The sequence below is a fragment of the Blastococcus sp. SYSU D00669 genome (genome assembly GCF_054050715.1).
Genome location: NZ_JBJGZV010000028.1, coordinates 1 through 54,922, shown reverse-complemented (window position 1 = coordinate 54,922; position 54,922 = coordinate 1). Strand labels below are relative to the sequence as shown.

Below are 54,922 nucleotides of genomic sequence, written 5' to 3'. Positions count from 1 at the left end.
CCACCGCGACGGGTTGGCGGATCTCGTGCAGCAGCGTTCTCAGCCAATCGCCCACCTCGAGGGCGACGACGTCCCTTCGTTCGGCGACCTCGGTCACTGGACGCCCCCCATCTGCACCCTGTGCTGGGTGCCGCGCGCTCCCCCGTGCGCGGCGGACCGGTGTGCGGGGAGTTCCGCACACCCGGTCACCGGAGCGACTCCGGAAGGTAGGGCACATCAAGGTTCACGAACAGCGGTCGCAAGTCCCCTTCCGGCAAGGTTCCGTTGGGCAGATGTTCAACTTCACCATTGGTACGTAGGTGACCACGCGGTGTACCACCGGCGACGATTCCGGTTGCGCTGTGTTGCGAGGGGGTCACCCGGCGCGGCGGCCCAGGGCGCGGTAGGTCCAGCCGGCGGCCTCCCAGGCGTCGCGGTCAAGGGCGTTGCGGCCGTCCAGGACGCGTTTGCGCGCGACGACCTTCCCGAACCCGACCGGGTCGAGCTCGCGGTACTGCTGCCACTCGGTGAGCACCAGGACGGCGTCGGCGCGCTCGGCCGCCTCCTCGGCGGTGGCCACGTGGTCCAGGTGCGGCCACTCCCGGCGGCTGTTGTCCACCGCGGCCGGATCGGTCACCCGCACCACCGCCCCCTGCAGCTGCAGCTGCGCGGCCACGTTCAGCGCCGGCGAGTCGCGGATGTCGTCGGAATCGGGCTTGAACGCCGCCCCCAGCACCGCCACCCGCTTGCCCAGCAGCGACCCGTCGCAGACCTCCCGGGCCAGCTCCACCATCCGGATCCGGCGGCGCATGTTGATGTTGTCCACCTCGCGCAGGAACGTCAGCGCCTGATCCGCCCCCAGCTCCCCGGCCCGGGCCATGAACGCCCGGATGTCCTTGGGCAGGCAGCCACCGCCGAAGCCCAACCCGGCGTTGAGGAACTTCCGCCCGATCCGGTCGTCGTAGCCGATCGCGTCGGCCAGCAGCTTCACGTCCGCCCCGGTCGCCTCGCACAGCTCGGCCATCGCGTTGATGAACGAGATCTTCGTGGCCAGGAACGAGTTCGCCGCCGTCTTCACCATCTCCGCCGTCGCGTAGTCGGTGACCACCTGCGGCGTGCCGCGGGCGACGATCGGCGCGTACACCTCGTCCAGCAGCGCCCGGGCGGTCGCGCCGTCCTCACCGGCCGGCAGCCCGTACACCAGCCGGTCGGGGTGCAGGGTGTCCTGCACCGCGAACCCCTCCCGCAGGAACTCCGGGTTCCACGCCAGCAGCGCGCCGGGCACCTTCTCCCCCACCATGGCGGCCAGCTCCCCGGCGGTCCCCACGGGGACCGTCGACTTCCCGACGACGAGGTCCCCCGGTTCCAGGATCTGCAGCAGGGACTCCGTCGCCGCCTGCACGAAGCGCAGGTCCGCGGCGTACTCCCCGCGCTTCTGCGGCGTCCCCACGCACACGAAGTGCACGCGCGCACCGGCCGCGTCGAGGACGTCGGCGGCGAACCGGAGCCGGCCGGTCGCCATGGTGCGGGCGAGCAGCTCCTCGAACCCGGGCTCGAAGAACGGCGGACGAGCGTGCGCCAGCGCGTCGACCTTCCGCCGGTCGACGTCGACGCCGACGACCTCGTGGCCGAGTTCCGCCATGGACGCGGCGTGCACGGCGCCGAGGTAGCCGCTGCCGATGACCGAGATCTTCATGCTCTGCTCCGCTCGGGACGCTGGTTCGGCTGACGAGGTGCGGCTCCCCGGGCGTCCGGCGGGGCCTTCCGGCCGGCCCGCCGGTGCGCCATCATCGGCCGCATTTCCCCGGGGACGAGGTAGTCGGACACATGGGAGCCAGCGCAGAGACCGAGGTCGCCGTCCGGCGACTCCCGACATTCCTGCTGATCGGTGCGATGAAGGCCGGCACCACCAGCCTCTACCACTACCTGAGCGCGCATCCGCAGATCGCGGTGCCGCAGTACAAGGCGCCGGAGTTCTTCGTCGCGGAGTCGAACTGGGATCGCGGGATCGACTGGTACCGCAAGCAGTTCCCGCCCGCGGGACCCGAGGTCCGGGCCGTCGGCGAGGCCTCGAACGCGTACACCAAGTACCCGCGCTACCAGGGCGTGCCCGAGCGGATCGCGAGCGTCCTGCCCGGCGTGCGGCTGGTCTACGTCGTGCGCGACCCGATCGCCCGCATCCGCTCGCACTACCAGACCAGGGCGGCCGAGGGCAGCGAGCGGGCGCCGTTCGCGGACGCCGTCTTCGATGACCACATCTACCTCGACTACAGCCGTTACGCGATGCAGATCGAGCAGTACCTGGCGCACTTCCCCCGGGAGCAGCTGCTGGTGATCACGTCGGAGGATCTCCGGTCCGCTCGCGGGGAGACGATGCGTCGGGTGTACGAGTTCGTCGGCGTGGAGCCGGACTTCGCCTCCGCCGACCTGGAGCGGGACTACTACCGGACCAGCGACCGGGCCGCCCGCTCCCCCGTCCCGCTCCCGCTCCGCAAGTTCCTCAAGCGCCGCTTCCCGGCCACCCGCCGGTTCAAGGAGCTGGAGAACAACACGCTGAGCGCGGTGCGGCGCCTCACGGGCCGGGGCGGCGAGCGGCCGGCGACCGCGCCGTTCGAGATCTCGGACGCCGTGCGGGCGAAGCTCGTGGCCGAGCTCGAGGACGACGTCCGGCGGCTGCGCCGGTACCTGCCCGAGGGCTTCGACGGGTGGGGCATCGCCTGACCCGGGCGCCGTCTCACCGGGCACCGCCGGCGACGGCGGGCACGGCCGCGGTGAGGGCGGACGGGACGTGGTCACCGGCCGCGCTCTCCAGCCGGCCCGCGCCGCGCAGGTGCTGGCACACGAGGTCGCCGATGAGCTCGGGGTCCGCTCCGCGCGGCACCGCGAGGACGGGCGGCGCGTCGTCCGGGACGGCGTCGGCGGGCCCCTCGGGACCGTCCGCGGCCGGTTCCTCGCGGACGTCGACGACGAGGTCCCGCAGCGGCTGTGCCAGCGCGGCGGGCTGCGCCAGCCGCTGGGCCACCTCACCGGAGCACACCACGGCGCCCCCGTTGCGCAGGAGGTCGCCCACCAGCCGGGCCACCAGCGGTGCGGCCGGCCCGCCGCCGTTCCACACGAAGCTGTCCAGCAGGGTCACCGTGCGCCCGGCCTCCTGGAGCCCGGCGACGACGGCCGCCGCGGCCCGGTCGGCCTGCGGGCTCCCGGCGCGCACCAGGACGCCGACCCCCTGCCGGACGCGCGGGGGGAACGCGCGCCGCAGCTCGGTGGCCACCTCCGGCGGGGTGAACCACTCGGGCAGCTCGGCGCCGTCGGCCAGCCGACGGCGCTGCTCGGTCCCCGAGATGCTCATGCGGTGCTGGCCCGGCAGGACGTCGTCCTCCGGGCGGTACTCCCCCAGCTCGCGGACGTAGACCATCTGCCGGAACGGGACCACGCCGATGCCCAGCTCCGCGGCGTGGCGCTGCACCAGCTCCTGCGCGGCGTAGGGGTCGTAGTACGGCGCACCGGAGCGGTCCGGGCCGGGGCCGGCGTGGTCCCGGCCCACGATGAAGTGCGTCGCACCGTGGTTCTTGCGGATGATCGCGTGCCAGAGGGCCTCCCGCGGCCCGGCCATGCGCATCGCCAGGGGCAGCAGGGACAGCAGCACGCTCCCGGCAGGATAGGTCGGCAGCAGCGCGCGGTAGCACCGCACCCGGACGTAGGGGTCGACGTCCCCTGGTTTCGTCACACCGACGACCGGGTGCAGGAGCACCTTGGCGTCGGCCTCCCGGGCCGCCCGGACGGTCAGCTCCTGGTGGGCACGGTGCATGGGGTTGCGGGTCTGGAACGCCACCACCCGGTCCCAGCCCCGGACGGCGAACTCGGCGCGCAGCTCCGCCGGCGTGTGCCGCAGGGACCGGAACGCGTGGTGGGACGGCAGGCGCAGCACGTCGAGCGGGCCGCTGATGTACCAGTCGTGGGTCCGGTGCAGCAGGGCGTCGACGCCGGGGTGCGTGGGGTCGGTCGTCCCGAAGACGGCGTGCGCCTCCCGCACCCGGTCCGGGCACCAGGTGCCGCGCATCCACAGGACGGCGACGTCGGCCCCGCGGGCCCGCAGCGTCAGCCCACCCGCCAGGTGCGCCGCCTCGACCACGTGCCCCGGGACGTCGAGCGTCACCGGCACCGGCCACAGCTCGCCGCTGGTGAGGCGCATGCGCGCGCACACGGAGTCGTAGTCGGCCTCGTCGAGGAACGTGCGCAACGGGGAGAAGCCGCCGGTGGCCAGCAGTTCCAGGTCGCAGCGCTGCCGGCGGGTCAGCTCCCAGCGCGGCAGCTCCCGCGCGGCGCGGGCCACCTCGACGGCGCGGCCGTTGCCGACCCGCAGGTCGACCAGGGTGCCCCCGTGCGGTGGGGTGCCGGCGATCGTCACGGGGATCTCCGATCGTGCTCGTGGGGGACGCGGGAGGGGTGGGCGCCGGCGTCAGGTCGGTGACGCCGGTGCGGGCTCGGCGCGGAGGCCGGCCGGCTGCCGCTGCACCGGTCCCTCCGTGGCCAGCAGCGGCCAGCCCTTGCGCAGGACGTGGTCGAGCCAGACGCCGCAGGCCTGCGACGTGAGGACGGCGGTGAGCACCAGCGTCGTGAAGAACGGCGCGCTGATGATGCCCGCGTCGAACGCCACGCTGGCCAGCACGATGCCCGGGCCGCCCCGGGCGTTGTGGGTCAGCGCCAGGTTGAGGATGTCGAGCCCCCGGAAGCCCGCCAGGCGGGCCGCCAGGCCCACGGAGACGACGATCACCAGCGTGGACCCGAGGAGGAACGAGACGAGCATCAGCGGGGAGAAGCCCCGGCTGAAGTCGAGCCGGTACCCGACGAGGGCGAAGTAGACGGGGACGAAGACCGCCCCGGAGACGTGGGTGACGGCCTCGAGCGGGGCGCGGAAGGGCCGCTCCTCCGCCGCGGCGGCACCCCCGACGACCCCGAACCCGGCGAGGAACGCGGCGAAGGCGAGCGTGACGTCGAGCGCGGCGGCCACGCTGACGTAGGCGAGGAAGACCCCGATCACCCAGGCGATCGGCGAGTGCCGGGCGACGACGTTCCACCGCGCCCGCCCGGCCAGCCGCAGGAGCCTGGGCAGCACGGTCATGCCGAGGACCACGTAGGCGGTGTTGATCCCGATGTGCAGGGACACGGTCCCGGCCAGCCCCTGCCCGTCCGCCGCCACGGTGGCCGAGGCGATCGCGGTGGCCAGCGCGAGGACCCCCCACAGGACGATGTCCTCGAGCACCGCGATGCCGAGCATCAGGCTCGCGAACCGGGTGTGCAGGATCCCCAGGTCGTAGAAGATCTTCGTGATGACGGGAATGGACGTCACCGCGGCGGCGATGGCGAACACGAGGATCACCGCGGGTTTGCTGTCCGCCGGTCCCATGAATTCCTCGAGCGGCAGGAAAGGCGCCACGCCGAGCGCGATGAAGAACGGCAGAGGCGTGCCGATGCCGAGGATCCAGGCCAACGGCTTGCGATTCTCACGGTCGAGCACATTGCGCACGCTCGTGCCGGAGACGAACATCAGGAGAAGCAGTCCGAAGTGGTAGAAGAAGTTCAGGACGACGGTCGACTGGTCCTTGTCGCCGTTTCCGAAGATCTGCGCCGTGACGTCCGGTGCGAGCAGCCCCAGCAGTGAGGGGCCGAGCACCACACCCGCGAGGATCTCGCCGACCACCTTGGGCTGGCGCAGGCGCACGGCCAGCTGACCGAGCAGGTTAGCCGCGGTGACCAGGAGGAGCAGCGCCAGGGTCAGCTGCCCGAGGTCCTCGGTCGACATGCGTCCCCCCAGTGTGCGGCGCGGCGTCGCCGGCGATGACCGGCGGCGGTCAACATAGCCGTGGGGAGGCATTTCCGGCAGGGGTCTGGCACGATGTGCAATGGGCTAGGAAAAGGGCGGGATCGCGCCCGGCAAACGGCCCTCCGCGCAACCCTCATCTGCACGATCTTCCCTCGTGCTCCTGACGGAGGCGGGCGGTCCAGAAATGCCCTCCAGCACCCATTCCGGTCACGCCGGGGAACCATTCACGTGCGCAGGGTGCCGCGTCACCGGAAAAGAGGGAAAAAGTCCCTCCGCGTCGTCCGCGGCCCTCCCGTGGGCGCACTTCGTCTCCTACTGTCCCCCGCACCGACGGCGGGGGGACCGCGCACCCGTCGGCCCCGACCGCGGGCCACCGGCCCGACCGCACGCCTCCGGAGGGACATCCGTGGAGAACTCAGGACACGCCCTGCTCACGCACCGCGGGGCCACGACCCTTCCGCCGGCAACCTGCCGGTTGTTCGTGGTGCGGCACGGCACGACGACCATGAACGTCGAGAACCGGTACCGGGGACGCTGCGACGTCCCCCTGGACGCGCAGGGGTACCAGGACGCCGTCGACGCCGCGCGCGAGCTCTCCGGCTCCGGCCTGACGGCCGTCTACTGCGGACCGCTGCGGCGGACGATCGCCACGGCCCAGATCATCGCCGACGAGGCGCGCGTCCCGGACCTGCGGATCCTCCACGGCCTGAACAACGTGGACTACGGCGCCTGGGAGGCGATGACCTCCGCCGAGGCCGCGATGTTCGACCCGGAGGCCTTCGAGCTGTACCGCACCACGCCGAGCCGGGCGGTCTGCCCGCTGGGCGAGCGGCTCTCGGACGCGCAGACGCGGATGGTCGGCGCGCTCGAGCTCATCGGCAACCGGCATGCCGGTGAGACCGTCGTGGCGGTGACCCACGCGGTCATGATCCGGCTGGCGGTCGCGCGGCTCACCGGCGTGGACGACGAGGACTGGCGGATCCCGGTGGGGCGCGGGTCGCTCACCGAGTTCCACGTCGCGCACGGCCGGCTCGCGCTGGCCGGGCTGCCGACGGGTGACGACGTCGACTGACCCGGCGCGGAGTCGGGGCGGAGTGCTCGGCCGGCCGACCGCCGGTCCGGTGCCGATCGCCCGCCCCGTCGGCCGCACCTCGCCGCACGGGGGCCCCTCATGCGCCCGACGCGAACCGGCAGGAGTCCGCCGACCGCGAGAGGCCGCCCGACGTCCTGCGGAGTACCGGATGACCGACCGCGCCGCGCTGCTGTCCGTCGCTCGCAGCGCCCACCGGGAACGACGGTGGGCCGAGGCGCACGCCGCGTTCACCGCCGCGGTGGCCGAGGACGAGGAGTCCGTCGGCGCCGACGACCTGGCCGGACTGGCGCTGGCGGCGTGGTGGCTCGGCCGGTTCGACGAGACGGTCGCGGTCGGAGCCGCGGCGGTCCGGGCGTTCGAGCGGGCGGGCCGGGTGCGCCCGGCTGCCATGTCGGCCCTCGGCGTGGCCGCCACCTCGTTCCTGCGCGGCGACGACGCGGCCGGCTCGCAGTGGCGGGACCGGGCGGCCCGGTTGCTCGCCGACGAGCCCGAGTGCCCGGAGCAGGGGTACGTGCGCCACGCCCTCGACGTCGAGGCCCACCTGGACGGGCCCGACCTGCGGGCCGTCGCGGCCGCCGCGCGGCACGTCGGCGAGCTCGGCCGCCGCCACGGCGACCCGGACCTCGTGGCCCTCGGGCTGCTGGGGGAGGGCCGCGCCCTGGTGCGGCGCGGCGACGTGCGGGCCGGTGTGGCGCTGCTCGAGGAGGCGATGGCGCACGTGCGTGCCGGCGACGTGTCGCCGGAGTGGACCGGGTACGCGTACCGGCACCTGATGGCCGCGTCCACCGAGCTCGCCGACCCGGTGCGTGCCCGCGTGTGGGTGGAGGCCATGCGCAGCTGGCTGGAGACGCTCCCCGTCGCGGTGTACTTCACCGGCGTCCTGCGGGTGTACCGCGCGGAGCTGCTGGAGGTGTCGGGCGCCTGGGACGAGAGCCGGCGGGAGGCGCTCCGGGTCTGCGGCGAGCTCAGCGGCGTCGCCGGCCCGACGGCGGCGGAAGGGCACTACCGGCTCGCCGAGGTGGCGCGGCTGCGCGGCGACCTGGCCGCGGCCGAGCCCGCGTACGGCGAGGCGCACGCCCGGGGCCGCGACCCCGAGCCGGGCCTGTCGCTGCTGCGGCTGGCCCAGGAGAGGCGGGAGGAGGCCGCCGCCTCGATCCGCGCGGCGGTGCTCGGCGAGTCCGCGAACCGGCTCCGCCGGGCCCGGCTGCTGACCGCCCAGGTGGAGATCGCGCTGGGCGCCGAGGACGTGGTCGGCGCCGGCGACGCGGTCGCGGAGCTCGCCGGCATCTCCGAGACGTTCACCAGCCCGGGTTTCACGGCCGCCGCCCGGCACTGGCACGGCGCCGTGCTGCTGGCGGAGGGCCACGTCCGCGAAGCGCTCCCGTGGCTGCGCGCGGCCATGGACGAGTGGCGGGCGCTCGACGCGCCGTACCACTCCGCCCGTGCCCGGTGGCTCCTCGCCCAGGGCTACGAGGCCCTGGGCGACCACGACGGCGCCGCCCACGAGCGCGGCGCCGCCGACGAGGTGTTCGCGCGGCTCGGGGCCGCCCGCGAGCCGGCGCGGTGGCCGGGGGCCGGTCCCCGCGACGGTGTCCGGCCGGTGGGCCCCCCGTCGGCCGGGTGACGGCTCACCGCGGCGGAGGACCGTCCCCGGTCCCGCGCACCCCGCGCGCGCCGCGCAGGATCCGGTGCGGGTCGTGGTGCGCGGCCAGCCCGGCCAGCCGGCGGAGCGTGGCGGGGTCGTACACCCGCGCCGCGTCGGCAGGGGTGGCCGGCGCCACGACGTCGGCCAGGGCGCGGTCGGCCGACGACGCCGCGAGCCCGCCGACCAGCGCGGCGGCCCGCTCGACCGCCCCGGGTGCACCTGCCGGGCCGCGGACGGCGACGTCGAACCGGGCGTCGCGGTGGGCGACGGCGCCGGGCCGCTCGGGCAGCCGGGCGATCGCGCCGCCGAGCCGGCGCAGCTCCACGGCCGGCCCCGGCCCCGCGGCCGCCGCGGTCAGCACCTCCACCGCCTCCTCGGGCAGCCGGTCGAGGACCGCGTGCGCCAGCACGTCCCCGGGCCGCTCGTCGACGATCCCGGCGTAGGGGCGGACGGCGACGTCGTCGTGCAGCGGCCCGGCCGCCCCGCGCACCGGCACCAGCACGCCGGCCCCGGCGTCCGGGTCACCGGCCCAGGCGAAGCGGACGGCGACCGTGGGCGGCGGCCCGGGCCGCAGGAGCAGCGCGGTCGTGGCCTGCGCCGGCAGGTCCGCGCACCAGGCGCGCCACCGGCGGACGACGGCCGCCGCGTCGGCGGCGGCGAACACGACGGTGCCCGCGTACAGCTCGTTGACGGCGAGCAGGTCGAGCTCCACCGCCGTCACGACGCCGAGCGCGCCCCGCCCGCCGCGCAGCCCCCAGAACAGGTCGGGGTGCTCGGCTGGCGTGACCCGGCGCGGCACGCCCTCACCGGTGACCACCTCGAAGGCCCGGACCCGGTCGGCGGCCAGGCCGTAGGTGCGCGCGACCGGCCCGATGCCGCCGCCGGTCACCGACCGGACGACGCCGGCCGCCGTCGTCGCACCGGCCAGCGGCGCCAGGCCGTGCGCGCCGGCCGCCGCCAGGAGGCGCCGCCAGCGGACGCCGGCCCCGACGCGGGCCCAGCCCTCGGGGTGCACGGCGCACTCGTCGAGGCCGGCGGTGCACACCAGCAGCGTCCCCGGGCCGGCGGCGGCCCCGCCCGCCGACACGTCGAGCTCCAGCCCCTGCCGGGCGGCGGAGCGGACCGCGGCGACGACGTCGTCGGCCGTGGCGGCCTGGACCACGACGGGCGGGCGGGCGCCGGGCTGCGGGCGCGCGGGTGGTGCGGTGGTCACGGGGAGCTCCTCGGGGTGCCGGTGGTGCCGGCCGCAACCCTCCGCGCAGCCGCTTGGCGCCGCCTTCGGCTCGCCTTGGCTCGCCCCTTGGGGTGCCCCCGACCGGCGGAAACGTGGAGCGGCTCCACCGATCCCGTCGCCCTCCCTGCTTATCCTCGCGGCGTGACAACCCGGACCTTCCGTGTGCTGGGTCCCGTGGAGGTCTGGTCCGACGGCCGGCCGGTCCCCCGGCAGACCCCGCGCCACCGCGCCGTCCTCGCCGCCCTGCTCGTCGACGCGGGCTCGACCGTGCCGCTCGACGTCCTCGTCGACCGTGTGTGGAACGGCTCCCCGCCGTCCGCCCAGCTGGGCACCCTCCAGGCGATCGTCTCCAAGCTGCGCCGCGAGCTCGAGCCGGACGTCGCGGGGGGCGCCTGGCAGGTGCTGGTGACCCAGGCCCCCGGTTACCGGCTGGCGATCGACCCCGAGACGGTCGACGCCGTGCGGTTCAAGACGCTGCTGCGCACCGCCCGGGCGCACGCCGAGCGCGACGAGGTCGAGCAGGCCCGCACCGCGGTCGGGGAGGCGCTGGAGCTCTGGCACGGGCCGGCCTACGCCGACGTCGCCGAGGCCTTCGCCGTCGAGGAGGCGGCCCGCCTCGAGCAGCTGCGGCTCGACGCGCGCGAGCTCGCCGCCGAGCTCGACCTGCGGCTGGGCCGGCACGCCGAGCTGGTCGACGAGCTGCGCGAGCTGGTCCGCGCCGAGCCGCTGCGCGAGGGGCTGCGCGGCTCGCTGATGCTCGCCCTCTACCGCGCCGGCCGGCAGGCCGAGGCGCTGCAGGTCTACGACGAGGGCCGCCGGCTGCTCGTCGACGAGCTGGGCGTCGACCCCGGCCGCGAGCTGCAGACCCTGCACGAGCGGATCCTGCGGCAGGACCCGGAGCTGACCGCGCCGGCGGCCGAGGCGCCGCGGGTGCCGGCGCCGCGCCCCGAGCCCGCCCCGCTGCGGGCGCAGACCCTCCCGCAGCCGCTGACCGCCTTCGTCGGCCGCGCGCGCGAGCTCGAGTCGCTGGGCCGCACCCTGGCGACCCAGCGGCTGGTCACCCTGGTCGGCCCCGGCGGCAGCGGCAAGACCCGGCTGGCGCTGGAGACCGCCCGCCGCCGGGCCGCCGACGTGCCGGCGAGCTTCGTGGAGCTCGCGGGCGTCGACGACCCTGCGCTCGTCGCGCCGCAGATCGCCACCGTGCTCGGGGTCAGCCTGACCGGCGGCGACGCGGTCGCGGCCCTGGTGCCGGCGCTGCAGGCCGGCCCGTCGCTGCTGGTCCTCGACAACTGCGAGCACGTGGTCGACGCCGCGGCCGAGGTCGCCGCCGCGCTGCTCCCCCGCTGCCCCGACCTGCGCGTGCTGGCCACTTCCCGGCAGCCCCTCGGCGTGCTCGGCGAGGCCGTCGTCCCGTGCGGGCCGATGGCGGCCGGGGACGCCGAGAGCGACGCGGTCCGGCTGTTCCTCGACCGGGCCCGGCTGGCCGCACCGCACCTCGCCGAGCCCTCGGCCGAGGAGCTCGGCCTGGTCGCCACCGTGTGCGCCGAGCTCGACGGCCTGCCGCTGGCGGTGGAGCTCGCCGCGGCCTGCCTGACCACGCTGCCGCTGGCCGAGGTGGCCGCCCGCGTCGACGACCGGTTCGCCCTGCTGTCGGGCGGCCGGCGGGGCGCGGCCCCGCACCAGCGCACGCTGGCCGCCACGGTCCAGTGGTCCGTCGACCTCCTCGACGAGCGGCAGCTGGCCGTGTTCCGGGCGGTCTCGGTGTTCTCCGGCAGCTTCGCCGCCGACGCGGTCGAGGCGGTGGCCGGCCCCGACGGCGGCGGCACGCTCGAGGCGCTGCGCGCGCTGGCCGCCCAGTCCCTGGTCGAGGTCGACCACGCCCGGGGCCGCTACCGCATGCTCGAGACGCTGCGGCAGTACGCCGACCAGGTCCTCACCGACGACGAGCGGCGCGCGCTGCGCGGCCGGCACGCCGCGTTCATGGCCGACCTCGCCGAGCGCCTGGAGCCGACCCTGCGCCGGCGCGACTCGGCGCCGAGCTGGAAGCGGCTCGACGACGAGCAGGCGAACCTGCGCGCCGCGATGAGCAGCGCGCTGTCCGCCGGCGACGGGGAGACCGCGCTGCGCATCGCCGGCGCCCTGGGCTGGTGGTGGTACCGCCGCGGCTACGTCGCCGAGGGCCGCCAGTGGCTCGCCGACACGCTCAAGGCCGCGCCCGCAGGCACCCCGGTGCCGGTGCGCATGCAGGCCCTGCTGGGCGACGCGCTGCTGGCCTACCTCAGCGGCGACGTCCCCTCGATCTGGGCGCGGACGAACGAGATCATCGCGATCACGCCGAGCGAGGCCGAGGGCATCCTCGCCCTCGCGCTGGTGCTGCGCGGCTTCGTGCGGGCCCTGCTCGGGCACGTCGACAAGGAGAACGAGACCGCCAAGGACGTCGCCCGCGGCATGGCGGTCGCCGAGGCCTGCGGCATCGACTGGGTGCGGTCGGAGATCGCGATGACCCTCGGCCAGTTCTCCCGCGCCGACGGCAACCCGCAGGCCGCCCTCGAGCACCTCGACCGGGCGGCGGTCATGGCCCGCGGCTTCGGGCACAACTGGGCCGAGTGCTCCGCGCTGTGGATGCGGGCCAAGGTCCTCGTCGAGCTCGGCCGCGGGCACGAGGCGCTCGAGGCGGTCACCGCCGCCATGGCGCTGGGCCGGGCCGACGGCGACCGCACCTCCACCCTCGCCTGCCTGCTCACCGCGGCCGGCGCCGCGACCGTCGTCGGCGACCCGCGGTCGGGCGCGGTGCTGCTCGGCACGATCGAGGCGCAGTCGCCCCGGGTCGGCTACGACCCGCTGCGGATGGACCCGGTCGACGGCCAGGGGTACGTCGACAGCACCCGGGCGGCGCTGGACGACGACGAGTGGGAGGCCGCCCGCGCGGAGGGCCGCCGGCTGGACATCGACGCGGCGTTCGCGCTGCTCCAGCGGCTCGCCGCGCGGTCGGCGGTGTACCGGTCTACGGCCTGACCTGCGCGTAGAGCCGGGCGAGATCGGCCAGCCGGTGGTGGGCGTTGAGCCCGCTCGGGTTGGGCAGCACCCACGTCGCGGCGCCGCCCACCCGCTCCGGCTGCAGCCCGAGCACCGCCTTCGGCCGCCGGAACGCCAGCCGCCAGGCGGTCACCCCGAGGACGGCGAGCACCCGCGGCCGGTGGGCGGTCACGAGGTCGGCCAGCGCCTCGGCCCCGGCCTCGAGCTCGGCCGGCGTCAGCTCCGCCGCCGTCCGGGTGGGCCGGGCGACGACGTTGGTGATGCCGAGGCCGTACCGCGGCAGCTCGCCGTCCTCGTCCGGTGACATCAGGCGGGGGGTGAACCCGGCCAGGTGGATCGCCGGCCAGAAGCGGTTGCCGGGGCGGGCGAAGTGGTGTCCGCGCTCGGCCGAGAGCAGCGACGGGTTGATCCCGCAGAACAGGACGTCGAGGTCGGGCGCGATCACGTCGCGCAGCGGCTTGTCCTCCGGCACGCCGGCCAGTCTGCGTCAGGCCACGACCGCGACCGCGCCGAGGGCGGCTCCCCCGACCAGCAGGGTGGACAGCGCGCCGAGCACCAGGCCGCGGCGGCCGGTGCGCAGCAGGGCGCCGAGCCGCACCGCCGTCCCCAGGCCGAAGAGCGCCGCGGCCAGCAGCACCGTCGTCGTCACCTTGGCCACCGCCAGGGCGGCGTCGGGCACCAGACCCGTGCTGCGCAGCGCGACCATCGCCAGGAAGCCGAGCACGAACAGCGGCACCAGCGGTGGCCGCTCCCCCGCCTCGCCCTGCCGCCGCACCACGCCGACCGCGGCCACCACGGGGGCGAGCAGCACGACCCGGGTCAGCTTGACGACGACGGCGATGCCGACGGCCGCCGCCCCCGCCGGCGACGCTGCGGCCACCACCTGGGCGACCTCGTGCACGGCCAGCCCCGCCCAGGTGCCGAGCTGCTCGTCGTCCATGCCGAGCCCGGCGCCGGCCAGCGGCACCAGCGCGATCGCCGCGGTGCCGAAGAGGGTCACGAGCGTGACGCCGGTGGCGACGTCCTCGTCCCTCGACCGCGCCGCGCCGCCCATGGCGGCGATCGCCGCGGCGCCGCAGATCGAGAAGCCGGTGGCCACCAGCAGGGTCAGCCCGGGCGGGACGCCGACCAGGCGGCCCAGCAGCAGCGTGCCGGCGAACGCGACGACGACGGTGACGAGCACCGCCGTGACGGTCGCGGCGCCCAGCCCGGCGACGGCGTCGAGCCCGAGCTGCAGGCCGAGCAGGACGACGCCGAGCCGCAGGAACCGCCGGGTGCCCCAGCCGACCCCGGCGCGCGTGGCCGCGGGCAGCGCGGGGCCGGCGAGGACGCCGAGCACCACCGCCGCGGTCAGCGCGCTCACCGCGGGGACGACCTCGTTGACCCCCAGCGCGACGGCCGTGCCGACGGCGACCACCGCGAGGCCCGGCCCGAGGGGCGCGGTGCGGCCCTGCGCCGGGGCGAGGGTGCGTGCCACGATCAGCACTTTCGGGGGTGTCCGGCGGTCGCGGTAGCCACCGGCTGTGCCGCAGGTCATAGCCTGCGGGAATGGCAGGGGTGCCCGACGTCGAGTCGCTGCAGCTGCTCGTCCTGGTCGACGAGCACGGCAGCCTCACCGGCGCGGCCACCGTGCTGGGCATCAGCCAGCCCTCGGCGAGCAAGCGGCTGAGCGCCCTGGAGCGCCGGCTCGGCCTGCAGCTGGTCGACCGCAGCCGGCGGGGCTCGGCGCTCACCGCGGAGGGCGCCGTCGTCGCCGGCTGGGCCGCGCGGGTGCTCGCCGAGCTCGCCGTCCTCACCGAGGGCGCGGCCGCGCTGCGCCGCCACCGGGAGGCCGAGCTCTCCCTCGCCGCGAGCCTGACCATCGCCGAGCACCTGCTGCCGGGGTGGATCGGCACGCTGCGCCGCGACGCCCCCGACCTGCACGTGGGGCTGCAGGTGCTCAACAGCACCCGGGTCTGCGAGCTGGCCCGGCACGACGGCGTCGACGTCGGCTTCATCGAGTCCCCGGGCCCGGCCGAGGGGCTCGACGCGGTGACCGTCGGCTCCGACCGGCTGGTCCTCGTCGTCGCGCCCGGGCACGAGTGGGCCGGCCGCACCGCGGCGGTGACCGGCGCCGAGCTGGCCGCGACGCCGCTGATCACCCGCGAGGCCGGCTCCGGCACCCGCGACACCGCCGACCGGGCGCTGCGGGCCACCGGGCTGCCGGTGGCCCGGCCGCTGCTCGAGCTCGGGTCGGGCACCGCCGTGCGCACGGCCGTCGTCTCCGGCGCGGGCCCGGCGCTGCTCAGCGAGCTGGTGGTCGCCGCCGACCTGGTCGCCGGGGCGCTGGTCGAGGTGCCCACCACGGGGCTCGAGCTGCGCCGCACGCTGCGGGCTGTCTGGCGGGCCGGCACGCGGCCCACCGGTCCGGCCGCCGACCTGCTGACGATGCTGACCCGCCGGCCGGGCTGAGGCCCTACTCGGGCGAGCGGCGCAGCACGGTCGCGGTCGCCGCGACCATCACCGCGGCGCTGCCCAGGAACACCCCGCCGCTGCCGCTGCCCGCGGCCGCGAACCCGATCGCCGGCGGCAGCAGGGTCTGCGCCAGCCGGTTGGCGGTGAGCCGCAGGCCGACGGCCGAGCCGCGCAGCTCGGGGGCGGTGATGGCCGACACCCACGAGAGCGTCATCGGCTGCGCCAGCCCGAGGCCCACCCCGAGCAGCACCATCACCGCGACCGCGCCGGCGACGCCGACGAACGGCAGCAGCGCCAGGCCGGCCACGCCCATGAGCAGCGAGCCGATGAGCGTCCAGCGGCGGGTGAACACGGAGATCAGCCGGACGACGAGGGCGCGGGAGAGCAGCGAGACCAGCGCGCGCAGCGCGAGCAGCCAGCCGACCACCGCGACCGGGACGTCGTGCTCCTCCGCCCAGGCGGGCAGGAACGCCAGCAGCAGGTCGAGCGCGGCGAGCACGATGCCGCTGGTGACGATCGCCGGGCCCATGCCCTCGGTGCGCAGCAGCACGGCCAGGGCCCGGCGCGACGACGTCGGCTCGCCGGCCGGCCGCGCCGCCGGGGGTGTCCGCCGTCCGCGGTGCACCGCCAGCGGGACCGCCACCAGCGCGAACACGGCGGCGACGGCGAGCCCGACGACGCCGGCCGACCACCGGTCGGAGGCCAGGTACCCGGCCAGCGGCAGCGCCGCGGCCGGGCCGAGCATCTGCCCGACCGAGGCCGCCGCCGTCAGCGACCCGAAGCCGCGGTCGCGGGCGGTGTCGCTGTCCAGCCGGGCGACCACGGTCTGCTGCCCGACCATCCCGAGCAGGTGCGCGAAGCCCAGGGCCGCGGCGGCGAGCACCAGCACGACCAGGCCCGGCGCCAGCAGCGCCGCGACGCTGCCGCCGGCCAGCACCACGGCGCCGGCGACCACCAGCCGCCCGGGCCCGAGGACGTCGGCGCGGCGGCCGACGGCGAAGGCCAGCAGCAGCGGCAGGACGGCGAAGGCGGCGGCCAGCGCGCCGAGCGTCGCGCTGCCGGCGCCCAGGTCGAGCGCGCGGTAGCTGACCATCGGGCGGACGACGCCGTAGGAGGCGTGCAGCAGCGCGGCCTGGACGAACAGCCAGGCCAGTCCCCCGCCCCAGCGGCTCACCGCGGCGGCGCGGTCGAGGACCTGACGACGAGGGTGGGCCGCAGCAGCACCGCGCGGGCGGGCCGGTCGGGTTCGGCGAAGACGTCGAGCAGCAGCCGCCCGGCCTCGGCGCCCATCTCGTGGTGACCTACGCGGATCGTGGTCAGCGGCGGGTGCATCTTGTCCATCAGCGGCATGTCGTTGAACCCGACGACGCTCACGTCGTCGGGGCAGCGCAGGCCACGGGCGGCCAGCACGTCGTAGATGCCCAGCGCGGAGCGGTCGTGCGCCGCGATGACGGCGGTGAACTCGACGCCGCTGTCGAGCAGGGCGGCCATGGCGCGGGCGCCCTCCTCCTCGGTCGAGTTCGGGCAGCTGACCACCAGCCGCGGGTCCTCGGGCAGCCCGTGGTCGCGCAGGCCCTGCAGGTAGCCCCGCCGCCGGACCGCCCCTGTCGACAGGCCCTCGGGCCCGGCGACGTGCGCGATCCGCGTGTGGCCGAGGCCGACCAGGTGGTCGACGGCCAGCGCGACGCCGGCGGCGTTGTCGGCGGTCACCGACGGGATCGACGCGGCCGCCAGCAGCCGCTTGACCAGCACCATGCGCACGCCCTCGGCGTGCAGGCCGGCCAGCCAGCCGTCGTCGAGCGAGGCCGTCGCCACGATCAGCCCGTCGACCTGCTTGCCCAGGAGCGAGTCGACCAGCGCCCGCTCGCGCTCGAGGTCGTTGTCGGTGTTGACGATCCAGGCGTCGTAGCCGGCCGGGGCGAGGACGCTCTCCGCGCCACGCACCAGCGGGGCCACCAGCGAGTTGGTCAGGTCGGGCACGACCAGGCCGACGGTGTTGGTCCGCGCCGTCCGCAGGCTGCGCGCCATCGGGTTGGGCCGGTAGCCCAGCTCGCGGGCGACGCGCAGCACGCGCTCGGCGGTGCTGCGGCTGACCCGGCCCCGGCTGCCGGGGTTGAGCGCGCGCGACGCCGTGCCGACGTGCACCGAGGCGGCCTCGGCGACGTCCCGGAGCGTGGGCGGGCGCATGACTGCAATCGTAAGCATTCGGCACTGCCCGGACCCGCGTTTCCCGCGCGGGGACCACCCGACGGTGGAGCGGGCGCCGGGCCGAAACGGCAACTTGGCTGCGATGTCGGTGTAACCCTTGACACATCTGCGGCCGGTCTGCCGATACTTCGGACCGAGGCAATCGATTGCAGCTCCGCGAGCTGACGGACCCCGCTCGAGCCCGTTGCGCCCCGGACGCAGGACAAGGGAGTCGATGCACGTGGCACCAGGTCAGGACCGGCTGGGCAGGACGCTGGCCGTGGAGGCCCACGGGGTCTCGGTCGAGTACGAGCGCACGCGCAACAAGGACACGCTGGTCGCGCTGGAGGACTTCACGCTGGAGGTCGCCGACGGCGAGTTCCTCGCGGTGGTCGGGCCCAGCGGCTGCGGCAAGAGCACGTTCCTCAACGTCGTCGCCGGCCTGGTCCCGCCGGCCGCCGGCGAGATCAAGGTCTTCGGCAAGGACGTCACCGGCCCCGGCCCCGACCGCGCCGTCGTCTTCCAGGACTACGCGCTCATGCCGTGGCGCACGGTCGAGAAGAACGTGCGCTTCGGCCTGGAGATGCAGGGCCGGGTCGACTCCGACACCGGCGCCAAGGTCGACCGCTACATCAAGATGGTCGGGCTCTCCGGCTTCGAGAAGTCCTACCCCCGGGAGCTCTCCGGCGGCATGCGGCAGCGGGTCGGCCTGGCCCGCGCGCTGGTCACCGAGCCGCGGCTGCTGCTGATGGACGAGCCGTTCGCCGCGGTCGACGCGATGACCCGCGAGATCATGCAGGAGGAGCTGACCCGGATCGTCGCCGAGACCGGTCAGGCGATCATCTTCATCACCCACGGCGTCGACGAGGCGATCACCCTCGGCGACCGGATCGCGGTGGTGACCAACCGGCCCGGCCGGATCAAGGAGATCATCGAGGTCGACCTGCCGCGGCCGCGCAGCCGGGCCAGCCGCCAGCTGCCCGAGTTCCAGGACCTGCGCGACCGGGTGTGGCAGCTGCTGTCCGAGGAGCACCCCGAGCGGTCCGAGCTGGCCGAGCCGATCGGCGCCGGCGGCACCGTGCCGAACGCGGGCGGCGTCTGACGATGGCCACGACCGCCGCTCCCGAGTCGTCCTCCGCGGCCTCCCCCGCGCCGGCGCGGCCTCGCAAGAAGCAGCAGTCGTTCGGCGAGCGGCTGCTGCGCAAGCGCGGCCCCGGCGTCCTCGCCTTCGTCGCGTTCATCGGGATCTGGCAGCTGTCGGTCATGGTCTTCGACCCCAGCCCGATCCTCTTCCCCGGGCCGTGGCCGGTCGCCCAGGAGTGGGCCGAGGCCGCGGCCGACGGGTCCATGTGGGAGGCCACCGCCGACAGCATGTACGCGATGTCGATCGGCCTGGCGATCTCGCTGGTCGTCGGCATCCCGCTCGGCGTCGCGATCGGCATGTCCCCCACCGCCGACCTGATCACCTCGCCCTACCTGTGGGGCTTCTTCGCGATGCCGCGCATCGCGCTGGCACCGCTCATGGTGCTCTGGCTGGGTTTCGGCGCCGAGATCAAGATCTGGCTGGTCGTGCTCTCGGCGATCATCCCGATCATCCTGTCGGCCAAGGACGGGGTGCAGACCACCGACGACGGGTTGCTCCGGGCCGCGCGCAGCTTCGGCGCCGGCCGGCTGCAGCTGTTCGGCAAGGTCGTCGTCCCGAGCACCCTGCCGTTCATCGCCAGCGGCGTGCGCAACGGCATCTCCCGCGGCTTCGTCGGCTTGCTGGTCATCGAGCTCACCGTCGGCACCGGCGGGATCGGCACCGAGGTGATCCGCGCGGCCCGCGACCTGGACACCGCGCGGATGTTCGCCTTCATCGCCACGCTGATCGCCCTCGCGCTGCTGCTGGTCAGCCTGTCCCGCCGGCTCGAGAACTACGCCAGCCGCTGGCGTGAGGAGGTCGTCCTGTGACCGCCACCGGATCGATCGCGCCGACGACGGTCCCGACGTCGGTCACGGCGCCCGCCAAGCGGCCGACCCGGAAGTACCGGTACGGACGGCGGAAGGTCTACAGCCGCAAGCAGCGCTGGGTCATCGGCACGATCAACCTGCTGATCTTCTTCACGATCTGGCAGCTGGTCGCGACCTACACCGACGTCCCGAAGCTGTTCCTCCCCTCGGTGACCGAGGTCTGGGACCAGCTCGTCCGGATGCACGAGCAGGGCATCCTCTGGGGCAACCTCGGCAAGAGCCTGTGGGTCTACGTGGTCGGGATGGTCATCTCGATCGCCATCGCGGTGCCGGCCGGCCTGATCATCGGCGGCGTCCGGATCATCGACCGGATCACCAGCCCCTACGTGTGGGCGCTCTACACCACGCCGCGGCTGATCCTCATGCCGCTGATCGTGCTGTGGGTCGGCATCAACGACACCGCCCGGATCGTGATCATCGTGCTCTCGGCGGTGCCCGCCACGCTGGTCGTGGTCATGGAGGGCGTCAAGACCGTCGACAACTCGCTGCTGAAGGCGGCGCGCTCGTTCGGGGCCAGCCGGCCGCGGCTCTACCGCGCGGTGGTGCTGCCCTCGACCGTGCCGTTCATCGCCACCGGCATCCGCATGGGCGTCTCGCGCGGCCTGATCGGCCTGTTCATCGGCGAGCTCTTCACCGCCGCGAACGGGATCGGCTACATCATCGCGCTCTCGTCCAAGACGTTCAACAGCGCTCAGACCTACGCGATGCTCTTCATCTTCGTCTTCTTCTGCGTCGCGATGGTCGGGCTGACCCAGCTGCTCGAGCGCAAGGTCTCGGTGTGGCGGGCCTAGGACACGTGACGTCGTCGTCACGGGCACTTCGTCTACGAAAGGACGAAACGATGCACAAGTTCCGGGTGCCGGCGATCCTGTTCGCCACCGCGCTCGTCGCGGCGGCCTGCGGATCCGACGGTGGTGGCGGGGGCGGCGGGGACGGCGGCGGCGAGCTGAACCAGGTCCGCCTGGCGATCGACGGTGACGACTTCATGAACCAGCTCGCCTGGATGGTCGCCGACAAGAACTACTGGCCCGACCTCGGGTTCTCCGAGCCGGCCGAGGTGTTCGCCACCGACGAGTACATCGCCGGCCTGGCCGGCGGCGACGTCTGGGTGGCGCAGGGCGAGAGCGACGTCATCTGGTCGGCGCTGGCCGAGGGCAGCGTGCCGATGAAGGTCATCGGCGTCGAGAAGGACGCCGAGGCGTACTTCCTCGGCATCCGGGCCGGCGTCGACCCCAACAACCTCGAGGGCCTGAAGATGAGCGGTGGCGCCGCCGGCGACCGCAACATCACCGTCGGCGAGGAGATGCTCGAGGGCCTCGGCGTCGACCCCGAGAGCATGGAGTGGGTGCAGATCGAGGGCGGCTCCGACGAGCGCCTGCAGGCCCTGCTCGCCGGGCAGATCGACGTCGCGGCGCTGCAGCCGCGGCACGTGCTGCCGCTGGAGGCCGAGGGCGGCCAGATGATCGTCCAGGAGTACCAGCGGGTGCCCCAGGAGGTCTGGGTCGTCACCGCGGAGACCATGGAGAACAACCGCGACGAGGTCTGCGCCTACCTCGAGGGCCGCATCGCCGCCAAGCAGTGGATCTCCGAGGGCGAGACGTACACCGACAACCAGCAGGCCGCGCTCGACATCGCCGCGGAGTACGGCGAGGAGCCCAGTGAGGGCGACCTCGACGAGTGGCAGATCGAGATGGAGCAGAACTGGTCGCTCAACGGTGGTTCACCGGAGGACACCTGGGAGACGTGGAACCAGGCCATGATCGACGCGGGCAACGTGCCCGAAGGCTTCGACTGGCGTGAGCACGTCGACTTCTCCTGCCTGACCGAGGTCCAGGAGAGCCTGGGGCTCGAGGTGGAGCCCGGCAACATCTGACACGTCCCCGCACGCCTCGGCGCCGGTCGCGATGCGGCCGGCGCCGAGTGCTGTCCGAGGGCTTTCCCGGCGACCGTCGCCGGCGGTGATGTGCCGATGTGGCGGGTTCTGGCGCCGGAATGCGCCGTCGGCGCACATCACCTGCCGGGGACGGCGGCGAGCGGCGACCGTGCGGCTCGTCGACGGAGTGCGCGGAGGCGGGGTTCCGGCGACGGGAACCCCGCCGGAGCGCACTCCGTGCGGCCGCGGGCCGGGGCTCAGAGGGCGGTGCGCTCGGGGCCGGGGAGCTCCTGGAGGTTGGCGCGCAGGTCGGGGTGCGGGAAGAAGCAGACCAGCACGAGGTCCGACGTCCCCGACGCGACGGTCGCGTGCGGCACCCCCGGCGGGACGACGACCAGGTCACCGGCGCCCACGGCGGAGGGGACGTCGTCCTCCCACGCCGTGCCGGTGCCGGAGACGACGTAGACGAGCTCGGCGCTGTACGGGTGCACGTGCGGCGTGCGCGGGCCGGGCGCGATCCGCACCACGCGGGCGCTCGCGCCGACGGCGAGGCCGGCCGGCAGCGGGTCGGCGGACGTGCGACCGGGCAGCGGGACGAAGTCCAGCTGCCCGGCCCGGACGACGGGCACGGGCGGGATCCCTACGAGCCCTCGACGCCGACCTTCTCGATGACCTCCTGCACGAGCACCGCCTCGCCGTTGCGCTTCGAGGACTCGAGCACCGCGCGGACGACGCCCAGCGCGCGCACCGCCTCCACCGCGCCGACCTCGACGGTCGCCTGCCCGCGGATCGCCAGCCCGAACTCCTCCAGCTGCTCGCGGAACATGTCGGTGCGCGGCAGCTCGACCTTCTGCCGCTCGGACTCGCCGTAGAACTGGGACCTCAGCGACGACCAGTCGTCGGCCAGGTGCGACTCGTCCCAGTGCGTGAAGTCGAGGTCGTACATCAGGTTGGCCTTCGTGCCGAGCAGGTTCATCGTGTAGACGCCCGGCGACGCCCAGCCGGTGCCGATGTAGCCCAGCGGGCCGCTCTCGAACTCGAGGATCGCCATGATCGCGTCGGGCACCTCGGACTTCGTGTAGAGCTTGCGCGCGTGCGCGGTCACGCTCTTCACCGGGCCGAGCAGGAACTGCAGCGTGTCGGCGTGGTGCACGCCCAGCTGGATGAACGCCCCGCCCGGGCTCTTGTCGGCGTAGTAGCGCCAGGTCTGCGGGGTGAGCTCGAGACCGCGCTCGTTGGAGAAGTTCGCCTCGGCCAGCGAGATCTGCCCGATCCGGCCGTCGTCGAGCCAGCGCTTCATCTCCCGGTGGCCCGACAGGCGGCGCGAGCTGTGCCCGACGGCGAACACCTGCCCGGTGTCGGCGACCGCGGCGGCGATCCGGTTGGCGTCCTCCAGCGTGTGCGCGATCGGCTTGTCGGTGTAGACCGCCTTGCCCGCCTCCAGCGCCTGGGTGATCACGTCCATGTGCGTGTCGTTCGGCGTCGTCACGAGCACGCCCTCGACCCCCGGGTCGGCCAGCAGCTCCGCGTAGGACGACGCCGCGTTCGGGACGCCGAACTCCTCCTGGAACGCCGTCCGCTTCGCCTCGTCGCGGCTGAAGCAGCTGTAGATCTCGACGGCGTCGCCGCGCTGGATGCCGCGGGCCAGCACGCGGGCCCAGCGGCCGAGCCCGACCGATGCCAGCCGCACCTTGTCCGTGGAGGAGCTGTCCTGGGTCACGGGTCCTGCCTTCCGTCGGATCGGATGTCGCGGGCTCTCAGGACGACGTCGAGGAGCTCCAGCACCCCGTCGGCGACGACCTTGGTGAACGTGGCCGCTCGGTCGGGCGTGGCCCACCGCGGGTTGCCGTACCAGCCGTCGGAGGCGAGCTCCGAGACGTCGGTGATGAAGCCGTAGACCTCGTGCGAGCGGCGCATCGCGTCCATCTCCAGCGCGCCCGGCGGACGGGTCGGCTCGCCGGCCCGCTCGGTCTTCACCAGCTCCGGGTCGTGGGCCAGGACGGCGAGGGTCTCGATGCCGCCGCCGTGGGTCAGCTCGCCGCCCTCGTCGCGGTAGAGCCGCTGCGCGACGTAGCAGGCCTGCGCGGCGACGAACGTGCAGTCGTAGCGGTCCTGCAGGTCGGTGGCGACCGCGTTCATCGACGCGATGTTGCCCTCGTGCCAGTTGACCAGCACGAACGTCTGCACGCCCGTGCGGATCAGCTCGGTGCAGATGTCGGTGAGCAGCGCCTCGAAGGTCTCCCGCCGCAGCGTGACCGTGCCGGGGTGCCCGGCGTGGATCGGCGTCACCCCGTACGGCCCGAACGGCGCGTAGACGGCGTCGAGCCGGTCGGCCACCTCCCGGGCGACCAGCTCCGCGGCGAAGGTGTCGGTGCCGTTGGGCAGGTGCGGCCCGTGCTGCTCGATGCTGCCGATCGGCAGGACGGCGGTGCGCGAGCGGGCGACGGCCTCGGCTGCCTCCGGGCTCGTCATGTCGGCCAGGTCGTACCTCATGCCCGCACCCCTCCCTCGACGACGGGATCGCGCAGCGGCTCGCCGCGCAGCAGCCGGGCGGCCTCGTCGGCGGCCTTGCGACGCATGTCGGCCTCCGACTCGTCGGTGTACCAAGCCATGTGCGGGGTCAGCAGCACCCGCTCGGCGACCGGCTCGAACACCGCGGCGTCGACCGGCTCGGACGGGTAGACGTCGAGCGCGGCCCACCCGGGACGGCCGGCGGCCAGCCCCTCGAGCAGCGCCGGCAGGTCGACCAGCGATCCGCGGGCGGTGTTGACCAGCACGCTGCCGGGCTTCATCACGGCCAGCTCGGCCGGCCCCAGCAGCGGCCGCCCCGAAGGGTCGCCGGGCGCGTGCAGCGTGACGACGTCGCTGGTGGCCAGCAGCTCCTCGAGCGGTGCCGGCGCCACGCCGTCCCCCGGCGGGACGTCGACGTACTCGTCGTGGGCGACCACGGCGAAGCCGAGCGCGCGCAGGTAGCCGGCCGCCTGGCGGCCGATCCGGCCGTACCCGACGACGCCGGCGGTGGAGGCGCTCGGCAGGTGCAGCGGGCGCAGCCCGGCCACGCCCCAGCCGCCGGCGCGCACCGTGCGGTCGGCGTCGGGCAGCCGGCGGAACAACGCCATCGCCACCGACACCGCGTGCACGGCGACCGCCTCGGTGCCGTAGTCGGCGACCCGGCCGACGGCGATCCCCCGGTCGCGCGCCGCGTCCAGGTCGATGGTGTCCACGCCGATGCCGTAGCGCACGATCCCGCGGCAGCGCAGCCCGTCGAGGACGGCGGCGTCGAAGCGCGGTCGCGACCCGGCGAGCACCACCTCGGCGTCGGCGGCGACGGCCAGGATCTCCGCGGCGCTGCCGCCGTCGCCGAGCACCAGGTCGACCCCGAGCGGCCCGAGGACCTCCTCCTCGATCGCCAGGTCGGCGTAGCGGGTGCCGAGCACCGCGACCGTGCGGGATGTCACGCACACCACCTCCGGGACGACGACGGCGCCACTGTTGCCCAATCGTTTGCGCACGTCAAGCCCGCCCGTTCACGCGCGGTTTCGCGCCGGTGGTGCGGACTCCTTGACATTCGCTGCGCATACGTTTGTATGAGCCTGCGCGGCACCGGAGCCAGCCTGGGAGGAACGCGATGGCGCACAGCTTCTTGGTCCACGCACCGGACGACGTCGTGGGCGTCGCGGTGCAGGACATCGACCCCGGGCCGGCCGTGCCCGGGAAGATCCAGTCCAACGGCCAGCCCCTGCAGCTTGACGTCCTCGACCCCGTCCCGCTCGGTCACAAGGTGGCGCTGCGCGACCTCCCCGCCGGCGAGCAGGTCGTCAAGTACGGCATCTCGATCGGCCGGACCACCCGCGACATCCGGGCCGGCGAGCACGTCCACGTCCACAACGTCAAGGGAGAGCGCTGGGCATGAGCGCCGGACGCACGTTCCTCGGGTACCGCCGCGCCGACGGCAGCGTCGGCTGCCGCAACCACGTGGTCATCCTGCCGATCGACGACATCTCCAACGCCGCCGCCGAGGCCGTGGCGAAGGTCGTCCAGGGCACCATGGCCCTCCCCCACCCCTACGGGCGGCTGCAGTTCGGCCCCGACCTCGACCTGCACTTCCGCACGCTCATCGGCACCGGCGCGAACCCGAACGTCGCCGCCGCGGTGGTCATCGGCATCGAGCCGAACTGGACCAAGCGGGTGGCCGACGGCATCGCCGCCACCGGCAAGCCGGTCGCCGCCTTCTCCATCGAGGGCCTCGGCGACCTGAAGATCATCGAACTGGCCAGCCGGGCAGCGGTGCAGATGGTGCACGACGCCACCGCGCTGCAGCGGGAGGAGATCCCGCTGACCGACCTGGTCATCAGCACCAAGTGCGGCGAGTCCGACACCACCTCGGGCCTGGGCTCCAACCCCACGATCGGCCGGTTCGCCGAGCGCTTCAGCAGCGCCGGCGGCACGTTCTTCTTCGGCGAGACCTCCGAGCTCACCGGCGGCGAGCACATCGTGGCCGACCGGATCACCGACCCGGTGCAGCGGGAGAAGTTCCAGCGGCTCTTCGACGAGCACCAGCGGATCATCCTCGAGCAGGAGGCGAACCTGCTCGGCTCGCAGCCGACCGAGGGCAACATCGCCGGCGGGCTGACGACGATCGAGGAGAAGGCGCTCGGCAACATCCAGAAGATCGGCCAGGCCAAGATCGACGGCGTCCTCGAGATGGCCGAGGCGCCCACCCGCCGCGGCCTGCACTTCATGGACACCTCCTCGGCGGCCGCCGAGTCGGTCACCCTCTTCGCCGCCGGCGGCGCCGCGCTGCACCTGTTCACCACCGGCCAGGGCAACATCATCGGCAACCCGATCGTCCCGGTGCTCAAGCTGACCGCGAACCCGAAGACGGTGCGCACGATGAGCGAGCACATCGACCTCGACGTCTCGCCGCTGATCACCGCCGACATGACGCTGGACCAGGCGGCCGACCTCACCGAGGACATCGTCGTGGCGACGGCCAGCGGTCGCTGGTGCGCCGCGGAGGTCCTGGGTCACAAGGAGTTCGTGCTCACGCGCCTGCACCGCACTGCGTGAGCGCTGTCGACCTCGCGGTCATCGTGGTGGCGATCGCCGCCGGCGCGTTCGTCAAGGGCGCGACCGGCGGCGGTCTCCCCCAGATCGCCATCCCGGTGATGGCGATCTTCCTCGGCGTGGAGCACGCGGTGGTGGTCATGGCGATCCCCGGGGTGGTGGCCAACGGCTGGCTGGTCTGGACGCACCGGGCCGAGGCGGGGCACACCCGCGACCTGCCCGGCATGCTCGTCGCCGGCACGGTCGGCGCCGTCGCGGGCACGTTCCTGCTCACCTCGCTGGACGGGCGGATCCTCTCCGGCGCCCTGGCCGTGGTGATCATCGGCTACATCACGGTGGCCCTGCTGCGGCCCGGCTTCACCATCCCGGCCCGGGTGACCCGGGTGGCCAGCCCACCGGTGGGCCTGGTGGCCGGCGGGCTGCAGGGCGCCACCGGCATCTCCGGCCCGCTGCTCACCACCTGGCTGCACGGCTTCGGCCTGCCGCCGCGCGCGTACGTCTTCGCGCTGTCGTCGCTGTACTTCGTCTTCGCCGCCGTCCAGGCGGTCACCCTGGCCGCCGTCGGCCTCTACACGCCGTCCCGGCTGGTCGAGAGCCTGCTCGCGTTGCTGCCGATCCTGCCGTTCCTGCCGCTCGGGTCGGCCGCCGCCCGCCGGCTCTCGCCGCGCACCTTCCAACGCGTCGTCCTGGTGCTGCTGGCGGCGTCGGTGGTCTCGCTCGTGCACGACACGTTCACCGGAGGGAGCGCATGAGCCGACCCCGCGAAGGCGCTCCGCCGGCGCTCCACGTCTCCGCGGGGACCCCCGCATGACCGACGCCAAGGTGGAGGCGGTCGTCGCCCACTGGTACCCGCGCTTCCTGGCCAACGGCATCGACTTCTTCGACCTGCGGCGCACGCTCGCCGCCGTCGACGACTGGCCCGACTGGGCGCCGGCCTGGACGCAGGCCGCCGACCGGTACGAGGAGCTCGGCCGCGCCGCCCTCGCCGCCGGGCACCGGGTGACCGCCGCCGAGCACCTGCGCCGGGCGGCGCTGACCCTGCAGTTCGCCCAGTTCGTGCTCACCGACGACCGGCCGCGGCGCGCCGCGCTGCAGGCCCGCATGGCCGCGGTCTACCGGGAGGCGGCACCGCTGCTCGACCCGCCCGCCGTCCGCACGGTGGTGCCGTACGGCGAGGGCCGGGCGGTCGTCGGCTACCTGCGCGTGCCGCGCGGCGCGAGCTCTCCCGGCCTGGCGGTGCTGCTGCCCGGTCTGGAGTCGACCAAGGAGCAGTTCAGCACCTACGAGCCGTACTTCCTGCGCCGCGGTGTGGCCACCCTGTCGGTGGAGGGCCCGGGGCAGGGCGAGGGCGCGCTGTCGGCACCGTTCCGCGACGGGCTCTACGGGACGGCGGTGGCCTGCGTCGGCGAGGCGATCGCCGGGTTCCGCGGCGTGGACACCCGGCGGGTCGCCGTCGTCGGCACCAGCTTCGGCGGCTACCTGGCGCTGCGGCACGCGACCCGGCTGCCCGGCCTGCGCGCCGTCGTCGACATCGCCGGGCCCTACGACCTGCACGCGTTCGGCGAGCTGCCCGAGGTGACCCGGGAGGGCTTCCGCGAGTTCGTCGGCGCGGACGACGAGGAGCAGGCCCGCGCGCTGCTGGCCGACGTCACGCTGGACGGCGCGCTCGACCGCCTGCGGGTGCCGGTGCTGGTCGTGCACGGCGAGCAGGACCGGATCATCCGCGTCGGGCACGCGCACCGGATCGGCGCCGCGCTGGGCGAGCGCGGCACCGTGCGGCTGGAGCCGGACGGCAACCACTCGTGCAACAACCTGGCCCCCGTCGTGCGACCGGCCGTCGCCGACTGGGTCTCCGACCGACTGGGAGGCACGTCGTGACCGATGCACTGCACCTGCGCACCGTCGCGCAGGACGACCTGGGCGGCTACGGCGACGGCATGCAGGTCATGCGCGAGGGCGACGCCGTCTACGTCGGCCACTTCGGTCCGAGCGGCATGGGCACCAGCGTGCTCGACGCCTCCGACCCGACGCGGCTGCGGCTGGTGAAGCAGTGGCGGGCGCCGCACGGCAGCCACACCCACAAGGTGCAGGTGGCCGACGGCCTGCTGCTGGTCAACCACGAGCAGTTCCGCGGCGGCGACCCGTACAGCGCCGGCATGGCCGTCTACGACCTCGCCGACCCGTTCGACCCGCAGCAGGTCGGCTGGTTCGACTCCACCGGCAAGGGCGTGCACCGCATCGTCTGGGAGGGCGGCCGCTACGCCTACGTCTCCGCGATCCCCGAGGGTTTCGACGACCGCATCTGGGTGGTCGTCGACCTGGCCGACCCGCGCAACCCCGTCGAGGCCGGCCGCTGGTGGTGGCCCGGGCAGCGGGACGGCGAGGAGCCGACCTGGCCGGCCGGGAAGCGCTACGCCGCGCACCACGCGCTGGTCGACGGCGACCGCGCCTACCTCGGTTACGGCGACGCCGGCCTGGTGGTGCTCGACATCGCCGACCGGTCGAACCCCGAGCAGCTGGCGACGCTGAACTGGGAGCCGGGCGGGGACACCCACACCTGCCTGCCGCTGGCGGGCCGCGACCTGCTGGTGGTCACCGACGAGGTGGTCACCGACGGCCGCACCGGCGAGCCGCACTACGCGCGGATCGTCGACGTGGCCGACCCGACCGCCCCGCGGGTGGTCGGGATCTGCCCCCCGCCGCCCGACGAGTTCTACGACCACGGCCTGCGCTTCGGCCCGCACAACCTGCACGAGAACCGGCCGGGCACCTACCGCAGCGCCACCCTGGTGTTCTGCACCTACTTCAACGCCGGCCTGCGGGTCTACGACGTCGCCGACGCCGAGCACCCGGTCGAGGTCGCGCACTGGGTGCCGGACACGCCGCCGGGCCAGCAGGCGCCGCAGATCAACGACGTCTTCGTCGGGGCGGGGTTCGACATCTGGGTCACCGACCGGGTCACCGGCGGGGTCTACCGGCTGGAGGCCGACGACGAGCTGGCCGCGCGGATGCGGGACGCCGCGCTGTGACCACCGACGTCCACGCCCACTGCGTGCCGGTCGGCGTGCTGGAGACCCTGCGGGCCGAGGGCGGGCGCTACGGCATCGAGGTGGCGCAGGCCGACGGCCGCTGGGCGGCGACCATCGCCGGGCGGGTGCGCACCCGGCCGATGGTGCCCGGGCTGCTCGACCTCCCCCGCCGCCTGGCGGCCATGGACGCCACCGGCGTCGACGTGCAGCTGCTGTCGAGCTGGATCGACCTGACCGCCTACGCCCTCGACGCCGACGTCGGCGCCCGGTACTCGCGGATGTTCAACGAGGGGCTGGCGGCCACGGTCGCCGAGGCGCCCGACCGGTTCCGGGCCCTGGCGACCGTGCCGCTGCAGGCGCCGGAACGGGCCGCCGAGGAACTGCTCACCGCGGTCGAGGCGCTCGGCATGGTGGGCGCGGAGATCGCGACGACGGTGGACGGCGCCGAGCTCGACGACCCGTCGCTCGAGCCGTTCTGGGCCTGCGCCGAGGAGCTGCGCTGCCTGCTCGTCGTCCACCCGTACGCCTCGCTGGCCGGGCGGAACGTGTCCCGGTACGGGCTGGGCAACCTGGTCGGCAACCCGGCCGAGTCGACGATCGCGCTGGGGCACCTGCTCTTCGGCGGCGTGCTGGAGCGCCACCCGGGGCTGCGGCTGTGCGTGGTGCACGGCGGCGGGTTCGCGCCCTACCAGGTGGGCCGGTGGGACCGCGCCTACGCGACCGGCGCGCGCGGGGCGGCCGAGCACCTCACCCGCTCCCCCGGCGAGTGGCTGCGCTCGGTGTACTTCGACACCGTCCTGCACTCGCCGCGGTCGCTGCGCCACCTCGTCGACGTCGTCGGCGCCGACCGGGTGGTGCTGGGCAGCGACTACCCGTTCGTCATGGGCGAGCCCGAACCGGTGCGCGCGCTGGCCGCCGTGGCCGACCTCGACGACCGGCAGCGGCACGCGATCCTGCAGGGCAACATCGCCGCGGTCCTCGACGGGATCGCGCGGTGAGCGGGCCGTCGTTCAGCGACGCCGAGCTCGCCGACCGGCGCCGGCGGGTCGAGGAGGTCGCGGCGGCGCACGGCCTGGACGCCGTCGTCCTGTACGGCGCCAACCGGTTCGGCAGCGCCGTCCCGTGGCTGACCGGCTGGCCGGTCACCCGGGAGGCCGTCGTCGTCCTGCGGCCCGGCCGGCGGCCGCAGCTGTTCGTCGGCTTCCCGAACCACGTGCCCAACGCCCGCCGGCTGGCCCGGGACGCCGACGTCGACGGCATCGGCGAGCGCACCGAGGAGACCGTGGTCGCGGCGCTGCGGGCCGGCGGCCCGGTCGGGCGGATCGGCACGATCGGCCCGGTGCCGGTGCGCATGCACGACGCCCTGATCGGGCTCGGCGCCGTCGTGCCGCTGGACGCCGAGCATACCCGGCTGCGCAGCCTGAAGAGCGACGAGGAGCTGGTGGTGCTCCGGCACGCGGCGGCGCTCACCGACGCCTCGGCGGCCGCCCTGGTCGCCGCCGCCGTCCCGGGCGCGACCGAGCTCGACCTGGTCGCCGCCGTCGAGGGCTCCTACGTGCGCACCGGGGCGACCAACCACATCCACTACGTGGCGGCCACCTCCATGGCCGACCCCGACCGCCCCGCGCCGGCGCAGTGGCCGACCGACCGCCGGCTGGAGCCCGGGTCGGTCGTGCTCTTCGAGCTGTCCACCAGCTGGGGCAGCGACTACCCGGGGCAGCTGCTGCGCACGGTCACCGTCGAGGCCGACCCGACGCCGCTCTACCGGGAGCTGCACGAGGTGGCCGAGGCGGCGCTGGCCGCGATCGCCGCGCGGCTGCGGCCCGGCGTGCTGCCGGCGGAGCTGCTCGCGGCCGCCGACGTCGTCCCCGACGCCGGCTTCACCACGCTCGACGACCTCGTGCACGGCTTCGGCGGCGGCTACCTGCCACCGGTGCTCAGCCACCGCGGCCCGGCGACCGGGGTGCACGCCGAGCCGCTGGCCGAGCGGATGACCGTCGTCGTCCAGCCCAACGTGGTCACGCCCGACCTGCGGGCGGGGGTGCAGACCGGCGAGCTGTTCGAGATCACCGGCGACGGCGCCCGCTCGCTGCACGCGTTCCCGCCGGGCCTGCTGCGCGGCGGCCCGCGCTGGGAACCCCCGGACGGCGACCGGTAGGAAGGACGCATGGCCGAACCCTTCCCCACCGTCGCCGAGCTCGCCGCCGAGGAGGCCGAGCTGCAGTTCACCTCGTTCACCAACGACGACGCGTGGGAGCTGGGCTCGGCGCTGGTGGCCACCGCCCGGCGCGACCGGCTGCCGGTGGCGATCGCGATCACCCGCAACGGCCACGGGCTGTTCAAGGCGGCGCTGACCGGCGCCACGCCCGACAACGACACGTGGATCGACCGGAAGACGCGGGTGGTGCAGCGCTTCGGGCACAGCAGCCTGTACGTGCGGCAGGCCAGCGTCGAGCGCGGCACCACCTTCGAGGAGGAGTTCGGCCTCGACCCGCAGGAGTACGCCGCGCACGGCGGCGCCTTCCCGGTCCTCGTCCGGTCGGTGGGCCCGGTCGGCGCCGTCGTCGTCTCGGGTCTGCCGCAGCTGCAGGACCACCGCGTGGTCGTCGCGGCCCTCCGCGAGCACCTGGCCCGTCAGGCCGCCTGACGCGCGGCGGCGCGGCAGCGGGCGATCCGCGCGCACCGGGCGATGCGGGCGGCCTCGACCTCCGGCACGACCGGCAGCGGCGTCGTCCCCTCCAGCTCGTCGCCGTCGAGCGCGAACCGGCCGTGCAGCGGCGCGGCCAGCCGGCGGACCTTGAGGTTGTGCGCGTCCATGAGCCACAGCAGCGAGCGCACGCCGGCGTCGCCCGCGGCGACCCCGACGACGTCGACGAGCAGCCGGCCGATGCCCAGCCCCTGGTAGCGGTCGACCACCTCCAGCGCCACCTCGGCCAGCTCGGGGTCGTCCTTGTCGCGGATGTAGCGGCCGATGCCGACCGGCTCGCCGTCGACCTCGGCGACCCAGCACCCGTGCCGGTCGTGGTCGACGTCGGTCAGCGCCCGCAGCACCGCGGGCAGCAGCGCCGGGATCGGCGCGAGGAAGCGCATCCGGCGCGAGTGCGCCGACATCCCGTCGAAGACCGCCTGGACCGGTCCGGTCTCGCCGTCGGCGAGCGGACGGACGACGACCCGCGGCAGCGACAGGCCCCGCCGGCCGGCGACCTCGAGCGACGGCATCCCATCGGCGGCCGTCGTGAGCGTGATCATCTCCGTCTCCTCCGCCCGGCGGGTCGGGAAGGCTGCCGGGCTGCGGACCAGGCTGCCGACGGCGTCTTTCGCGGACCTTCCGCGCGGCTGGCCCGGGGAGGACGCCGCGGAAGGCCACCGGAAGGCGGTCGCCCGACGCTCGCGCCATGACCTCGACGACGTCCCCTCCCGTCCGCACGGGCGCCGACCTGCTGGCCGGTGCGCGTGCGTGCCTACCGCTGGTGATCGGCCTGGCCCCCTTCGGCCTGACCGTCGGCGCCGCGGTCGGCGCCAGCGCCGACCCGGTCGCCGCCTGGTTCGGCAGCCTGCTGGTCTTCAGCGGCAGCGCCCAGCTCGCCCTGCTGCAGCTGCTGGGCGACGGCGGTGCGCTGTGGACCGCGGTCGCCGTCGCGGTCCTCGTCAACGCCCGGCTGCTGGTGTACAGCGGTGGGCTGGCCCCGTTGTGGACCGGTGCCCCGCTGTGGGCGAAGGTGCTGGGTGCCGCGACCATCGTCGAGCCGACGTGGGCGGTGGCCGAGCAGCGCCGCCGCTCCGGGGCCCCGCCGGCCGGCGCGCTGGCGCACTACGCCGGCGCCGCGATCGCGATGGCCGTCGGCTGGATGGTCGCCATCAGCGCCGGGATGGTGGTCGGCGGCGTCGACGGTCTCGCCGCGCACCTCTCCGTCGCCGTCCCGCTGTGCCTGGTCGTGCTGGTCGTCCCGCACCTGCGGCTGCCCGGCGGCGTCGCCGCGGTCGCGGCCGGCGCGGCCACGGCGCTGGTCGCCTCGGCCGTCGTCCCGGGTGCGGAGGTCCTGCCCGCCATGGCCGCCGCGGCGCTGGCCGGGGGGCTGGCGGAGCGGGGGCGGTCGTGAGCGCCGTCTGGACCGCCGTCCTGGTGGTCGGTGGGGTGAGCCTGGTGTTCCGGTTGCTGCCCCTGGTCGTCGTCGAGCGGGCCGGGCTGGGCGAGCGGACGGCGGCCGTGCTGCGGCACGCCGCCGCGGGGGCGATCGCGGCGCTCGTGGTGCTGAGCGTCGCGGGCGGCAGCGGCGGGCCCGACCCCGCGGTGCTCGCCGCGCTGGCCATGGGCGGGGTCGTCGCGTGGCGCGGCGGCTCGATCGTGCGGGTCGTGCTCGCCGGCGGGGGCGTCTACGCCCTGGTGGCGCTGGGCGCGGCCCTGGTATGACCGCGGGCGTGGGAGTGCGGGTCCGCCTGCTCGGCGGCTTCGCCGCGGAGGTCGACGGGCGCGCCGTCGACGCCGCCGCCTTCGCCCGGCGCAGCGCCCCGGCGCTGGTCGGGCTGCTGACGCTCGCGCCGGCACACCGGCTGCACCGCGAGCGGGTGATGGACGCGCTGTGGCCCGACCCCGCTCCCAGCTGCTGCGGGTGTCGGGGGGCTCGGAGACGCCCGGCTTCCACTCGGTCCACGACGCCCGCTTCCTCCCCGACGGGCCGGTGCAGCTGTGGCGGGCGTTCGACCGGCCGCAGCGGCGCTCCACCTCGCCGGAGAACGCCTTCCGGCTGTGGACCGCGTTCGGGCGGCTCGACGCCTCGGCGGCCGCGCGGCAGCTCGACGTCCCGACGCTGGTCCTGCACCCGCTCGGTGACCTCGTCCGGTCGTTCGAGGAGGCCGAGGAGCTGCACGCCGCCGTCGCCGGCAGCCGCCTGGTGGCGCTGGACAGCCGCAACCACATCCTGCGGGCCGACGAGCCGGCGTTCGCTCACTTCCTCCGGGAGGTTCGGGCCTTCCTCGGCGGCTCGGGCGGCTCCTCGGCGGCGTCGTCGGTGACGAGCTCGTAGCGGCGGCCGTAGGTCTCGACGACCGCCTGGATGGCGGCGACGACCGGGATGGAGACCAGGGCGCCCAGCGCCCCGAACAGCGACGCCCCGGCGATGACCGAGCCGAGCGCGACCGCCGGGTGGATGTTCACCGTGCGGGCGGTCACCCGCGGTCCGATCAGGTAGTTCTCGACCTGCTGGTAGACGGTGCCGAACACGACCACCCAGAGCGCGTCGAACGGGTCGACCGCGAGGGCGACCAGGGCGGGCAGGCCGATGGCGAGGTAGGTGCCGAGGGTGGGGATGAACTGGGAGACCAGGCCGGTCCACAGCGCCAGCGGCAGCCAGAACGGCACGCCCAGCACCAGGAGGACGACGGCGGTCACGACCGCGCTGACCACGGCCAGGACGAGCCGGGAGACGACGTAGCCGCCGGTCTTCTCCACGGCGATCTCCCACACCGTCGAGATGACCCGCTGCTGCCGCGGCGGGAAGCGGCGGGCGACGCTGCGGCGCAGCGCCGGCGCCTGGGCGGACATGTAGTAGGCGAACAGCAGGAAGGTGAAGGTCTGGAAGAGGGCGCCGATCAGCGTGGTGACGACGCCGACCAGGCCCGGCGTGAGGTCCTGCGCCAGGTCCTGGATCCGCTCCGGTGTGAGCTGCAGCGAGTCGACGACGTCCCCGGCCCTCACGTCGGTGTCGAAGCTGCGGTTGACCCAGTCGACGACGTCCCGGACGACGTCGGGCAGCGCCCGCACCAGGGCGGCGACCTGGTCGACCAGCAGGGCGCCGAACACCGCGAAGAAGCCGACGGTGAGGACGACCAGCGCGGACAGCACGATCCCGGTGGCCCCGCCGCGGCGCACGCCCCGCCGCACGAGCGCGGCGACGACCGGCTCGATGCTGATCGCGAACAGCCAGGCCAGGAACAGCAGGCCGAGGAAGCCGCGCAGGTTGGTGAACGCCCAGAGCACCACCTGGTAGGCCGCCACCGCGGCCAGCACCAGCAGCAGCGCGCGGCGCAGCCACGGCGGCTCCCGCCGTCCGGCGGTGCCCGGCTCGCCCCCGGCCGCTGCGTTCCCTGCCACGGCGGCACGCTAGATCCCCGACCCCGCCCGTGGCAGGGGACGCGCCCGGAGGTCACCGGGGAGGGGGAAGCAGCGGTCCCGCCCGCCCGGCCCCGGCGACCTGGTCAGCGGGCCCGGAGCTCGCCGACCAGCCGCTCGGTGCGCGGGACGGCGACCCCGTGGCGGGCGGCCGCGCGGAGCACCGCTCCCCCGATCGCCTCCAGCTCCAGCGGACGGCCGGCCTCGGCGTCGCGCTGCATCGACGAGCGCATGCCGGCGGGCAGCCCGGCGAAGAACCCCACGATCCCGTCCGGGTCGACCGGCACGCCCTCGGCGCGGGCGACGGCGGCCACCTCGCCGACGACGGCGGCGACGTCGTCGGGACGGCGGTGGCGGACCACCCCGACCGGCGCCGCCTCGTGCGTGGTGAGCAGCGCGAACGGGGCGAGGAACGCCAGCTTGCCCCACAGCGCCGCCCGCTCGTCGTCCACGACGGTGGTGTCGACGCCGGCGGCGCGCAGGTCGGCGGCCAGCTCCTCGGCCCGGCCCCGCAGGGCGGGCGCCGGGGCCAGCTCGACGCGGACGAACGGGCTGTCGTGCCGCACCTCCCCCGGCGCGACCCGGCTGGCCTCCACCCGGATGGTGCCGGCCACGACCGCGGCCCCCGGGTAGCGCTCGCGCAGCACCGCCATGTGCTCGACGCCGTTGAGGAACGGCACCAGCAGCGCCCCGCCGAGCACGTCGGCCGGGACCCGGTCGAGCGCGGCGTCGAGCTGGGTCGCCTTGACCGTGACCAGGCAGGCGTCCACGGGGTCCGCGAGCCGCTCGGCCGCGGCGACCGGGACGGCGAAGTCGCCCAGCAGGCCGCTGCGGACGGCGATCCCGCGCTCGGCGAGGGCGGCGACCGTCGACGCCCCGGCCAGGCAGGTCACCGCCGTCCCCCGCCGGGCGAGGGCCGCGGCCAGCAGCCCGCCCACCCCACCCGGGCCCAGCACCGCGACGGCGTCCACGGCGGGCACCGTAGCGCCGGGGTCAGTGGCCCGTCAGCGCCGTCATCGCCCGGTCGAGCAGCCTCGCCGGGCGGCCGGTGCGCCGCTCCCGGCCGTCGAGCAGCGCCGCCAGCCGGAAGCCGGCGTTCACGCCCACCCACCGCAGCGGCTCGGGCTCGAACCGCCGCGACCGGTGGCCCACCCACGGCAGCCGCGCGATCGGGGTGTCGTCCCCGCAGATCAGGTCGGCGAGGGTCCGCCCGGCCAGGTTGGTGAGCGCGACGCCGTCCCCGCTGTAGCCGCCGGCCGCGGCGAGCCCGGTCGCCCGGTCGAGGGTGACCGACGGCCACCAGTCCCGCGGCACGCCCAGCGGCCCGCCCCAGCGGTGGGTGATCGTCGCGTCGGCGAGCGCCGGGAAGAGCTCGACGAGGCTGCGCCGCAGCTGCTCGTGCACGCCGCGGGCCCGCTCCGACGCCGGGTCGATCCGCGAGCCGAAGCGGTACGGCGCGCCACGGCCGCCGAAGGCGATCCGGCCGTCGCGGGTGCGCTGGCCGTAGACCAGCAGCCGGCGGTCGTCGTTGAGGGTCTCCCGCCCCGCCCAGCCGGTCTCCGCCCAGAAGTCGTCGGGCAGGGGCTCGGTGGCCAGCATCAGCGAGTAGACCGGCGCCAGCGCGCGACGTGCGCCGGGCAGGGCCGGCGTGAAGCCCTCGGTCGCCCGGACCACCACGCGGGCGCGCACGTCGCCGTGCGGCGTGCGGGCCAGGTGCGGCTCGATCCCGGTCACGGGCGTCCCCTCGTGCAGCACGACGCCGCGCCGCTCGACGGCGTCGCCCAGCCCGCGCACCAGCCGGGCCGGGTGGACGGCGGCGCAGTGCGGGGTGTGCGTGGCGCCGAAGACGCCGTCGGCGGCCACCCGCTCGCGCAGCTCCGCGCGGGAGAGCCAGCGCAGGTCGTCCTCGCCGAGGTCCCACTCGCGCGCCCGCGCGACCGCCGCCCGCAGCCGCCGCGCCTGCAGCTCGGAGGTGGCGAGGCGGAGGTAGCCGCCCTTGTCGGCGTGCGCGTCGATGCCCTCGTCCGCCGCCACCCGGAGCACCTCGTCGACGGTGGCCTCCGCGGCGCGCTGCCAGCCCAGGGCGGCGTCGCGCGAGGACGCCGCGGCGACCGTCTCCAGCGACACCGGCAGCAGCCCCGACACCCAGCCGCCGTTGCGGCCGGAGGCGCCGAACCCGGCGAACTCGGCCTCCAGGACCACGATCCGCAGCCCGGGGTCGCGCCGGGCCAGGTAATAGGCGGTCCACAGCCCGGTGAAGCCGGCGCCGACGACCACCACGTCGGCCTCGGTGCCGCCGGGCAGCGGCGGCCGCCGCCGCTCCAGCTCGCCGTCGGGCAGCGTGGCGTGCCAGAGCGACAGGGAACGGCGATCCTGGGGCACGTCGCCAGCCTGCCGCATGCCCCCGAGGAGAGCCCGTGCGCCGCACCGCCGCCGTCGTCGCCGTCCTCGCGCTGGTCCTCCCCGGCTGCGGCGCCGAGGCGCCGCCCGAGCCGACCGTCGCCGACGCCCCGGGCGAGGAGCTCGACGCCCTGACGATCCCCGAGCTGCAGGAGCGGATGGCCGCCGGCGACCTGACCGCCGTGGAGCTGACCGAGACGTACCTGGCGCGCATCGAGGCCCTGGACGACGACCTGGGCGCCGTCCTGCACGTCAACGAGGAGGCCGTCGCCGAGGCGGAGGAGAGCGACCGGGTGCGCGCGGGGTCGGGCCCGCGCAGCCCGCTGGAGGGCATCCCGGTGCTGCTCAAGGACAACATCGACACCGCCGACCTGCCCACCACCGCCGGGTCGCGCGCCCTGCTGGGCAGCGAGCCGGACGACGCCACGATCACCCGCCGGCTGCGGGAGGCCGGCGCGGTGGTGATCGGCAAGGCCAACCTCTCCGAGTGGGCGTTCTTCCGCGGCGAGGGCGGCACCAGCGGGTGGAGCGCCGTCGGCGGCCAGACGCACAACCCGCACGTGCTCGACCGCAACCCGTGCGGCTCGTCCAGCGGCTCGGCGGTCGGGGTCGCGGCCAGCCTGGCGCAGGTGGCCGTGGGGACCGAGACCGACGGGTCGATCGTCTGCCCGGCCGGCGCCACGGGGATCGTCGGGCTCAAGCCGACGCTGGGCCTGGTCAGCCGCGACGGGATCGTGCCGCTCTCGGCCGAGCAGGACACCGCCGGGCCGATGGCGCGGCACGCGGTCGACGCGGCGGTCCTGCTGGCCGTCCTCGCCGGGGCCGACCCCGCCGACCCGGCCACCGCGGAGATCCCCGCCGACCTCGACGCCGACCCCGCCGCGCTCGACCCGGCGGCGCTCGACGGCGCACGGATCGGGGTGTGGACGCTCACCCCCGAGCAGTCCGAGGCCGTCGACGACGCCACCGAGACCGTGTACGAGCGCGCGGTGAAGGAGCTGGGGGCGGCCGGGGCGACCACGGTGGAGGTCGAGCTGCCGTACCAGGCCGAGATCATCGAGGGCGAGACGCCGGCGCTGCTGGCGGAGTTCCACCGCGACGTCGACGCCTACCTGGCGGCCACGCCGGGCGACCACCCGGAGGACCTGGCCGGGCTGATCGCCTTCAACGAGGGGGACGACGCCGAGCTCGAGCACTTCGGGCAGGAGCTGTTCGAGCAGGCGCTGGCGGCGCCGGTGCCCGACGAGGACCCGTCGGTGGCCGAGCTGCGGGCCACGATCCGCGACCTGGCCCGCCGGTCGGTCGACGAGGTGCTGGCCCAGGGGCCGGGCGCCGAGGACGACCTCGACGCGATCGTCGGGCTGACCGGCACTCCCGCCTGGGTCACCCGCTACCTCGACGAGGACGGCGCCGGCGACGAGTTCGTGTACAGCACCTCGACGCCCGCCGCGGTGGCCGGCTACCCGAGCATCGCGGTGCCGGCCGGGTTCGCCGGGCCCGAGGAGGCGCTGCCGGTGGGTATCACGTTCTTCGGCACCCGCTGGTCGGACGCGGCCCTGCTGGACCTGGCCGCCGCGTTCGAGGCCGCCTCCCTGGCCCGCCGGGCCCCGGAGTACCTGGCCACCGTCGGCTGAGCCTGTGGAAACGGCCGGCGGGCTCGGCCGGGGAGCTGCCACCGTGCGGGCATGACCACCGTGCCGAGCCCCGAGACCCCCGTCCGCTCCGCCGCCGAGCTCACCGCCCGCTGGGCGGGCCTGCTCGAGCCGCCGGTGTTCCGCCGCCGCAGCCTCTGGCTGGCCTGGGTGGCCCCCGACGGCCTCGTGCTGCCGCTGGTCCTGCCCGTCGACGACGTCCCGGTGGCGCCCGACCGGTTGCTGCTGTCGGGCCTGCTCGACCTGCACGAGGCGATCTGCGAGCAGGGTCTGCCGCGCGGCAGCCACCTGGCGATGGCCCTCTGCCGGCCGGGCGCGCCCACGATGCGGCTGGACGACGCCGAGTGGGTCGACGCGCTGCACGACGTCCTCGACGGCGCGGCGGAGGGCACGTGGAGCCTGCACCTCGCCGCGGGCGGCGCGGTCACCGAGCTCGTCGGGCCGCCGGAGGGCCCCCTCGCGCGGTAGGAACGGCGCATGACCGGTCGAGACGCGTCCGTCGACGAGTACGTCGCCGCGCTGCCCGAAGACGTGCGGCCGGTCCTGGAGGGCCTCCGCGACGCGGTGCACGCCGCCGTCCCGGGAGCCGGCGAGACGATCAGCTACAAGATGCCGACCTTCACCCTCGACGGCCGGCCGCTGCTGCACCTCGCCGCCTGGAAGCGGCACATCGGCCTCTACCCGTTCCCCGAGCTCGACGGCGAGCTCGGTGCCGCGCTCGAGCCCTACCGCGGCACCGACAAAGGCACCATGCGCCTGCCCCTCGCCCGCCCCATCCCCTACGAGCTGGTGGGCCGGATGGCCGCCGCGCTGGCCCGGCAGCGCGACTAGGTGTCCTTCGCGTTCAGCGAGCGCCGCCCCGGCGGGCGGCTCGGCCGCTACGTCGAGTCGGTGTGGCACGCCTCGGGGCAGATCCCCTACCGCCGGGAGCGGATCGCGCCGACCGGTTCCACCGTCGCCGGGATCGTCCTCGGGCCGCCGATCCGGCAGACGCCGGCCGGCGGTCCGCCCTTCCTCGCCGACACCGGCTTCCTCATCGGCCCGCACGACCGGCCGCTGGGCAACGAACCGACCGGGCGGACCGAGGTGGTCGGCGTGGTCACCACCCCGATCGGCTGCCGGGCCGTCCTCGGTGTCGACCCGGCCCCGCTGCGCGGCCGGGTGGTCGACCTGCTCGCCGCCTGGCCGCCGGCCCGCGCCCTGCGGAGGCGGCTGCTGGACCGCGGCGACGACGCCGGGGCGCTGCTCGGCGCGACCGAGGAGGCCCTCACCGCCGGCCTGGACGGGTCAGTGCCCGGCCTGGACCGCTGCGCCGCGGCGGTGGCCGCGCTGGAGGCGGACCCGGCCCGGCCGATCGCCGAGCTCGCGGCCGGGCTCGGCGTCTCGCACGGCCACCTCGACCGGCAGTTCACCCGGGTGGTCGGGTTGAGCCCGTGCACGCTGGCCCGGGTGCTGCGGGTGCGCCGGCTGCTGGAGCGGATCGACGTGCGGGACCGGGTCGCCTGGACCGAGCACGCCGCCGAGCTGGGCTGGTACGACCAGGCGCACCTGGTCCGAGACGTCGCCCGCACCACCGGCGTGCCGCCCTCGGCCTACGTCGCGGCGCAGCGGGCCCACCTCTCCCCCGAGGAGCAGGCGCCCGGGTTCGTGCCCGACGCGGGGTGACATCCGTCCAAGACAGCCGAGCCGGCGACGGTCACGCTGCCGCCATGGCCCGCCCTCCGCACCGCACCGCCTTCACCGCGTCCCGCACCCTCGACGTCCCCGCCGACCGGGTGTGGGACCAGCTCACCGACTGGCCGGGCGCGGCCGGCTGGCTCGGCGTCGACGCGATCCGCGCCGAGGGACCCACGGCCGTGGGGACGGTGCTGACGTTCACCGCCCGGGGCCGGGAGCGGCGCAGCGAGATCGTGGCCCTGGACCCGGGCCGCTCGGTCACCCTGCGGTCGGTGCAGGGCGGCGTGACGGCCGACTACCGCTACTCGGTCGAGCCGGCCGACGGCGGCAGCCGGCTCGAGCTGGTGGCCGACGTCGGCACCCGCGCGCCGTGGGCCCTGCTGGCGCCGGTGATCCGGGCGGCGATCCGCCGCCAGGACGCGGGCCAGCTCGACGCGCTGGCCCGCGCCGTGGGTCAGCGGCTGCGGTAGGGCTCCGTCACCGGCTGCGGTACAGCCTGGTGGTCAGCGGGAGGAACACCAGCGCGAGCACGGCGGCGACGGCGAGCGAGACGACGATCGCCGTGCCGTCGGGGTCGCCCTCCATCAGCGATCGCGACGCCGTGGCCAGGACCGAGATCGGGTTGACGTCGACGAACGCCTCCAGCGGCCCGGGCAGGGTGGTCGGGTCGACGAACACGTTGGACAGGAACGTCAGCGGGAAGATGCCCATGAAGCCGGCGTTCATGACCGCGTTCGGCGAGCGCAGCAGCAGGCCGAGCACCGAGAACACCCACGACAGCCCGAACGAGAAGACGACGACCAGGCCCAGCGCCCCGAGGACGCCGAGCACTCCCCCGTCGGGCCGGTACCCGAGCGCCAGCCCCAGCGCGATGATCACCGTGCCGGCGATGACGTAGCGGACGCTGTCGCCGAGCAGCGAGCCCAGCAGCGGCGCCGGCCGCCAGATGGGCAGCGACCGGAACCGGTCGACCACGCCCTTGGTCAGGTCGGTGTTCAGCGAGACGCCGGAGTAGACGGTCGTGAACAGCACCGACATCACCAGGATGCCGGGCAGCACGTACTCGAGGTAGGCGCCGGTGGAGCCGGCGATGGCGCCGCCGAACAGGTAGGTGAACATCAGCACGAACATCACCGGCGTGACCGTGACGTCGAGCAGCTGCTCGGGGACGTGCTTGACCTTGAGCATGCCCCTCCAGCCGAAGGTGAGGGCGGTCGACAGCCGGCCGGGGCGCGGCGGGCGGGTGGTGCCGGCGATCGCCCGGCGGACGGCGGCGGTGTCGGCGGCGGCCGTGGTCTCGGTGGCGGTGGTCATGACGGCTGCTCCTGCAGGGTCGGCTCGTCGGCGGCCGGCTCGGCGGCGTGACCGGTGAGGGCGAGGAAGACCTCGTCGAGGCTGGGCTGGGAGAGGGCGAAGTCGGCGATGCCGATGCCGGCGCGCGCCAGCGCGGCGACGCCCTCGGCGGCGCGGGCGGCGTCGGCGCACGACGCCGACAGCGCGGCGGGGTCGGGTTCGAGCACCGGCGGGCCGACCACCCGCTCGAGGACGGCGGCCGCCTCCGGGCGCTGCTCGGGGTCGAGCAGCCGCACGTGCAGCCCGCCGGAGCCGACCGAGGCCTTGAGCTGGCCGGGGGTGCCCTCGGCGATGACGCGGCCCTTGTCGATGACGGCGATGCCGTCGGCGAGCTGGTCGGCCTCCTCCAGGTACTGGGTGCAGAGCAGGATCGTCGTCCCGCCGGCGACCAGCGCCCGCGCGATCTCCCACACCTGGTTGCGCGAGCGCGGGTCCAGTCCCGTGGTGGGCTCGTCCAGGAACATCAGCTCCGGCGTCACGACGATGCTGGCGGCGATGTCGAGCCGGCGGCGCATGCCGCCGGAGTAGTTCTTCACCAGCCGGCCGCTCGCCTCGGCGATGCCGAACGCCTCGAGCAGCTCGTCGGCCCGTGCCCTGGCCGCGGGGCGGCCCAGACCGAGCAGCCGGCCCAGCAGGATCAGGTTCTCCCGGCCGGTGAGCTCCTCGTCGACCGATGCCAGCTGCCCGGTGAGGCTGACCGCGCCGCGGACGGCGTCGGCCTCGGCGACGATGTCGTGCCCCAGCACCCGCGCGCTGCCGCCGTCGGGCGCGATGAGGGTGGCGAGCATGCGGATGGTGGTGGTCTTGCCGGCCCCGTTCGGCCCGAGCACGCCGTAGATGGCGCCGGCCGGCACGGCCAGGTCGATGCCGGCCACGGCCTGGGTGCTGCCGAACGACTTGGTCAGGCCGGTCGCCTCGATGGCCAACGGCGTCTGGGTCATGTCCTCGTCCTCTCCGCGCTGCGTCGTCGTCAGCGTCGGGGTTCAAGCCGACTCGAGGTCAAGAGGCGCCGTCCGCGCCTCCCCGACCGCCTGCAGCGTCCTCTGCCCCTACGACAGGATTGGCGGGCGGAAGTCATCGCGGCGCCACTGGTTTTCCGCTGGGACGGCTGGGACGGCTGTGCCGGTGTGCCGGACGACGCACCCCGGGCTCCCGGCGTCCGCGGCCCGGGCGCGGCATCGTGGGGAGCCGTGTGCCGACTCCTGGGCTGGGCCTCGCGGGTGCCCACGCCGCTGCGCGACCTGCTCGGCGAGGCCGACCTCGACGCGTTCACCGAGCTGTCGGCGAAGCACGCCCACGGCTGGGGGCTGGCGCGCAGCACCGGCGCCGGCGTGGAGGTGCGCAAGCAGGCCGACGCCGCCCGCGGCAACGCCGAGTTCGCCGAGCTGGCGCGCGCCGGCCGCGCCGACCTGGGGCTGGCGCACCTGCGCCGGGCGACGCAGGGGCTGGGCATCGGCCTGGAGAACACCCACCCGTTCACCGACGGCCGGGTGGCCTTCGCGCACAACGGCTCGATCATCCCGCCGCGGTCGGTCGACCGGCTGATCCCCTGGCGGCTGCGCCGCGAGCGTCGGGGGGACACCGACAGCGAGCGCTACTTCCTCGCCGTCCTGGCCCGGATGCGCGACGGCCTCGCTCCCGGGGAGGCCCTGCTCGACACCGTGGGCGAGCTGGCCGCGACCGGCGACTTCACCAGCCTCAACTGCCTGCTGCTCACGCCCGACGAGCTCCACGCCGTCTGCCGCGTCAACCACGCCGCGTCGCTGGAGTTCGACGAGGGTCCCGACTACTACGAGCTGCGCTACCGGGTCACCGGCGACGCCGTCGTCGTCGCGTCCAGCGGCTGGGGACGGGACTGGTCGGCGCTCGGGAACGGGGACCTGCTCTCCGTGCGCCGGGGGACCCGGGAGGTCTCGGTCCGCTCCCTGGACGACGACGGGGTGCTCGTCGCCTAGCAGCGGGTGGGCGGCGGGTCAGGGGGCGCGCCGGCTGCTCGACGCGCACGCCGAGCAGGAACGCGGATCAGTCGTCCGCGGTGACCGGCGGCTGCTGCTCCTGCTCCCAGCGGGCGGTGACCGGCCGGGCGAGGGCGAGGATGAGGAACGTCATCACGAGCAGCCCGAGGGCGGACCCGACGGCCCACAGCATGAGGTCTCCACCGTTCTGCGCCGGTCGCTGTCGTTCCGGTCCCCCCGCGTACCCGGCGCCGGTCCACCATCGCCGACGTGTCGACATGGCGACAAGCCACCCCGCCGCGCCGACGATCACGCGCCGGTCTCGGACGGTCGCGCCGCTCCGCGACGCGATCTTGCAGTCGCTCACCGTGCGCTGAGGCCCTCAAGTCACCGTACTAAAATTTTTCTCTAGAACATCGCTCCACCACCGGTTAGGGTCGCCGGCATGCCCCCCGAGTCCTCCCGCCCGGTCGCCGTCGTCACCGGCGGTGCCGCCGGCCTCGGGCTCGCCGTCGCGGCGGGGCTGGGTGGGCAGGGGCTGCGCGTCGTCCTCCTGGCCCGTGACCCCGGCCGGGGGACGGCGGCCCGCGACCGGCTCCGGGCGCAGGGCGCCGACGCCGAGCTGGTGGTCGGCGACCTGGGCGACACCGCGTCGACGCGCAAGGCCGCCGCGGCGCTGCTCGACGCCTGCCCCCGGCTGGACGTGCTGGTGCACAACGCCGGCGTCTGGCCCAGCCGCCGGGTGCTCAACGCCGACGGCGTCGAGGAGGCCTTCGCGGTCAACCACCTCGCGCCCTTCCTGCTCAACGCCCTGCTCGAGGAGCGCCTGGCCCGGTCAGGGGCCCGGGTCGTCCAGGTCAGCGCGGGCATCTACGTCAAGGGCCGCGCCGAGCCCGGGGTGACGGCGGTGGGCGGCCGGTTCTCCGGGCTGCGCACCTACGCCGACACCAAGCTGGCCAACCTGCTGGTGACCCCGCTGTGGGCACGGCGCTGGGCCGGCTCGGGGGCGACGATCAACGCGGTGCACCCCGGCGTCCTGCGCACCGGCCTCGGCGACCGCCGCGGTCCGGTCGGGCTGCTGCTCGCGCTGGCCAAGCGCAGCTGGGAGCCGGCGGAGGCCGGCGCGGCGCGCGTGGTGCGGCTGGCCTCCGCGGCGGAGTTCGCCGGGGTGACCGGGCGCTACGTCGAGGAGGAGACGGAGAAGGAGCCCGCTGCCCCGGCCGCCGACCCGGCGCTGGCCGCGGCCCTGTGGGCGGAGGCCGAGCGGCTCACCGGGGCCGGCACGTGACCGCGCGCGGCAGGGAGACCAGCGCGCGGCTGCTCGAGGCCGCGCTGGCGGTGCACGCCGAGCAAGGGCACGACGGCATGACCGTGCACGCCGTGCTGGAGCGCAGCGGGGTGAGCCTCGGCAGCCTGTACCACCACTTCGGCAGCGCCGGCGGGCTGGCCGCCGCGCTGTACGAGCGCTGCCTGGGCGAACTGCTCGACGCCGTCCTCGCCGACCTGCGCCGGGCGCGCACCGCCCGCACCGGTGTGCGGGCCGTGGTGACCGCGTACCTGCGCTTCACCCGCGAGCACCCGGACGTCGCCCGGTACGTGCACGCGTCGTCGTACGCGTCGTTCCTGCCCGAGCACGCGCCGCGGATCGCGGCCTCCCAGGCCGCCCGCGTCGAGGAGCTGCACGGCTGGTTCGCCCGCCAGGTGGCGGCGGGGCGGATCGTCGACGTGCCGCCCGACGTGCTGGAGGTCGTGGTCATCGGGCCGGCCGCCGAGCGGGCCCGCCGCTGGCTGGCCGGCGGCCCGGGTGTCGACCTCGCCGTCGCCGCGTCGGGCATCGCCGACCTGGTCTGGCGGGCGGTCCGCACCGACGGGTGAGGATCAGCGCGGGTGCCGCTTCTCCACCACGCGGGCGAACTGCAGCACCATCGGCCGGCCGCGCAGCAGCATGAGCGCGTCGGAGACCGGGTTGTGCAGCCACGACGCCGGCCCGCGCAGCGGGTGCTCGTCCAGCTCGACCACGGTGTCCTCGCCCCACTCGTCGAGCTCGATCACGATCCGCGCCGAGCCGAGCAGGCCGGCGTCGGCCTCGAGCCCGAGCCGGCGGCCCTTGTCGAGCTGCCGGACCGTGGTGCGTCCCTTCAGCGTCAGCGGGCCGATGCCGACGGTGTAGTGGATCGCCGTACCCACCGCCGGCCAGCCGGGGTCGACGGCGCGGATCTCCTTGGTGCCGATCACCCACTCCGCGTAGGCGTGCCCGTCGGCGAGCACGTCCCAGACCTGCTCGGGACGGCGCGGGACCAGCACGTCGACGACCGCCATGAGCGCATCCTGCCCGGGCGGTGCGCCGGTCACTCCTCGGGCCTCACCCCTCGGGGAGGGAGTGGTGCTCGTGGGGGACCACCCAGCGGCCGTCCTCCCGGCGCAGGCCGAGGGTGAGCCGCAGCCGCCGTCCCGGGTGCTCGGCGAGGCCGTCGGCCGTGCCGCAGCGCAGCAGCGCGGCGGCGTAGGCGACGTCGGCGCCGGCGGTCACGTGCAGCTCGACGACCTCGAACGACGCCCCGGACCGCTGCCACTCGAAGAACGGCGGCCAGGTCTCCCGGTAGGCGTCGATCCCCCGCACGCCGTCGTCGGGTGGCGGCACGTCGAACATGAGGATGTCGGCGGCGTGGTCGGCCAGGACGTCGTCCAGCCGGCCCTCGTGCACGGCGTCGGCCCACCGGTGCACGAGGTCCCGGATTCCGGTGTCGTCCATGCAGGAAAGACGCCGGGAGCCGCCTCTTCTCATCGGCGACCTGGCACCGTGTACCCCCGTGACGCCGCAGACCGGGATCTTCGCCCTGGGCACGCCGGAGCACTGCTACCTGGAGCTGGACCTCCTCCCCGGAGTGTCGCCGGAGGAGCTGGTGCGGGCGGTGGCCTCGCTGTCCGGGCCGCTGTCCACCACGGGCGGGGTCAACCTCGTCGTGGCGTTCCGGCCGGAGCTGTGGGCCGCCGTCGCACCGGGTGAGGCGCCGGCCGACGCGGCCGGGTTCGACGAGCCGGTGCAGGGGCCGGGCGGGTTCGCCATGCCGGCCACGCAGCACGACGCGTGGGTGTGGGTGGCCGGCGGGGACCGGTCCGCCGTCTTCGACAACACCCGGCTGGTGATCGACCAGCTGCGCGAGGTCGCCGACGTCGCCCGCGAGGTCACCGGCTGGCTCTACCACCACGACCGCGACCTCACCGGGTTCATCGACGGCACCGAGAACCCCTCGCTGCTGGAGGCACCGGGGGTGGTCGCGGTGGCCGACGGGCCGGGCGCCGGCTCGTCGGTCGTGCTCTTCCAGGTCTGGCGGCACGACACCCGCGCGTGGGAGTCGCTCGGGACCGGCGGGCAGGAACGGGCGATGGGCCGGACCAAGGCCGACAGCGTCGAGTTCGACGAGGACGACATGCCGCCCAGCGCGCACGTGGCGCGGACGACGGTCGAGCGGGACGGCGAGGAGCTGCGGATCTTCCGCCGCAACGTCGCCTACGGCGGGGTGACCGACCACGGGACGGCGTTCGTCGGGTTCGCGCAGGACCGCTGGCGGATGCACGAGATGCTGCGCCGCATGGCCGGGGCGACCGACCGGGTCCGCGACGGCCTCACCCACTGGCTGGTCCCGCTCAGCGGCTCGTACTACACGGTGCCGTCGGTCCGGTCCCTCGCCCGCTTCGCCCCCATGGACGACGACTGACCCGACCCGCGCCGGAGGCCGCCCTGCGACCTCGGCCGGCCGTTCCCGCGGGTCTACCGCGAGCGTTGCTGGCGGCGGGCGATGAGCACGAGCACGCCCATCACGACCACGATCGGCACCCACGACGGCAGGCCGAAGGGCCCGAGGATCATCTGGGCGACGAACAGGATGAGCTGGAAGCCGAGCCAGAAGCCCACCAGGAGGACGATCCAGAAGAGCACGGGCCGCTCGTGCTGCAGCCGGCGCAGGTAGTCCATCGCCCCTCCTCGGGTGTGCCTGGGGCCCATCGTCCCCCCGCCAACGCCCCGCGCGCCGGACCGGGTTCCCGCTCTCCCTCCTCCGAGGGCCCCGCAGCCGGGCTCGCCCTCCGGACCGCCCGCTCTCCACGCGCACCGCCCGCGCTGCAGTGCGGGCGATGGGCGTGGAGAGCGGGCAGAGAAGCGTCCCCGCGGGAACGCCGTCACGCGACGGGGGTCGCCTCGCGTTCCCGCGGCGACGTCCCGGCGCGCTGCCCCGCGGCCGCGCTCCCCCACCGGGCGACCGGCCGGGCCAGGACGGCGGTGAGCACTGCCAGCGCGGCCACGCCGAGCATCGCCGTGCGCAGGCCCGCCGCGTCGGCCAGCGCGCCGACGAAGACCGGGCCCAGCACGAAGCCCAGGTAGGACGTCGTCGAGACGGCGGAGGTGGCCCGGCCGCGCACCTCGTCGCGGACGTCGGCCAGCGCGGTGCGCATCAGGGTCGGGAAGAGCACCGCGGTCCCGGCGGCGGCGAGCGCCAGCCCGGCGAGCGCGGTGACCGACGACGAGGAGCGGGCCAGCAGGAGGGTGCCGGCGGTGGCCGTGACCGCGCCGCCGGTGAGCAGCGCCCCGGCCGGCACGCGCGCCGACGCCCCGGCCGCGAACCGGGCCGCCGCCGCGACGCCGGCGAAGACCGCCGGGGCGGCCGCGGTCAGCCCGCCGGCCACGGCGAGCTCGTCGGCCAGGAACACCGCGCCCCAGGACTGGTGGGCGTTCTCCACCGCGAACGCCAGGGCCCCGACCAGCCCGACGGCGACGAGCGGCAGCGCCCACGAGGGCGTGCGCGCGGACGGCGACCCGGCGGCCGGCACGTCCACGCCGGTGGCCAGCCGCACCGGCCACAGCGAGACGGCGGCGGCGAGCGTGGCCAGGACGACGAGGCCGAACGCGACGGCCACGGGCAGTCCCAGCGCCTGGATGCCGCCGGTGCCCAGCGCCCCGGCGACGACCGCCGTCGAGAACACCCCGTGCGCCCGGGTGAGCACCGGCCGCCCGGTGAGGCGCTCGGCGGCGCCGGCCACCGCGTTGATGCCGACGTCGCCCGAACCGGACATCGCGCCGAGCAGGAGCAGCAGCACGGCCAGCGACACGACGTCCGCCGCGGCCGTCGCCACCGCGACCCCGGCCACCGCCATCAGGACCAGCGTCACCGCCGCCGCCCGTCCCCCGAAGCGGTCGACCGCCCGGCCGGTGAGCAGCATCGCGGGGAGCGCACCCAGGCCGATGAACAGCAGCGCCGTCCCCAGCTGCCCCTGGGTGACGCCGGCGGCGTCGCGCACCGCGGGCAGGGCGGCGCCCCACACCCCCCAGAGCGCCCCGTAGGACGCGAAGGCGAGGTAGGCCGTCCGGGGAGAGGGTGAGGTCGTCGTCCGCACGATCGTAACGTTACACAGACTGCGCTAGTCTCGCACCATGGCACGCAGACCGACGATGCCCGACGTCGCCCGGGCGGCCGGCGTCTCGGCGATGACGGTCAGCTACACGTACAACCGGCCCGACCGGGTGGCCCCCGCGACCCGGGAGAAGGTCCTGGAGGCCGCCGCCCGGCTGGGCTACCCGGGCCCGGACGCGGCGGCGCGCAACCTCCGCCGGGGCCGCACCGGCAACCTGGGCGTCGTCCTCGGCGAGCACCTCACCTACGCCTTCGCCGACCCGCAGGCGACCGCCTTCCTCGCCGGCATCGCCGAGGTCTGCACCGAGCACGGCCTCGGTCTCACGCTGATCCCGATCTCCGGCGAGGCGTCGGACGTCGACCGCGTGCGGGAGGCCGCGGTCGACGGCTTCGTCGTCTGGACGACGGTCGACGACGACCCCGTGCTGGCGGCCGTGGCCGGCTCCGCGCGCCCGGCCGTCGTGCACAGCGGACCGGCGGTCGAGGGGCTGCACGTGGTCACGATCGACAACCGGGCCGCCGCGGCGGCCGTGGCCGCGGTCGGGCTGCGCGGGTCGGCCCGGCCGGGCGTGCTCGCCTTCCCGCTCGACCGCAGCCGGGAGCCCGGCCTGCTGTTCGGCCCCGAGCCGGAGGCGGCGCCCTTCCCGGTGACCCGCGAGCGGCTGGCCGGCTACCGCGACGCCGTCACCGCCGCCGGGCTGGACTGGGCCGACGTCCCGGTCGTCGTGCTCGCCCGCAACGACCCGGCCGAGGCCGGGCGCGCGATCGCCCGGTTCCCGGCCGGCACCGACACGGTGCTGGCCATGGGCGACCAGGTGGCCCTCGCGACGCTGCGCGCCACGACGCGGTCGGTGCCCGACGAGCTGGCCGTCACCGGCTGGGACGACGCCGCCGGGGCGGCGGAGGCAGGGCTCACCACCGTGCGGCAGTCGCTGCAGGACCAGGGCCGGCGCTGCGCGCGGCTGGTCGTCGGCGACCCGCCGGGGCCGGAGCCGTCGTGGGCGGTCGTCGAGCGGCGGAGCACGCGGTGACCCGCGCAGCCGTGGACCTCCGGCGCGCGGCGCCGTGGGCCCGCGCGGCCGGGATGACGCCCTGGTCACCGGGCTGGTGCCCTTCCGCGTGCCGATGCCGGTCGCCCTGGGCGGTTCGGCGCCCTGGCCGCCTGCATCGGGCTGAGCAGCCGGCGCGCGCCACTTCCGGACGACGTCGCCCGCCTCGGTGTGCTGTCCGGCGGCGCGGTGGTCGCCGGCGGCGCCGTGGCCGGCCTCGGGCTGCTGCTGCCGGCGGGCTCCCTCCCCCGGCGGCTCGCGCTCGCCGTCGGCGGCACGCCGGCCGCGCTGTGCGGACTCGCCGTGCCGGCCTGGTTCCTCCGCCTCGGGCGGGTCAGCGGCCGGCTCCGCGGGTAGGCGCTGCGGGCACCGCAGCCGAACCCGAGGAGCACGGCATGGACGTGGGAGGCCTCGCCGACAAGGCGAAGAACGCCCTGGACAGCGAGCAGGGCGAGAAGCACAGCGACCAGGCGCTGGACCGGGCCGAGCAGTTCGCCGACGACCGGACCGGCGGCAAGTTCGACCAGCAGTCGGACAAGGCCGGCGACCTGGCCGACCAGCACATCGGTCAGCAGCCGCCCGGCTCGTAGGCCGGAGGTGGCGGCGGTGGGCGACACCCGCCGCCGCCCACCGGCTCCGGGGAGGTGCCCGTGGCGAACGTCCTGGAACAGGTGCTGGACCGGTGGGACGGCGAGCTGACCGTCGTCGACCGGGCCCGGGGCGCGGAGGCGTGGATCGTCGTCGCCGTCCACTCCACCGCGCTGGGCCGACAGCCGGCGGGTGCCGGATGGCGGTCTACGCGACGCTCGCCGACGCCGTCCTCGACGCCACCGCCTGTCGTCGGCCATGACCGCGAAGTTCGCGGTGTGCGACCTGCCGCTGGGAGGCGGCACGGCGGTGCTCGCGGTTCCCCGCAGCCGGCGCCGCCAACAACCAGCTGACCGACCCGTCGGTCGCCGAGCGGCTCGCCGAGGCGGGGATCTCCTGGGCTCCCGACTTCGTCGTGAACTGCGGCGGTGTCCTGCACGGCGTCGGCCTCGAGCTGCTCGGGTGGACGACGGACCAGCTCGAAGCCCGCCTGCGCGGGATCGCGGACACGGTGAGGGGTGTCTTCGCCCGGGCGAGCGCCGACGGGGTCAGCACGCTGACCGCCGCCGAGACCATCGTGCAGGAGCGACTGGCCCGAACCGACCGGCAGCAGCCGGACCCGTAGGCCGCCGCGTGGCCGCCCGCCCCGTCAGCGGCGGGCGCCCAGCCGGTCCAGGTCGATGCGCTCGCGGGCGACGTAGTAGAGCGTGGCGCCCTCGGGGACCGGCGTCTCCCACGGCGGGCTGACCACCAGGTCGCCCTCGACGCGCTGGGCGAGGACGGTGGCCCCGAACGTCCGCCCGAGGAAGGTCTGTGCGTCGCCGTAGGTGGCCGGGAAGCCGCGCGGCACCCGCAGCGAGTAGGTGTTCCCGTGGCCGCCGCTGCTCATCAGGTCGTTGTAGACCTGGGTCAGGCCGGGGTCGGCCGCCTCCTCCGACAGCAGGAACGGCATGTGCCACTGCACCACCTGCACGCCGGCGTTGACGTAGCGGAGGTTGTCCCGCCGCCCCAGGTCGCGCAGCGCCACGACGAGGTGGATCCCCGGGTGGGCGTGGTCGACGGCCACCGCGACGGCGAGGGCCTCGTTGTCGTCGCGGGCGTCGACGATCGCCGTCCGGGCCCGGTCGACGCAGGCCCGGGTCATCACGTCCTCGTGCGTGAGGTCGCCGCGCACGAAGTGGACGTCGCCCTGGTCGGGCACCGGGTTCTCCGCGACGTCGTCCCACGCGCACAGCGCGACCTGGCACCCGCCCTCCGCGGTCAGCTCGGCGATGATCCGTTCGCTCCGTCCGGGGGTGTAGCCCAGCAGGACGACATGGTCCCGGAGGTCCAGCGCGACCACTCCTCTCAGGCGCCGGCCCCGCACCGACTGCAGCGCGGTGGCCAGCTGGGTGAACAGCAGGGTGAGCGTGACGATGCCGCCGACGATCACGAACGTGCCGACCGCCCGGCCCGCGGTGGAGACCGGGAACTGGTCGCCGTAGCCGACGGTGGCGGCCGTGACGACGAAGTACCACCAGTAGGTGCCGGGCGCGGTGATGCCGCTGCCGGCCGGCTCGACCAGCCACATCAGCAGCCAGCTGGTCAGGAACACGCCGACCGCCACGACCAGCGGCAGCCGCCAGCCGCGCAGCCGGAGCCGCACGAAGCGCGACAGGCGGTACAGCAGGAACGGCATCGGCTCTCCTACCAGGGCGGACGTCCGGGGCAACCTACCCGGCGGCGTCGGCTCAGTGGCCGCGGAAGGCCTCCTCCAGCCACCACGACGGCTCCTCCCGCGTCACCTTGGCGTCGATCAGCAGCGGCCGGTCGCGCGGCCCGGCGAGCCACTCGGCCAGCGGCAGCAGGTCGGGCACGGTCCGCGCGGTGAGCGCGTCGAAGCCGTAGCCGCGGGCGATCGAGGCGAAGTCGGTCTCCGGGAAGCGCACCGTGTCCAGGGCGGCGCCGGCCGGGCCGAAGTGGTGCACCTCGGCGCCGTACGCCGCGTCGTCGTAGACGACCACCACCATCGGCAGGCCCAGCCGGACGACGGTCTCCAGCTCCGAGGCCCCCATCAGCGCCCCGCCGTCACCGAGCGCCGCCACCGGCAGCCGGCCGGGCTGCGCGAGCGCCGCGCCGATCGCCGTCGCCAGGCCCAGCCCGACCGACTGGAAGGCCTGCGTGAAGCAGAACCCGAACTCGTCGGGCACCCCCAGGAACATGCTCGGGTAGCCCATGAAGTTCCCCGAGTCGACCGCCACGACGCGCTCGGCCGGCAGCAGGTCGTCCAGCGCGATGGTCAGCGCCCGCGGGTCGACGAACCCGTCGCCCCCGGCGTCCTCGAACGGCTCGTCGCGCCAGCGGATCCGGTCGTCGAGCCCCGCCCGAACCGCCCGCGTGCGGTAGCCCTCCCGCGTCTCCCCCACCGCCCCGGCCGCGGCGACGGCCACCTGGCGCACGTCGCCGACGACGCCGAAGGTGATCGGCCGCTGGGCCCCCAGCGCGTCGGGCTCCAGGTCGACCTGCACGACGACGGCGTCGTCGGCGATCAGCCGGCCGTGCCGCATGGTCCACATGTTCAGCGCGCAGCCCCAGCCCACGATCAGGTCGGCGCGACCGATGAGCTCCGCGGCCAGCGGCGAGGCGAAGCCGCCGGAGACGTCCAGCGACCACGGGTTGCCCGCGAACAGCCCCTTGGCCACCGCCGACGTGGCCAGCAGCGCGCCGCAGCGCTCGGCCAGCTCCTCCAGCGCCCGCCGGACGCCGGCCCCGCGGGCGCCCCGGCCGGCGACGAACACCGGGCGCCGCGCCGCCGCGAGCGCCTGCACCAGCCGGTCGACGTCGGCGGCGTCCACCGGCCCGACCGGCGGCGCGGCCGGCAGCGTCGGCATCGGCAGGTCCGGCGCCGCCTCGCCCTGGACGTCCAGCGGCAGGTTGAGCAGCACCACCCGCCGCTCGTGCAGCGCGGTGGCGACCGCGACCGCCGCCTGGGCGACGGCGGCGCCGGCGGAGCTGATCCGCATCGGCACCGCGCCCACCGCGGTGGCCAGCGCCGCCTGGTCGACGGCGAAGTTCGACCGCGGCGAGGTCGCCTCCGCGGCCAGGACGACGAGCGGCGTGCGGCTCTTGGCGGCCTCGGTCAGGCCGGTCATCGCGTTGGTCAGCCCGCAGCCCTGGTGCAGGGTCACCGCGGCCACGCCCCCGGACAGCCGCGCGTAGGCGTCGGCCATCGTCCCCGCGCCCGCCCCGTGGGGGGGGGGGCCGGATCGGGCGGCCCCCCCCCCCCATCCCGTTTTTTATGCGAAATATAACCAACCC

The 54,922-nt window shown here is 75.5% G+C and carries 59 protein-coding genes and 1 pseudogene (1 of these 60 cut by a window edge); 33 read left to right on the top strand and 27 right to left on the bottom strand.

The genetic code is table 11. The features are described 5' to 3' along the window. A protein-coding gene (locus ACI8AF_RS18940; RefSeq protein WP_456541293.1) for a sensor histidine kinase crosses the window boundary here: on the bottom strand, positions 1 to 97 show its 5' end (the start). The gene continues 590 nt to the left of window position 1, outside the view; the window shows 97 of its 687 coding nt (coding positions 1-97); the start codon lies at positions 95 to 97; the stop codon falls past the left edge of the window. A 258-nt stretch (positions 98 to 355) separates the two neighbouring features. After that, positions 356 to 1,675 carry a UDP-glucose dehydrogenase family protein gene (locus tag ACI8AF_RS18935; protein ID WP_456541292.1) on the bottom strand — a complete coding sequence of 440 codons (1,320 nt, stop codon included), beginning with the start codon at positions 1,673 to 1,675 and terminating at the stop codon, positions 356 to 358. Between the two features lie 131 nt (positions 1,676 to 1,806). On the opposite strand from ACI8AF_RS18935, the gene ACI8AF_RS18930 reads away from it, so the two are divergent. Then, entirely contained in the window at positions 1,807 to 2,700 is an 894-nt protein-coding gene (locus ACI8AF_RS18930) for a sulfotransferase family protein (protein WP_456541291.1), read from the top strand. Between the two features lie 13 nt (positions 2,701 to 2,713). Here ACI8AF_RS18930 and sat read toward each other — a convergent pair whose 3' ends face one another. Both sat and ACI8AF_RS18920 read right to left on the bottom strand, forming a co-directional pair. Continuing rightward, positions 2,714 to 4,387, bottom strand: coding sequence for a sulfate adenylyltransferase (sat, locus tag ACI8AF_RS18925; protein ID WP_456541290.1), 1,674 nt, complete (start codon positions 4,385 to 4,387; stop codon positions 2,714 to 2,716). Between the two features lie 51 nt (positions 4,388 to 4,438). After that, complete coding sequence (locus ACI8AF_RS18920; RefSeq protein ID WP_456541289.1) at positions 4,439 to 5,782, bottom strand: cation:proton antiporter; 1,344 nt, start codon at positions 5,780 to 5,782, stop codon at positions 4,439 to 4,441. A gap of 427 nt (positions 5,783 to 6,209) precedes the next feature. Between ACI8AF_RS18920 and ACI8AF_RS18915 the strand changes: the two genes are divergently transcribed. Next, positions 6,210 to 6,875 (top strand): histidine phosphatase family protein, encoded by a 666-nt coding sequence (locus tag ACI8AF_RS18915; protein ID WP_456541288.1) that lies wholly within the window; start codon positions 6,210 to 6,212, stop codon positions 6,873 to 6,875. Positions 6,876 to 7,044: 169 nt separating this feature from the next. Continuing rightward, a complete protein-coding gene (locus ACI8AF_RS18910; RefSeq protein WP_456541287.1) occupies positions 7,045 to 8,520 on the top strand; it encodes a hypothetical protein in 1,476 nt (491 codons plus the stop codon). A 4-nt stretch (positions 8,521 to 8,524) separates the two neighbouring features. Here ACI8AF_RS18910 and ACI8AF_RS18905 read toward each other — a convergent pair whose 3' ends face one another. Continuing rightward, a complete protein-coding gene (locus ACI8AF_RS18905; RefSeq protein WP_456541286.1) occupies positions 8,525 to 9,754 on the bottom strand; it encodes an FAD-binding protein in 1,230 nt (409 codons plus the stop codon). A gap of 162 nt (positions 9,755 to 9,916) precedes the next feature. On the opposite strand from ACI8AF_RS18905, the gene ACI8AF_RS18900 reads away from it, so the two are divergent. Further along, entirely contained in the window at positions 9,917 to 12,790 is a 2,874-nt protein-coding gene (locus ACI8AF_RS18900) for a BTAD domain-containing putative transcriptional regulator (protein ID WP_456541285.1), read from the top strand. Here the strand turns inward: ACI8AF_RS18900 and mug are convergent. Together mug and ACI8AF_RS18890 are read right to left on the bottom strand one after the other, a co-directional pair. Beyond that, positions 12,780 to 13,283 carry a G/U mismatch-specific DNA glycosylase gene (gene mug, locus ACI8AF_RS18895; protein WP_456541284.1) on the bottom strand — a complete coding sequence of 168 codons (504 nt, stop codon included), beginning with the start codon at positions 13,281 to 13,283 and terminating at the stop codon, positions 12,780 to 12,782. The genes ACI8AF_RS18900 and mug overlap by 11 nt on opposite strands. Before the next feature lie 15 nt (positions 13,284 to 13,298). Continuing rightward, positions 13,299 to 14,288, bottom strand: a complete 990-nt coding sequence (locus ACI8AF_RS18890; protein WP_456541283.1) for a YeiH family protein — start codon at positions 14,286 to 14,288, stop codon at positions 13,299 to 13,301. A gap of 71 nt (positions 14,289 to 14,359) precedes the next feature. Between ACI8AF_RS18890 and ACI8AF_RS18885 the strand changes: the two genes are divergently transcribed. Next, complete coding sequence (locus ACI8AF_RS18885; protein WP_456541282.1) at positions 14,360 to 15,262, top strand: LysR family transcriptional regulator; 903 nt, start codon at positions 14,360 to 14,362, stop codon at positions 15,260 to 15,262. A gap of 4 nt (positions 15,263 to 15,266) precedes the next feature. Here ACI8AF_RS18885 and ACI8AF_RS18880 read toward each other — a convergent pair whose 3' ends face one another. Beyond that, complete coding sequence (locus tag ACI8AF_RS18880; protein WP_456541281.1) at positions 15,267 to 16,439, bottom strand: MFS transporter; 1,173 nt, start codon at positions 16,437 to 16,439, stop codon at positions 15,267 to 15,269. After that, entirely contained in the window at positions 16,436 to 17,452 is a 1,017-nt protein-coding gene (locus tag ACI8AF_RS18875) for a LacI family DNA-binding transcriptional regulator (protein ID WP_456541280.1), read from the bottom strand. Before ACI8AF_RS18875 ends, ACI8AF_RS18880 begins: the two co-directional genes overlap by 4 nt. A 241-nt stretch (positions 17,453 to 17,693) precedes the next feature. Between ACI8AF_RS18875 and ACI8AF_RS18870 the strand changes: the two genes are divergently transcribed. The 4 genes from ACI8AF_RS18870 to ACI8AF_RS18855 are packed head-to-tail and all read left to right on the top strand — an operon-like array spanning position 17,694 to position 21,338. Further along, complete coding sequence (locus ACI8AF_RS18870) at positions 17,694 to 18,554, top strand: ABC transporter ATP-binding protein (protein ID WP_456541279.1); 861 nt, start codon at positions 17,694 to 17,696, stop codon at positions 18,552 to 18,554. Positions 18,555 to 18,556: 2 nt separating this feature from the next. Continuing rightward, on the top strand, positions 18,557 to 19,405 hold the full coding sequence (locus tag ACI8AF_RS18865; RefSeq protein WP_456541278.1) for an ABC transporter permease: 849 nt from the start codon (positions 18,557 to 18,559) through the stop codon (positions 19,403 to 19,405). Then, on the top strand, positions 19,402 to 20,256 hold the full coding sequence (locus ACI8AF_RS18860) for an ABC transporter permease (RefSeq protein ID WP_456541277.1): 855 nt from the start codon (positions 19,402 to 19,404) through the stop codon (positions 20,254 to 20,256). Before ACI8AF_RS18865 ends, ACI8AF_RS18860 begins: the two co-directional genes overlap by 4 nt. A gap of 50 nt (positions 20,257 to 20,306) precedes the next feature. Further along, entirely contained in the window at positions 20,307 to 21,338 is a 1,032-nt protein-coding gene (locus ACI8AF_RS18855; RefSeq protein ID WP_456541276.1) for an ABC transporter substrate-binding protein, read from the top strand. 257 nt (positions 21,339 to 21,595) lie between these two features. Here the strand turns inward: ACI8AF_RS18855 and ACI8AF_RS18850 are convergent, their stop codons facing one another. From ACI8AF_RS18850 to ACI8AF_RS18835, 4 genes are read right to left on the bottom strand one after another with little or no spacing between them, the layout of a single operon-like run. Beyond that, positions 21,596 to 21,967 carry a cupin domain-containing protein gene (locus ACI8AF_RS18850; protein WP_456541275.1) on the bottom strand — a complete coding sequence of 124 codons (372 nt, stop codon included), beginning with the start codon at positions 21,965 to 21,967 and terminating at the stop codon, positions 21,596 to 21,598. 11 nt (positions 21,968 to 21,978) lie between these two features. Continuing rightward, complete coding sequence (locus tag ACI8AF_RS18845) at positions 21,979 to 23,058, bottom strand: Gfo/Idh/MocA family protein (RefSeq protein ID WP_456541274.1); 1,080 nt, start codon at positions 23,056 to 23,058, stop codon at positions 21,979 to 21,981. Beyond that, a complete protein-coding gene (locus ACI8AF_RS18840) occupies positions 23,055 to 23,831 on the bottom strand; it encodes a creatininase family protein (protein ID WP_456541273.1) in 777 nt (258 codons plus the stop codon). The genes ACI8AF_RS18845 and ACI8AF_RS18840 overlap by 4 nt, the downstream gene beginning before the upstream one ends. After that, on the bottom strand, positions 23,828 to 24,796 hold the full coding sequence (locus tag ACI8AF_RS18835) for a C-terminal binding protein (RefSeq protein WP_456541272.1): 969 nt from the start codon (positions 24,794 to 24,796) through the stop codon (positions 23,828 to 23,830). The genes ACI8AF_RS18840 and ACI8AF_RS18835 overlap by 4 nt, the downstream gene beginning before the upstream one ends. Positions 24,797 to 24,966: 170 nt before the next feature. Between ACI8AF_RS18835 and ACI8AF_RS18830 the strand changes: the two genes are divergently transcribed. Genes ACI8AF_RS18830 through ACI8AF_RS18795 form a run of 8 tightly spaced genes read left to right on the top strand, consistent with a single transcriptional unit; the run spans position 24,967 to position 32,081 of the window. Then, positions 24,967 to 25,251, top strand: a complete 285-nt coding sequence (locus ACI8AF_RS18830; RefSeq protein ID WP_456541271.1) for a UxaA family hydrolase — start codon at positions 24,967 to 24,969, stop codon at positions 25,249 to 25,251. Then, on the top strand, positions 25,248 to 26,408 hold the full coding sequence (locus tag ACI8AF_RS18825; protein WP_456541270.1) for a UxaA family hydrolase: 1,161 nt from the start codon (positions 25,248 to 25,250) through the stop codon (positions 26,406 to 26,408). Before ACI8AF_RS18830 ends, ACI8AF_RS18825 begins: the two co-directional genes overlap by 4 nt. Further along, complete coding sequence (locus ACI8AF_RS18820; protein ID WP_456541269.1) at positions 26,405 to 27,157, top strand: sulfite exporter TauE/SafE family protein; 753 nt, start codon at positions 26,405 to 26,407, stop codon at positions 27,155 to 27,157. Before ACI8AF_RS18825 ends, ACI8AF_RS18820 begins: the two co-directional genes overlap by 4 nt. Positions 27,158 to 27,212: 55 nt before the next feature. Beyond that, a complete protein-coding gene (locus ACI8AF_RS18815) occupies positions 27,213 to 28,283 on the top strand; it encodes an alpha/beta hydrolase family protein (RefSeq protein ID WP_456541268.1) in 1,071 nt (356 codons plus the stop codon). Then, on the top strand, positions 28,280 to 29,434 hold the full coding sequence (locus ACI8AF_RS18810; RefSeq protein WP_456541267.1) for an LVIVD repeat-containing protein: 1,155 nt from the start codon (positions 28,280 to 28,282) through the stop codon (positions 29,432 to 29,434). The genes ACI8AF_RS18815 and ACI8AF_RS18810 overlap by 4 nt, the downstream gene beginning before the upstream one ends. Beyond that, positions 29,431 to 30,432 carry an amidohydrolase family protein gene (locus ACI8AF_RS18805; RefSeq protein WP_456541266.1) on the top strand — a complete coding sequence of 334 codons (1,002 nt, stop codon included), beginning with the start codon at positions 29,431 to 29,433 and terminating at the stop codon, positions 30,430 to 30,432. Before ACI8AF_RS18810 ends, ACI8AF_RS18805 begins: the two co-directional genes overlap by 4 nt. Next, positions 30,429 to 31,592: a M24 family metallopeptidase gene (locus ACI8AF_RS18800; RefSeq protein ID WP_456541265.1), complete on the top strand. Its 1,164-nt coding sequence runs from the start codon at positions 30,429 to 30,431 to the stop codon at positions 31,590 to 31,592. The genes ACI8AF_RS18805 and ACI8AF_RS18800 overlap by 4 nt, the downstream gene beginning before the upstream one ends. 9 nt (positions 31,593 to 31,601) lie before the next feature. After that, complete coding sequence (locus tag ACI8AF_RS18795; RefSeq protein WP_456541264.1) at positions 31,602 to 32,081, top strand: heme-degrading domain-containing protein; 480 nt, start codon at positions 31,602 to 31,604, stop codon at positions 32,079 to 32,081. Here ACI8AF_RS18795 and ACI8AF_RS18790 read toward each other — a convergent pair. Further along, positions 32,069 to 32,683 carry an N-acetyltransferase family protein gene (locus ACI8AF_RS18790; protein WP_456541263.1) on the bottom strand — a complete coding sequence of 205 codons (615 nt, stop codon included), beginning with the start codon at positions 32,681 to 32,683 and terminating at the stop codon, positions 32,069 to 32,071. The genes ACI8AF_RS18795 and ACI8AF_RS18790 overlap by 13 nt on opposite strands. A 146-nt stretch (positions 32,684 to 32,829) precedes the next feature. Here ACI8AF_RS18790 and ACI8AF_RS18785 point away from each other — a divergent pair, with 146 nt between their 5' ends. From ACI8AF_RS18785 to ACI8AF_RS18775, 3 genes are all read left to right on the top strand, one after another. Continuing rightward, complete coding sequence (locus tag ACI8AF_RS18785; RefSeq protein ID WP_456541262.1) at positions 32,830 to 33,534, top strand: AzlC family ABC transporter permease; 705 nt, start codon at positions 32,830 to 32,832, stop codon at positions 33,532 to 33,534. Continuing rightward, a complete protein-coding gene (locus ACI8AF_RS18780; protein WP_456541261.1) occupies positions 33,531 to 33,845 on the top strand; it encodes an AzlD domain-containing protein in 315 nt (104 codons plus the stop codon). Before ACI8AF_RS18785 ends, ACI8AF_RS18780 begins: the two co-directional genes overlap by 4 nt. A gap of 169 nt (positions 33,846 to 34,014) precedes the next feature. Continuing rightward, on the top strand, positions 34,015 to 34,458 hold the full coding sequence (locus ACI8AF_RS18775; RefSeq protein ID WP_456541260.1) for an alpha/beta fold hydrolase: 444 nt from the start codon (positions 34,015 to 34,017) through the stop codon (positions 34,456 to 34,458). Here ACI8AF_RS18775 and ACI8AF_RS18770 read toward each other — a convergent pair. The 3 genes from ACI8AF_RS18770 to ACI8AF_RS18760 all read right to left on the bottom strand — a co-directional run bounded on the left by ACI8AF_RS18770 (position 34,380) and on the right by ACI8AF_RS18760 (position 37,925). Continuing rightward, on the bottom strand, positions 34,380 to 35,525 hold the full coding sequence (locus ACI8AF_RS18770) for an AI-2E family transporter (protein ID WP_456541259.1): 1,146 nt from the start codon (positions 35,523 to 35,525) through the stop codon (positions 34,380 to 34,382). The two genes, ACI8AF_RS18775 and ACI8AF_RS18770, sit on opposite strands and share 79 nt — an antisense overlap. 104 nt (positions 35,526 to 35,629) lie before the next feature. Continuing rightward, complete coding sequence (locus ACI8AF_RS18765; protein WP_456541258.1) at positions 35,630 to 36,514, bottom strand: ketopantoate reductase family protein; 885 nt, start codon at positions 36,512 to 36,514, stop codon at positions 35,630 to 35,632. A 22-nt stretch (positions 36,515 to 36,536) separates the two neighbouring features. After that, positions 36,537 to 37,925, bottom strand: a complete 1,389-nt coding sequence (locus ACI8AF_RS18760; protein WP_456541257.1) for an NAD(P)/FAD-dependent oxidoreductase — start codon at positions 37,923 to 37,925, stop codon at positions 36,537 to 36,539. Between the two features lie 35 nt (positions 37,926 to 37,960). Between ACI8AF_RS18760 and ACI8AF_RS18755 the strand changes: the two genes are divergently transcribed. Genes ACI8AF_RS18755 through ACI8AF_RS18735 form a run of 5 tightly spaced genes read left to right on the top strand, consistent with a single transcriptional unit; the run spans position 37,961 to position 41,742 of the window. Continuing rightward, complete coding sequence (locus ACI8AF_RS18755) at positions 37,961 to 39,577, top strand: amidase (protein WP_456541256.1); 1,617 nt, start codon at positions 37,961 to 37,963, stop codon at positions 39,575 to 39,577. Between the two features lie 51 nt (positions 39,578 to 39,628). Next, a complete protein-coding gene (locus ACI8AF_RS18750) occupies positions 39,629 to 40,063 on the top strand; it encodes a hypothetical protein (protein WP_456541255.1) in 435 nt (144 codons plus the stop codon). Between the two features lie 9 nt (positions 40,064 to 40,072). Next, complete coding sequence (locus ACI8AF_RS18745) at positions 40,073 to 40,426, top strand: iron chaperone (RefSeq protein WP_456541254.1); 354 nt, start codon at positions 40,073 to 40,075, stop codon at positions 40,424 to 40,426. Then, positions 40,427 to 41,260 carry a helix-turn-helix domain-containing protein gene (locus ACI8AF_RS18740; RefSeq protein WP_456541253.1) on the top strand — a complete coding sequence of 278 codons (834 nt, stop codon included), beginning with the start codon at positions 40,427 to 40,429 and terminating at the stop codon, positions 41,258 to 41,260. Positions 41,261 to 41,304: 44 nt separating this feature from the next. Then, complete coding sequence (locus ACI8AF_RS18735) at positions 41,305 to 41,742, top strand: SRPBCC family protein (protein WP_456541252.1); 438 nt, start codon at positions 41,305 to 41,307, stop codon at positions 41,740 to 41,742. Between the two features lie 7 nt (positions 41,743 to 41,749). Here the strand turns inward: ACI8AF_RS18735 and ACI8AF_RS18730 are convergent, their stop codons facing one another. Continuing rightward, on the bottom strand, positions 41,750 to 42,586 hold the full coding sequence (locus ACI8AF_RS18730) for an ABC transporter permease (RefSeq protein WP_456541251.1): 837 nt from the start codon (positions 42,584 to 42,586) through the stop codon (positions 41,750 to 41,752). After that, positions 42,583 to 43,566, bottom strand: coding sequence for an ATP-binding cassette domain-containing protein (locus ACI8AF_RS18725; protein ID WP_456541250.1), 984 nt, complete (start codon positions 43,564 to 43,566; stop codon positions 42,583 to 42,585). Before ACI8AF_RS18725 ends, ACI8AF_RS18730 begins: the two co-directional genes overlap by 4 nt. 249 nt (positions 43,567 to 43,815) lie before the next feature. Between ACI8AF_RS18725 and ACI8AF_RS18720 the strand changes: the two genes are divergently transcribed. Next, entirely contained in the window at positions 43,816 to 44,580 is a 765-nt protein-coding gene (locus ACI8AF_RS18720) for a class II glutamine amidotransferase (RefSeq protein ID WP_456541249.1), read from the top strand. Positions 44,581 to 44,647: 67 nt separating this feature from the next. Here the strand turns inward: ACI8AF_RS18720 and ACI8AF_RS18715 are convergent, their stop codons facing one another. Next, positions 44,648 to 44,773, bottom strand: a complete 126-nt coding sequence (locus ACI8AF_RS18715) for a hypothetical protein (protein WP_456541248.1) — start codon at positions 44,771 to 44,773, stop codon at positions 44,648 to 44,650. Between the two features lie 252 nt (positions 44,774 to 45,025). Between ACI8AF_RS18715 and ACI8AF_RS18710 the strand changes: the two genes are divergently transcribed. Beyond that, the gene (locus tag ACI8AF_RS18710) at positions 45,026 to 45,868 is read left to right on the top strand and encodes an SDR family NAD(P)-dependent oxidoreductase (RefSeq protein WP_456541247.1); all 843 of its coding nucleotides are present in this window, start codon (positions 45,026 to 45,028) and stop codon (positions 45,866 to 45,868) included. Next, positions 45,865 to 46,455 (top strand): TetR/AcrR family transcriptional regulator, encoded by a 591-nt coding sequence (locus tag ACI8AF_RS18705; protein ID WP_456541246.1) that lies wholly within the window; start codon positions 45,865 to 45,867, stop codon positions 46,453 to 46,455. The genes ACI8AF_RS18710 and ACI8AF_RS18705 overlap by 4 nt, the downstream gene beginning before the upstream one ends. Before the next feature lie 3 nt (positions 46,456 to 46,458). On the opposite strand, the gene ACI8AF_RS18700 is transcribed toward ACI8AF_RS18705, so the two are convergent. Beyond that, positions 46,459 to 46,899 carry an SRPBCC family protein gene (locus ACI8AF_RS18700; RefSeq protein WP_456541245.1) on the bottom strand — a complete coding sequence of 147 codons (441 nt, stop codon included), beginning with the start codon at positions 46,897 to 46,899 and terminating at the stop codon, positions 46,459 to 46,461. A 43-nt stretch (positions 46,900 to 46,942) separates the two neighbouring features. Then, positions 46,943 to 47,332 (bottom strand): YybH family protein, encoded by a 390-nt coding sequence (locus ACI8AF_RS18695; protein WP_456541244.1) that lies wholly within the window; start codon positions 47,330 to 47,332, stop codon positions 46,943 to 46,945. 58 nt (positions 47,333 to 47,390) lie between these two features. On the opposite strand from ACI8AF_RS18695, the gene ACI8AF_RS18690 reads away from it, so the two are divergent. Beyond that, positions 47,391 to 48,299 (top strand): Dyp-type peroxidase, encoded by a 909-nt coding sequence (locus tag ACI8AF_RS18690; RefSeq protein WP_456541243.1) that lies wholly within the window; start codon positions 47,391 to 47,393, stop codon positions 48,297 to 48,299. Positions 48,300 to 48,352: 53 nt separating this feature from the next. Here ACI8AF_RS18690 and ACI8AF_RS18685 read toward each other — a convergent pair whose 3' ends face one another. Together ACI8AF_RS18685 and ACI8AF_RS18680 are read right to left on the bottom strand one after the other, a co-directional pair. Next, positions 48,353 to 48,556, bottom strand: a complete 204-nt coding sequence (locus ACI8AF_RS18685; protein ID WP_456541242.1) for a hypothetical protein — start codon at positions 48,554 to 48,556, stop codon at positions 48,353 to 48,355. A 203-nt stretch (positions 48,557 to 48,759) separates the two neighbouring features. After that, positions 48,760 to 49,971 (bottom strand): MFS transporter, encoded by a 1,212-nt coding sequence (locus ACI8AF_RS18680; RefSeq protein WP_456541241.1) that lies wholly within the window; start codon positions 49,969 to 49,971, stop codon positions 48,760 to 48,762. 37 nt (positions 49,972 to 50,008) lie between these two features. On the opposite strand from ACI8AF_RS18680, the gene ACI8AF_RS18675 reads away from it, so the two are divergent. From ACI8AF_RS18675 to ACI8AF_RS18660, 4 genes are all read left to right on the top strand, one after another. Further along, on the top strand, positions 50,009 to 51,019 hold the full coding sequence (locus ACI8AF_RS18675; RefSeq protein ID WP_456541240.1) for a LacI family DNA-binding transcriptional regulator: 1,011 nt from the start codon (positions 50,009 to 50,011) through the stop codon (positions 51,017 to 51,019). 189 nt (positions 51,020 to 51,208) lie between these two features. Then, a complete protein-coding gene (locus ACI8AF_RS18670; RefSeq protein WP_456541239.1) occupies positions 51,209 to 51,394 on the top strand; it encodes a hypothetical protein in 186 nt (61 codons plus the stop codon). 38 nt (positions 51,395 to 51,432) lie between these two features. After that, complete coding sequence (locus ACI8AF_RS18665) at positions 51,433 to 51,627, top strand: antitoxin (RefSeq protein ID WP_456541238.1); 195 nt, start codon at positions 51,433 to 51,435, stop codon at positions 51,625 to 51,627. 413 nt (positions 51,628 to 52,040) lie between these two features. Then, positions 52,041 to 52,250: a hypothetical protein gene (locus ACI8AF_RS18660; protein ID WP_456541237.1), complete on the top strand. Its 210-nt coding sequence runs from the start codon at positions 52,041 to 52,043 to the stop codon at positions 52,248 to 52,250. Between the two features lie 24 nt (positions 52,251 to 52,274). Here the strand turns inward: ACI8AF_RS18660 and ACI8AF_RS18655 are convergent, their stop codons facing one another. The 3 genes and pseudogenes from ACI8AF_RS18655 to ACI8AF_RS18645 form a co-directional block, all read right to left on the bottom strand. After that, on the bottom strand, positions 52,275 to 53,303 hold the full coding sequence (locus tag ACI8AF_RS18655) for an ion channel (RefSeq protein ID WP_456541236.1): 1,029 nt from the start codon (positions 53,301 to 53,303) through the stop codon (positions 52,275 to 52,277). 52 nt (positions 53,304 to 53,355) lie between these two features. Continuing rightward, positions 53,356 to 54,495: a thiamine pyrophosphate-binding protein gene (locus tag ACI8AF_RS18650; protein WP_456541302.1), complete on the bottom strand. Its 1,140-nt coding sequence runs from the start codon at positions 54,493 to 54,495 to the stop codon at positions 53,356 to 53,358. 192 nt (positions 54,496 to 54,687) lie between these two features. After that, positions 54,688 to 54,843, bottom strand: a pseudogene (locus ACI8AF_RS18645) (thiamine pyrophosphate-binding protein); the annotation flags it as partial. Positions 54,844 to 54,922 lie beyond the last annotated feature (79 nt).

Coding starts and splice junctions, on each gene's coding strand:
- ACI8AF_RS18920 (WP_456541289.1), bottom strand. CDS start 5,782: ATGTCGACCGAGGACCTCGGGCAGCTGACCCTGGCGCTGCTCCTCCTG.
- ACI8AF_RS18840 (WP_456541273.1), bottom strand. CDS start 23,831: ATGAGGTACGACCTGGCCGACATGACGAGCCCGGAGGCAGCCGAGGCC.
- ACI8AF_RS18745 (WP_456541254.1), top strand. CDS start 40,073: ATGACCGGTCGAGACGCGTCCGTCGACGAGTACGTCGCCGCGCTGCCC.
- ACI8AF_RS18930 (WP_456541291.1), top strand. CDS start 1,807: ATGGGAGCCAGCGCAGAGACCGAGGTCGCCGTCCGGCGACTCCCGACA.
- ACI8AF_RS18735 (WP_456541252.1), top strand. CDS start 41,305: ATGGCCCGCCCTCCGCACCGCACCGCCTTCACCGCGTCCCGCACCCTC.
- ACI8AF_RS18885 (WP_456541282.1), top strand. CDS start 14,360: ATGGCAGGGGTGCCCGACGTCGAGTCGCTGCAGCTGCTCGTCCTGGTC.
- ACI8AF_RS18830 (WP_456541271.1), top strand. CDS start 24,967: ATGGCGCACAGCTTCTTGGTCCACGCACCGGACGACGTCGTGGGCGTC.
- ACI8AF_RS18695 (WP_456541244.1), bottom strand. CDS start 47,332: ATGGACGACACCGGAATCCGGGACCTCGTGCACCGGTGGGCCGACGCC.
- ACI8AF_RS18785 (WP_456541262.1), top strand. CDS start 32,830: ATGACCTCGACGACGTCCCCTCCCGTCCGCACGGGCGCCGACCTGCTG.
- ACI8AF_RS18715 (WP_456541248.1), bottom strand. CDS start 44,773: ATGCTGTGGGCCGTCGGGTCCGCCCTCGGGCTGCTCGTGATGACGTTC.
- ACI8AF_RS18825 (WP_456541270.1), top strand. CDS start 25,248: ATGAGCGCCGGACGCACGTTCCTCGGGTACCGCCGCGCCGACGGCAGC.
- ACI8AF_RS18865 (WP_456541278.1), top strand. CDS start 18,557: ATGGCCACGACCGCCGCTCCCGAGTCGTCCTCCGCGGCCTCCCCCGCG.
- ACI8AF_RS18790 (WP_456541263.1), bottom strand. CDS start 32,683: ATGATCACGCTCACGACGGCCGCCGATGGGATGCCGTCGCTCGAGGTC.
- ACI8AF_RS18855 (WP_456541276.1), top strand. CDS start 20,307: ATGCACAAGTTCCGGGTGCCGGCGATCCTGTTCGCCACCGCGCTCGTC.
- ACI8AF_RS18875 (WP_456541280.1), bottom strand. CDS start 17,452: ATGCGCCCGCCCACGCTCCGGGACGTCGCCGAGGCCGCCTCGGTGCAC.
- ACI8AF_RS18700 (WP_456541245.1), bottom strand. CDS start 46,899: ATGGCGGTCGTCGACGTGCTGGTCCCGCGCCGTCCCGAGCAGGTCTGG.
- ACI8AF_RS18655 (WP_456541236.1), bottom strand. CDS start 53,303: ATGCCGTTCCTGCTGTACCGCCTGTCGCGCTTCGTGCGGCTCCGGCTG.
- ACI8AF_RS18665 (WP_456541238.1), top strand. CDS start 51,433: ATGGACGTGGGAGGCCTCGCCGACAAGGCGAAGAACGCCCTGGACAGC.
- ACI8AF_RS18650 (WP_456541302.1), bottom strand. CDS start 54,495: ATGCCGACGCTGCCGGCCGCGCCGCCGGTCGGGCCGGTGGACGCCGCC.
- ACI8AF_RS18750 (WP_456541255.1), top strand. CDS start 39,629: ATGACCACCGTGCCGAGCCCCGAGACCCCCGTCCGCTCCGCCGCCGAG.
- ACI8AF_RS18730 (WP_456541251.1), bottom strand. CDS start 42,586: ATGACCACCGCCACCGAGACCACGGCCGCCGCCGACACCGCCGCCGTC.
- ACI8AF_RS18910 (WP_456541287.1), top strand. CDS start 7,045: ATGACCGACCGCGCCGCGCTGCTGTCCGTCGCTCGCAGCGCCCACCGG.
- ACI8AF_RS18815 (WP_456541268.1), top strand. CDS start 27,213: ATGACCGACGCCAAGGTGGAGGCGGTCGTCGCCCACTGGTACCCGCGC.
- ACI8AF_RS18710 (WP_456541247.1), top strand. CDS start 45,026: ATGCCCCCCGAGTCCTCCCGCCCGGTCGCCGTCGTCACCGGCGGTGCC.
- ACI8AF_RS18935 (WP_456541292.1), bottom strand. CDS start 1,675: ATGAAGATCTCGGTCATCGGCAGCGGCTACCTCGGCGCCGTGCACGCC.
- ACI8AF_RS18725 (WP_456541250.1), bottom strand. CDS start 43,566: ATGACCCAGACGCCGTTGGCCATCGAGGCGACCGGCCTGACCAAGTCG.
- ACI8AF_RS18685 (WP_456541242.1), bottom strand. CDS start 48,556: ATGGACTACCTGCGCCGGCTGCAGCACGAGCGGCCCGTGCTCTTCTGG.
- ACI8AF_RS18675 (WP_456541240.1), top strand. CDS start 50,009: ATGGCACGCAGACCGACGATGCCCGACGTCGCCCGGGCGGCCGGCGTC.
- ACI8AF_RS18795 (WP_456541264.1), top strand. CDS start 31,602: ATGGCCGAACCCTTCCCCACCGTCGCCGAGCTCGCCGCCGAGGAGGCC.